Annotated in this window: 51 protein-coding genes and 8 tRNA genes (1 of these 59 only partly in view); 35 read left to right on the top strand and 24 right to left on the bottom strand. The window is 73.3% G+C overall.

Annotated features, from left to right (window positions below; all coding sequences use genetic code 11):
• Positions 1 to 105, top strand: the 3' end of a protein-coding gene (locus tag ACIPRD_RS25265) for a zf-HC2 domain-containing protein (protein ID WP_401566146.1). The gene continues 666 nt to the left of window position 1, outside the view; only the last 105 of its 771 coding nucleotides appear in the window; the start codon falls outside the window, past its left edge; the stop codon is at positions 103 to 105.
• A gap of 75 nt (positions 106 to 180) precedes the next feature.
• Here ACIPRD_RS25265 and ACIPRD_RS25260 read toward each other — a convergent pair whose 3' ends face one another.
• The 7 genes from ACIPRD_RS25260 to ACIPRD_RS25230 all read right to left on the bottom strand — a co-directional run bounded on the left by ACIPRD_RS25260 (position 181) and on the right by ACIPRD_RS25230 (position 7,470).
• Entirely contained in the window at positions 181 to 2,073 is a 1,893-nt protein-coding gene (locus ACIPRD_RS25260) for an ABC transporter ATP-binding protein (protein WP_401566143.1), read from the bottom strand.
• A gap of 85 nt (positions 2,074 to 2,158) precedes the next feature.
• Positions 2,159 to 2,335, bottom strand: coding sequence for a hypothetical protein (locus ACIPRD_RS25255; RefSeq protein WP_401566140.1), 177 nt, complete (start codon positions 2,333 to 2,335; stop codon positions 2,159 to 2,161).
• Positions 2,336 to 2,446: 111 nt separating this feature from the next.
• A complete protein-coding gene (locus tag ACIPRD_RS25250; protein ID WP_401566137.1) occupies positions 2,447 to 3,247 on the bottom strand; it encodes an FAD:protein FMN transferase in 801 nt (266 codons plus the stop codon).
• The gene (locus tag ACIPRD_RS25245) at positions 3,240 to 4,103 is read right to left on the bottom strand and encodes an FMN-binding protein (protein ID WP_401566134.1); all 864 of its coding nucleotides are present in this window, start codon (positions 4,101 to 4,103) and stop codon (positions 3,240 to 3,242) included. Before ACIPRD_RS25245 ends, ACIPRD_RS25250 begins: the two co-directional genes overlap by 8 nt.
• Positions 4,104 to 4,145: 42 nt before the next feature.
• The gene (locus ACIPRD_RS25240; RefSeq protein WP_356400260.1) at positions 4,146 to 5,528 is read right to left on the bottom strand and encodes a ferredoxin reductase family protein; all 1,383 of its coding nucleotides are present in this window, start codon (positions 5,526 to 5,528) and stop codon (positions 4,146 to 4,148) included.
• Between the two features lie 59 nt (positions 5,529 to 5,587).
• Positions 5,588 to 6,049, bottom strand: a complete 462-nt coding sequence (locus ACIPRD_RS25235; RefSeq protein WP_401566132.1) for an FMN-binding protein — start codon at positions 6,047 to 6,049, stop codon at positions 5,588 to 5,590.
• A gap of 71 nt (positions 6,050 to 6,120) precedes the next feature.
• Entirely contained in the window at positions 6,121 to 7,470 is a 1,350-nt protein-coding gene (locus ACIPRD_RS25230; protein WP_401566129.1) for a ferric reductase-like transmembrane domain-containing protein, read from the bottom strand.
• Positions 7,471 to 7,707: 237 nt separating this feature from the next.
• Between ACIPRD_RS25230 and ACIPRD_RS25225 the strand changes: the two genes are divergently transcribed.
• Together ACIPRD_RS25225 and ACIPRD_RS25220 are read left to right on the top strand one after the other, a co-directional pair.
• Positions 7,708 to 8,451, top strand: coding sequence for a response regulator transcription factor (locus tag ACIPRD_RS25225; RefSeq protein WP_356400265.1), 744 nt, complete (start codon positions 7,708 to 7,710; stop codon positions 8,449 to 8,451).
• The gene (locus tag ACIPRD_RS25220; RefSeq protein WP_401566125.1) at positions 8,448 to 9,992 is read left to right on the top strand and encodes a sensor histidine kinase; all 1,545 of its coding nucleotides are present in this window, start codon (positions 8,448 to 8,450) and stop codon (positions 9,990 to 9,992) included. Before ACIPRD_RS25225 ends, ACIPRD_RS25220 begins: the two co-directional genes overlap by 4 nt.
• Positions 9,993 to 10,094: 102 nt before the next feature.
• Here ACIPRD_RS25220 and ACIPRD_RS25215 read toward each other — a convergent pair whose 3' ends face one another.
• On the bottom strand, positions 10,095 to 10,961 hold the full coding sequence (locus ACIPRD_RS25215; RefSeq protein ID WP_356400269.1) for a L,D-transpeptidase family protein: 867 nt from the start codon (positions 10,959 to 10,961) through the stop codon (positions 10,095 to 10,097).
• Positions 10,962 to 10,964: 3 nt separating this feature from the next.
• Positions 10,965 to 11,552, bottom strand: a complete 588-nt coding sequence (locus tag ACIPRD_RS25210) for a pyridoxamine 5'-phosphate oxidase family protein (RefSeq protein ID WP_356400271.1) — start codon at positions 11,550 to 11,552, stop codon at positions 10,965 to 10,967.
• A gap of 177 nt (positions 11,553 to 11,729) precedes the next feature.
• Between ACIPRD_RS25210 and ACIPRD_RS25205 the strand changes: the two genes are divergently transcribed.
• The 5 genes from ACIPRD_RS25205 to ACIPRD_RS25185 all read left to right on the top strand — a co-directional run bounded on the left by ACIPRD_RS25205 (position 11,730) and on the right by ACIPRD_RS25185 (position 18,074).
• Positions 11,730 to 12,923, top strand: coding sequence for an argininosuccinate synthase (locus ACIPRD_RS25205; RefSeq protein ID WP_356400273.1), 1,194 nt, complete (start codon positions 11,730 to 11,732; stop codon positions 12,921 to 12,923).
• A 130-nt stretch (positions 12,924 to 13,053) separates the two neighbouring features.
• Complete coding sequence (gene argH / locus ACIPRD_RS25200; RefSeq protein WP_356400275.1) at positions 13,054 to 14,487, top strand: argininosuccinate lyase; 1,434 nt, start codon at positions 13,054 to 13,056, stop codon at positions 14,485 to 14,487.
• 312 nt (positions 14,488 to 14,799) lie between these two features.
• On the top strand, positions 14,800 to 15,771 hold the full coding sequence (locus ACIPRD_RS25195; RefSeq protein ID WP_401566121.1) for an aldo/keto reductase: 972 nt from the start codon (positions 14,800 to 14,802) through the stop codon (positions 15,769 to 15,771).
• Between the two features lie 147 nt (positions 15,772 to 15,918).
• Complete coding sequence (locus ACIPRD_RS25190; protein ID WP_401566118.1) at positions 15,919 to 16,473, top strand: TetR/AcrR family transcriptional regulator; 555 nt, start codon at positions 15,919 to 15,921, stop codon at positions 16,471 to 16,473.
• On the top strand, positions 16,470 to 18,074 hold the full coding sequence (locus ACIPRD_RS25185) for an MFS transporter (protein ID WP_401566115.1): 1,605 nt from the start codon (positions 16,470 to 16,472) through the stop codon (positions 18,072 to 18,074). Before ACIPRD_RS25190 ends, ACIPRD_RS25185 begins: the two co-directional genes overlap by 4 nt.
• Before the next feature lie 95 nt (positions 18,075 to 18,169).
• Here ACIPRD_RS25185 and ACIPRD_RS25180 read toward each other — a convergent pair whose 3' ends face one another.
• On the bottom strand, positions 18,170 to 18,790 hold the full coding sequence (locus tag ACIPRD_RS25180; RefSeq protein WP_356400283.1) for a lysophospholipid acyltransferase family protein: 621 nt from the start codon (positions 18,788 to 18,790) through the stop codon (positions 18,170 to 18,172).
• 424 nt (positions 18,791 to 19,214) lie between these two features.
• Here ACIPRD_RS25180 and ACIPRD_RS25175 point away from each other — a divergent pair, with 424 nt between their 5' ends.
• The 3 genes from ACIPRD_RS25175 to ACIPRD_RS25165 all read left to right on the top strand — a co-directional run bounded on the left by ACIPRD_RS25175 (position 19,215) and on the right by ACIPRD_RS25165 (position 21,607).
• Positions 19,215 to 20,387: a glycerophosphodiester phosphodiesterase gene (locus ACIPRD_RS25175; protein ID WP_401566113.1), complete on the top strand. Its 1,173-nt coding sequence runs from the start codon at positions 19,215 to 19,217 to the stop codon at positions 20,385 to 20,387.
• Positions 20,388 to 20,557: 170 nt separating this feature from the next.
• Positions 20,558 to 21,064, top strand: coding sequence for a sigma-70 family RNA polymerase sigma factor (locus tag ACIPRD_RS25170; protein WP_356400287.1), 507 nt, complete (start codon positions 20,558 to 20,560; stop codon positions 21,062 to 21,064).
• 45 nt (positions 21,065 to 21,109) lie between these two features.
• Positions 21,110 to 21,607 carry a GNAT family N-acetyltransferase gene (locus tag ACIPRD_RS25165; RefSeq protein WP_356400289.1) on the top strand — a complete coding sequence of 166 codons (498 nt, stop codon included), beginning with the start codon at positions 21,110 to 21,112 and terminating at the stop codon, positions 21,605 to 21,607.
• A 147-nt stretch (positions 21,608 to 21,754) separates the two neighbouring features.
• On the opposite strand, the gene ACIPRD_RS25160 is transcribed toward ACIPRD_RS25165, so the two are convergent.
• On the bottom strand, positions 21,755 to 22,177 hold the full coding sequence (locus ACIPRD_RS25160) for a hypothetical protein (RefSeq protein ID WP_356400291.1): 423 nt from the start codon (positions 22,175 to 22,177) through the stop codon (positions 21,755 to 21,757).
• Between the two features lies 1 nt (position 22,178).
• Positions 22,179 to 22,538, bottom strand: a complete 360-nt coding sequence (locus tag ACIPRD_RS25155; protein ID WP_356400293.1) for a hypothetical protein — start codon at positions 22,536 to 22,538, stop codon at positions 22,179 to 22,181.
• Between the two features lie 755 nt (positions 22,539 to 23,293).
• Here ACIPRD_RS25155 and ACIPRD_RS25150 point away from each other — a divergent pair.
• The 9 genes from ACIPRD_RS25150 (at position 23,294) to ACIPRD_RS25110 (ending at position 36,174) form a co-directional block, all read left to right on the top strand.
• Positions 23,294 to 24,337: an ATP-binding cassette domain-containing protein gene (locus ACIPRD_RS25150; RefSeq protein ID WP_356400295.1), complete on the top strand. Its 1,044-nt coding sequence runs from the start codon at positions 23,294 to 23,296 to the stop codon at positions 24,335 to 24,337.
• Positions 24,334 to 25,071: a methionine ABC transporter permease gene (locus tag ACIPRD_RS25145; protein WP_356400297.1), complete on the top strand. Its 738-nt coding sequence runs from the start codon at positions 24,334 to 24,336 to the stop codon at positions 25,069 to 25,071. Before ACIPRD_RS25150 ends, ACIPRD_RS25145 begins: the two co-directional genes overlap by 4 nt.
• A gap of 95 nt (positions 25,072 to 25,166) precedes the next feature.
• Entirely contained in the window at positions 25,167 to 25,997 is an 831-nt protein-coding gene (locus ACIPRD_RS25140) for a MetQ/NlpA family ABC transporter substrate-binding protein (protein WP_356400299.1), read from the top strand.
• Between the two features lie 37 nt (positions 25,998 to 26,034).
• On the top strand, positions 26,035 to 26,874 hold the full coding sequence (locus ACIPRD_RS25135; protein WP_356400301.1) for a MetQ/NlpA family ABC transporter substrate-binding protein: 840 nt from the start codon (positions 26,035 to 26,037) through the stop codon (positions 26,872 to 26,874).
• A 157-nt stretch (positions 26,875 to 27,031) separates the two neighbouring features.
• Positions 27,032 to 27,670 (top strand): GNAT family N-acetyltransferase, encoded by a 639-nt coding sequence (locus ACIPRD_RS25130; RefSeq protein ID WP_356400303.1) that lies wholly within the window; start codon positions 27,032 to 27,034, stop codon positions 27,668 to 27,670.
• A gap of 142 nt (positions 27,671 to 27,812) precedes the next feature.
• Positions 27,813 to 29,030 carry a precorrin-6y C5,15-methyltransferase (decarboxylating) subunit CbiE gene (gene cbiE, locus ACIPRD_RS25125; protein ID WP_401566107.1) on the top strand — a complete coding sequence of 406 codons (1,218 nt, stop codon included), beginning with the start codon at positions 27,813 to 27,815 and terminating at the stop codon, positions 29,028 to 29,030.
• Between the two features lie 345 nt (positions 29,031 to 29,375).
• Positions 29,376 to 33,890: a nicotinate-nucleotide--dimethylbenzimidazole phosphoribosyltransferase gene (gene cobT / locus ACIPRD_RS25120; protein ID WP_401566104.1), complete on the top strand. Its 4,515-nt coding sequence runs from the start codon at positions 29,376 to 29,378 to the stop codon at positions 33,888 to 33,890.
• A 150-nt stretch (positions 33,891 to 34,040) separates the two neighbouring features.
• Positions 34,041 to 35,273, top strand: coding sequence for a uroporphyrinogen-III C-methyltransferase (gene cobA / locus ACIPRD_RS25115; RefSeq protein ID WP_401566101.1), 1,233 nt, complete (start codon positions 34,041 to 34,043; stop codon positions 35,271 to 35,273).
• Positions 35,274 to 35,355: 82 nt separating this feature from the next.
• Entirely contained in the window at positions 35,356 to 36,174 is an 819-nt protein-coding gene (locus tag ACIPRD_RS25110) for an RNA methyltransferase (RefSeq protein ID WP_356400311.1), read from the top strand.
• A gap of 13 nt (positions 36,175 to 36,187) precedes the next feature.
• On the opposite strand, the gene ACIPRD_RS25105 is transcribed toward ACIPRD_RS25110, so the two are convergent.
• Positions 36,188 to 37,702, bottom strand: coding sequence for a protein kinase (locus ACIPRD_RS25105; protein WP_401566098.1), 1,515 nt, complete (start codon positions 37,700 to 37,702; stop codon positions 36,188 to 36,190).
• A gap of 598 nt (positions 37,703 to 38,300) precedes the next feature.
• Between ACIPRD_RS25105 and ACIPRD_RS25100 the strand changes: the two genes are divergently transcribed.
• From ACIPRD_RS25100 to ACIPRD_RS25090, 3 genes are all read left to right on the top strand, one after another.
• The gene (locus ACIPRD_RS25100) at positions 38,301 to 38,477 is read left to right on the top strand and encodes a hypothetical protein (RefSeq protein ID WP_356400315.1); all 177 of its coding nucleotides are present in this window, start codon (positions 38,301 to 38,303) and stop codon (positions 38,475 to 38,477) included.
• A 228-nt stretch (positions 38,478 to 38,705) separates the two neighbouring features.
• The gene (locus ACIPRD_RS25095; RefSeq protein ID WP_401566462.1) at positions 38,706 to 39,644 is read left to right on the top strand and encodes a phosphotransferase; all 939 of its coding nucleotides are present in this window, start codon (positions 38,706 to 38,708) and stop codon (positions 39,642 to 39,644) included.
• An 81-nt stretch (positions 39,645 to 39,725) separates the two neighbouring features.
• On the top strand, positions 39,726 to 40,022 hold the full coding sequence (locus ACIPRD_RS25090) for a zf-TFIIB domain-containing protein (RefSeq protein WP_356400317.1): 297 nt from the start codon (positions 39,726 to 39,728) through the stop codon (positions 40,020 to 40,022).
• 119 nt (positions 40,023 to 40,141) lie between these two features.
• Here ACIPRD_RS25090 and ACIPRD_RS25085 read toward each other — a convergent pair.
• The 6 genes from ACIPRD_RS25085 to ACIPRD_RS25060 form a co-directional block, all read right to left on the bottom strand.
• Positions 40,142 to 40,213, bottom strand: a tRNA-Val gene (locus ACIPRD_RS25085).
• Between the two features lie 43 nt (positions 40,214 to 40,256).
• Positions 40,257 to 40,328, bottom strand: a tRNA-Val gene (locus tag ACIPRD_RS25080).
• A gap of 38 nt (positions 40,329 to 40,366) precedes the next feature.
• A tRNA-Val gene (locus ACIPRD_RS25075) sits at positions 40,367 to 40,438 on the bottom strand.
• Between the two features lie 17 nt (positions 40,439 to 40,455).
• Positions 40,456 to 40,527: transfer RNA gene (locus ACIPRD_RS25070), tRNA-Val, on the bottom strand.
• Position 40,528: 1 nt separating this feature from the next.
• Positions 40,529 to 40,602, bottom strand: a tRNA-Cys gene (locus ACIPRD_RS25065).
• A gap of 38 nt (positions 40,603 to 40,640) precedes the next feature.
• A tRNA-Gly gene (locus tag ACIPRD_RS25060) sits at positions 40,641 to 40,713 on the bottom strand.
• Between the two features lie 180 nt (positions 40,714 to 40,893).
• Between ACIPRD_RS25060 and ACIPRD_RS25055 the strand changes: the two genes are divergently transcribed.
• The 3 genes from ACIPRD_RS25055 (at position 40,894) to ACIPRD_RS25045 (ending at position 43,675) form a co-directional block, all read left to right on the top strand.
• On the top strand, positions 40,894 to 41,958 hold the full coding sequence (locus tag ACIPRD_RS25055) for a chorismate-binding protein (protein ID WP_356400319.1): 1,065 nt from the start codon (positions 40,894 to 40,896) through the stop codon (positions 41,956 to 41,958).
• Positions 41,955 to 42,776: an aminotransferase class IV gene (locus ACIPRD_RS25050; protein WP_401566094.1), complete on the top strand. Its 822-nt coding sequence runs from the start codon at positions 41,955 to 41,957 to the stop codon at positions 42,774 to 42,776. Before ACIPRD_RS25055 ends, ACIPRD_RS25050 begins: the two co-directional genes overlap by 4 nt.
• Positions 42,777 to 42,850: 74 nt before the next feature.
• Positions 42,851 to 43,675, top strand: a complete 825-nt coding sequence (locus tag ACIPRD_RS25045) for a GNAT family N-acetyltransferase (protein WP_356400323.1) — start codon at positions 42,851 to 42,853, stop codon at positions 43,673 to 43,675.
• Positions 43,676 to 43,766: 91 nt separating this feature from the next.
• Here ACIPRD_RS25045 and ACIPRD_RS25040 read toward each other — a convergent pair whose 3' ends face one another.
• A complete protein-coding gene (locus ACIPRD_RS25040; RefSeq protein WP_401566091.1) occupies positions 43,767 to 44,288 on the bottom strand; it encodes a DsbA family protein in 522 nt (173 codons plus the stop codon).
• Between the two features lie 241 nt (positions 44,289 to 44,529).
• On the opposite strand from ACIPRD_RS25040, the gene ACIPRD_RS25035 reads away from it, so the two are divergent.
• Both ACIPRD_RS25035 and ACIPRD_RS25030 read left to right on the top strand, forming a co-directional pair.
• Complete coding sequence (locus ACIPRD_RS25035) at positions 44,530 to 45,018, top strand: hypothetical protein (RefSeq protein ID WP_401566088.1); 489 nt, start codon at positions 44,530 to 44,532, stop codon at positions 45,016 to 45,018.
• Between the two features lie 164 nt (positions 45,019 to 45,182).
• The gene (locus ACIPRD_RS25030) at positions 45,183 to 45,335 is read left to right on the top strand and encodes a hypothetical protein (protein WP_164932512.1); all 153 of its coding nucleotides are present in this window, start codon (positions 45,183 to 45,185) and stop codon (positions 45,333 to 45,335) included.
• Between the two features lie 139 nt (positions 45,336 to 45,474).
• Here ACIPRD_RS25030 and ACIPRD_RS25025 read toward each other — a convergent pair whose 3' ends face one another.
• Both ACIPRD_RS25025 and ACIPRD_RS25020 read right to left on the bottom strand, forming a co-directional pair.
• Positions 45,475 to 46,035, bottom strand: coding sequence for a CGNR zinc finger domain-containing protein (locus tag ACIPRD_RS25025; protein ID WP_356400329.1), 561 nt, complete (start codon positions 46,033 to 46,035; stop codon positions 45,475 to 45,477).
• A gap of 460 nt (positions 46,036 to 46,495) precedes the next feature.
• A complete protein-coding gene (locus ACIPRD_RS25020) occupies positions 46,496 to 46,909 on the bottom strand; it encodes an SsgA family sporulation/cell division regulator (RefSeq protein ID WP_004002642.1) in 414 nt (137 codons plus the stop codon).
• A 191-nt stretch (positions 46,910 to 47,100) separates the two neighbouring features.
• Between ACIPRD_RS25020 and ACIPRD_RS25015 the strand changes: the two genes are divergently transcribed.
• From ACIPRD_RS25015 to ACIPRD_RS25005, 3 genes are all read left to right on the top strand, one after another.
• Positions 47,101 to 47,589 (top strand): TIGR02611 family protein, encoded by a 489-nt coding sequence (locus tag ACIPRD_RS25015; protein WP_401566084.1) that lies wholly within the window; start codon positions 47,101 to 47,103, stop codon positions 47,587 to 47,589.
• A 112-nt stretch (positions 47,590 to 47,701) separates the two neighbouring features.
• Positions 47,702 to 47,773: transfer RNA gene (locus tag ACIPRD_RS25010), tRNA-Val, on the top strand.
• A 654-nt stretch (positions 47,774 to 48,427) separates the two neighbouring features.
• Positions 48,428 to 48,499: transfer RNA gene (locus ACIPRD_RS25005), tRNA-Val, on the top strand.
• A gap of 231 nt (positions 48,500 to 48,730) precedes the next feature.
• Here ACIPRD_RS25005 and ACIPRD_RS25000 read toward each other — a convergent pair.
• Positions 48,731 to 49,456, bottom strand: a complete 726-nt coding sequence (locus tag ACIPRD_RS25000) for a 3'-5' exonuclease (protein ID WP_356400334.1) — start codon at positions 49,454 to 49,456, stop codon at positions 48,731 to 48,733.
• A 168-nt stretch (positions 49,457 to 49,624) separates the two neighbouring features.
• Here ACIPRD_RS25000 and ACIPRD_RS24995 point away from each other — a divergent pair, with 168 nt between their 5' ends.
• The 3 genes from ACIPRD_RS24995 (at position 49,625) to thrS (ending at position 53,506) form a co-directional block, all read left to right on the top strand.
• On the top strand, positions 49,625 to 50,191 hold the full coding sequence (locus tag ACIPRD_RS24995; RefSeq protein ID WP_401566081.1) for a DUF4365 domain-containing protein: 567 nt from the start codon (positions 49,625 to 49,627) through the stop codon (positions 50,189 to 50,191).
• Positions 50,188 to 51,432 (top strand): hypothetical protein, encoded by a 1,245-nt coding sequence (locus ACIPRD_RS24990; RefSeq protein WP_401566078.1) that lies wholly within the window; start codon positions 50,188 to 50,190, stop codon positions 51,430 to 51,432. The genes ACIPRD_RS24995 and ACIPRD_RS24990 overlap by 4 nt, the downstream gene beginning before the upstream one ends.
• Positions 51,433 to 51,529: 97 nt before the next feature.
• Positions 51,530 to 53,506 carry a threonine--tRNA ligase gene (gene thrS, locus ACIPRD_RS24985; RefSeq protein ID WP_356400340.1) on the top strand — a complete coding sequence of 659 codons (1,977 nt, stop codon included), beginning with the start codon at positions 51,530 to 51,532 and terminating at the stop codon, positions 53,504 to 53,506.
• 28 nt (positions 53,507 to 53,534) lie between these two features.
• Here the strand turns inward: thrS and ACIPRD_RS24980 are convergent, their stop codons facing one another.
• Positions 53,535 to 54,257 (bottom strand): potassium channel family protein, encoded by a 723-nt coding sequence (locus ACIPRD_RS24980; RefSeq protein ID WP_401566074.1) that lies wholly within the window; start codon positions 54,255 to 54,257, stop codon positions 53,535 to 53,537.
• 67 nt (positions 54,258 to 54,324) lie between these two features.
• Between ACIPRD_RS24980 and ACIPRD_RS24975 the strand changes: the two genes are divergently transcribed.
• On the top strand, positions 54,325 to 54,885 hold the full coding sequence (locus ACIPRD_RS24975; RefSeq protein WP_356400344.1) for an HIT domain-containing protein: 561 nt from the start codon (positions 54,325 to 54,327) through the stop codon (positions 54,883 to 54,885).
• Positions 54,886 to 55,118: the final 233 nt, after the last annotated feature.

Raw genomic sequence — 55,118 nt, 5'->3', positions numbered from 1 at the left:
GTCGCGCCGTCGTCGGTCACCGGAGTCCGCCTCACGTCCTTCGACGGAACCGTCCTCGCCACGGCCGGACTGCAGGTGGGGCAGGTGCAGACCCGGGAGGCATGAGCCTTGGTGCTGGTGCTGGTGCTGGTGCTGGTGCGCCCGGGCCCGTGCGGGGAGGGCTCCGCATCGCGGCGGCGCTCACGGCCGGACGCGGCCCGGAACCCCGGGGACCCGTGCGCCGTCCGCGCGGAGCAGCCGGGCGTACGTCCCCTCGCGCGCGAGCAGCTCCTCATGGGTGCCGTCCTCGACGACCCGGCCCCGGTCGAGGACCACGATCCGGGACGCCTCCCGCACGGTCAGCAGATTGTGCGAGATCACGACGGTCGTCCGCCCGGCCATGAGCCGGCGCAGCGGCTCTATGATCCGCCGGTTCGACCCGGCGTCGAGCCCCGCGGCCGGCTCGTCGAGCAGCAGCACGGGCGCGTCGCGGACCATCGCCCGGGCGATCGCGAGCCGCCGGCACTGTCCGCCCGAGAGCGTACGGCCGCGCTGGCCGACCAGGGTGTCGTAGCCGTCCGGGAGCCGCTCGACGAAGCCGTGCGCGTCCGCCGCGCGCGCCGCCGCGACGATCTCCGCCTGGGTCGCCTCCGGGCGCCCGTACGCGATGTTCTCCCGCACGGTGCCGTGGAAGACCAGCGTCTCCTGGAGCACCACCGCGACGTTGTCCCGCACGTCCGCCAGGCACAGGTCGCGCAGATCGGTCCCGTCGAGGAGGATCACCCCCCGGTCGGGATCGTAGAAGCGCAGCTGGAGCTTGGCGACCGTCGACTTCCCGGCCCCGCTGGCCCCCACCAGCGCCAGCGTCTCCCCGGGAGCCACGTGGAACGACACGTCCGACAGCGCCCAGGACGCCTCCGGCGCACCCCGGTCCGCCCCGCCGTCCCGCGCACGCGCACGCGCACCGGGACCGTCGCCGGGATAGCGGAACCAGACGCCCTCGAACCGCAGGTCGCCGCGTGCCCGTCCGGTCCGCAGGGCGCGGGGGGCCTCGGCCACCGCCGGGCGCTGGTCCAGCAGCTCGATGATGCGCTCCGCCGAGGCGGAGGCCGCGTAGAACGTGGTGCCGAGGTGGGACAGGTCGCGGACGGGGCCGTAGAGGTTGCCGATCAGCGCGAGGAACACCAGCATGCCGCCGAGCGTGAGCTGTCCCTGGGTCAGTTTCCAGGTGCCCAGCCCCATCACCGCGAGCACGCCGGCCACCTCGATGAACTCGACCACCGGCGCGTACAGGGCGCCGATCCGCGCCGAGGCCATCGCCGCCCGGAACCTGCCGGTGTTCTCCTCGTCGAACCGGTGCTGCTCCCACCCCTGCCGGTTGTACGCCTGCACCAGGGCGACGTTGCCCAGCGACTCCTCGGCGATCGCGCTGACCGAACCGCTGCGCCGCCTGCGTTCCCGCGAGGCCTCCTTGATCAGTCCCGAGAAGTACCGCGCGGCGCACCAGAACAGCGGCACGACGACGAGCGTGAGCAGGGTCAGGTCCCAGCTCAGGTAGCACAGCAGGCCGAGGAAGACGCCCAGCCGGATCACGTAGGAGAGGGCGTCGGCCACCCCGGAGAGCAGGAACGTCTCGACCGCGTCCACGTCCCCGGTGACCCGGGACAGCACGTCCCCGAGCCTGCGGCGCTCGAAGAACCCGAGGGACAGGCCCTGGACGTGCCGGAAGACGTCGGAGCGCAGGGAGAGCAGGAAGCGTTCGCCGACCCAGGTGCCGGTCACGTCGTCGGCGAACCCGATCACCCCGGAGCAGAGGAAGAGTCCCAGGTAGGCCGGGGCGATCCAGAGGAACGGCCGCAGGTCCCGGGGGACCAGCACATCGTCCACGACGAGCTTGAACAGCCAGATCTCCGCGCCGTCCACGACGGGCCCCGCCATGCTGAACACGACGACGGGCACGAGCCAGCGGCGCCCGCCGCGGGTGTAGGGCCAGAAGCGCCGGAACACCTCGCGGGGGGACACCGCCGGCGCGGCCGCCACCACGGCGTCGGATGCCCCGCGCACCGAGAAAAGACGCCGCAGTGCCTGCACCATGGCCCGGATCCCTCGCGCAGCGACGGCCGGGCGGACCTGGTTCTCCGGAACCGGGTCCGCTCAGCCTGACTGGGGTGATCGGTGGTCAGTAACCGCCGTGGCCGCCGTGACCGTGTCCGTGGCCGCCGTGGCCATGACCGTGCCCGTGTCCGTGGTGCCCGTCGTGGTCGTGGCCGTCGTGGCCGTGGCCGTGACGGTCGCCGTCACGCGAGAAGTCCTCGCAGTCACGACGGTTCAGGGGGAAGAGTCTGCTGAAGATCATGGCGTTCCTCCCGGAATTCGCTGTATCTGGGATACGTCCCAGGGGCGGACTCGGATGGCGTTCCGGGGAAAAAGCCCTCTCTTCCGCGCGGACCGGCCCCCGTGTCCGCGGTCAGCCCAGACGGGCGGCGAGCCCCCCGGTGCACCGCACCTCGTCCCCGGCCGTGATCAGCAGCGCCTCCACGCCCGGCAGCGACTCCAGCCAGGCCAGCCCGGTCCTCGATCCCATCGCGAACGCGGCCGTCGCCCAGCAGTCCGCCCAGGTCAGCTCCGGGCCGACCACCGTCACGGCCACCAGGTCGGTCACCGCGGACCTGCCCGTGCGCGGATCGGCGATGTGGTTGCCGCGCTCCGCCGTCCCGGAGGTGGCCACGGACAGCCCGTCGACACCCGCCGCCGAGATGACCGCCGCGAGTCCGCCCGGACGCAGCGGGTCCGCCACCCCCACCCGCCAGGCCCGTCCCGGCTCCGGTACCCCCAGCAACTGGACGTCGCCACCACCGTTCACGCTGACCCCGCACACGCCCTCGACCCCGGCCAGCGCCCGCGCGGCCCGCTCGGCGGACCAGCCCTTGACGATCCCGGTCGGGTCCAGCGGGCCCTGGTAGCGCGGGCTGAACCACCCCTCGCTCACCCGCTCGGCCTCCGCGGCCAGCGCGAGCACCTCGGACACCTCGGGGGCGCACCGGTCCGGCGTCAGCTCGCCCCGGGCCAGCCGGGACACCTCGCTGTCCTCGCGGTAGGTGCTGAACAGGGCGTCCACGCGGTGCAGTCCGGCGACCGCGTCCTCCAGGGCCCGGCGCACCGCCCGGGTCTCCCCGCCGCGGATGTCGAAGGAGAAGACCGTTCCCATGACCTCCTCCGCGTGGCGGACCGAGGCGGGAGCCGCTGCCGGTGCCATCAGATCAGCCATCGGCCTGGTCCAGCGCGGACTGGAGCGACTGCTTGTAGCCCGTGCTGGTGTAGGTCGCCCCGGACACCGTGTCGATGTGCGCGCTCCCGGCCGCCACGGCCTCCTGGTTGAGCCTGGGCACCGCGAGGGCGGTCTTCTGGTCGCTGGTCCCGCCCTGCGGAGCCTGTACGGCCGCCGCCTGGACGATCTTCCCGCTCCTGACCGTGATCCGGACCTGGACCGTGCCGTACTGCGTCTGCACGGCCTTCCCGGTGACGATCCGCTCCCCGCCCGCGCCCTTGACGGAACCGGACGACGCGCCCGAAGCGGCCCCGGCCCCCGACTCGGACCCGGATCCGGACTTCGCCCCGGCACCCGGCGAAGCACCGGAACCGGCCGCGGCACCGGAACCCGAACCGGCGGAACCGGCCTTCATCCTGTCCAGCGCCGACTGCAGCGACTTCTTGTACCCGTCGCTCGTGTACGTCGCCCCGGACACCGCGTCGATGTCCGCGCTCCCGGCCGCCACGGCCTCCTTGTTGAGCTTCGGCACGGCCATGGCGGTCTTCTGGTCGCTCAGACCGCCCTTGGGCGCCTGTACCGCCTCCGCCCTGGTGATCTTCCCGCCGCTCACCGTCAGCCGTACCTGCACGGCCCCGTACTGCGTCTGCGTCACGTCACCGGTCACCGTGCCGGCCTGCGCGCCGCCCTGCCGGCCGCCCTGCGGCGCCTCCTGCGCGGCCGCCGGCGGCTGGGGTGCCGCGCCCGCCGCCGACGCCGGATCCGACGCCGGCTTCAGGGACAGCATCAGCACGACACCGGACACGGTGGCCGCCGTGGCCAGCACGATGCGCCGTATGGGGTGGCTCTTCGTCATCTCTCCATCTCTCCGTAAGCCCGCATCACTTCGCGGTCGTGCTCACATCTCGAACGACTCGTGATGGATACGGCGCGCGGGGACACCCGCGTCGCGCAGCGCCTCGAACACCGACTGCGCGAACCCGGGCGGCCCGCACATGAAGACGTCGTGCCGGTCGATGTCGGGGATCTTCGCCTGGAGGTTCTCGGCGGAGATGTCGGGACGCTCGCCCTCCGGGCTGTTGACCGCGTACATGAGCCGGGCGCCCCGCGCCTCGGCGATCGCGGACAGCTCGTCCCACAGGGCCAGGTCCTGGGTGGTGTTGGCCCGGTAGAGCAGCGTGATGTCACCGGACGCGCCGGGCAGCGTCTCGAACAGCGCCCGCATCGGCGTGATGCCCACACCACCCGCGACCAGCAGCACCTTGCCGCGGCTGCGCCGCTGCGCGGTGAGGGCGCCGTAGGGGCCCTCGGCCCACACCCGGGTGCCGGGGCTCAGTTCGCGCAGCCGGGCACTGTGGTCGCCGATCGCCTTCACCGTGATCCGCAGCATCCCGGGACGGGGAGCGGCCGACAGCGAGTACGGGTGCGAACTGAACCGCATCCCGGGGGCGAGGAACCGCCAGCGGAAGAACTGGCCCGCCTCCGCGCCCATCCGGTGCAGCTTCTCCCCGCCGATCAGCACCGACACGATGCCCGGCGCCTCCTCGATCACCGCCTCGACCCGCATCCGGTGCCGCAGGTTCAGCCGCAGCGGGGTGAGGATCCGGTACCAGAGCACCAGCGCGGTGACCGAGCCGTACAGCACGTACCAGAACGTGCCGGCGGTCGGTTCCACCGCGAAGTCGTTGCCGGTGGTGATCTGGTGCCAGAAGGTCAGGAACACCGCCGCGTACGTCAGCAGGTGCACGTGGTACCAGCTGTCGTAGGGCAGCCGGCGGCGGATCACGCCGACCGAGGTCAGGCCGATGAGCACGAACAGGCCGGTGCCGATCGCCGCCTTGCCCATGTCCGGGAGCTGGTTCACGGAGTCGACGGTCTGCTGGACGATGTCGCCCAGGGACCGGCCCGCCTGCCGCGCGTACCCCCACATGGTGAGGAAGACGTGCGCGAAGACCAGGCTGAGCGTGTAGCGGCCGCTCATCGCGTGCCAGCGGGCCACCCGGTCGGAGCCGACCCGCCGCTCCAGGGCGGGTACGCGCGCCATCTGGAGCACGACCAGCGCCATCAGGTAGCCGGCCAGCAGACCGGTGATCCGGCCCGCGTTCAGGATCCGGCCGGTGTCGTCCGCGATGGCCGGGGTGTCGTGCCACCACAGCCACAGCACCGCCGCCGCGCCCGCCCAGACGGCCAGCAGCAGCGGTACGGCGGGGGAGCGGCGCGGACGGATGCGGCGCATCGTCTGGCGGCGGGCGGCACGTCCGCCTGCGAGCGTGGTGGGCACGGTTCCTCCGTCGGGACTTGACCCTTGGCCCATGGATACGCGCCGGACGTCGTGAGTGTTCAGCGCTGCGCCGAGTCGAGCGCGGACTGCAGCGAGGCCCGGTAACCGGCGCTGGTGTACGAGGCTCCCGACACGGCGTCGATCGAGGCGCTCTGCGCGGCCAGCGCTTCCCGCCGCAGCTGGGGAAGGGCGTAACGGCTGATCGCACGGTCCCGCGGGTTCTCCTGCGGGGAGTCGACCGCGGTCACGTCGGTGAGCCTGCCGCCGGCCAGGGTGACCCGGACCCGGACGGGGCCCCAGCGGGTGTCGACCCGGTCGCCGGTGACGGTCCTGGTGCCCGCGGCCGCAGGCGCTCCACCGGAGGCACCCGTACCGGCGGAGGACGTGGACGAGGGCGCGCCCAGTGCCGCCGCCGGGGTGCCGTGCGGCTTCAGCGCCAGCAGCAGCACCGCCCCGGAGACGGTGGCGACCGTGGTCAGCACGACGCGGCGCAGGGGGCGGTTCTTGTTCAGTGCGTGCACGGCGGCCTCACAGTTCTCGGGGCTCTCAAGGAGTGCGGAGCCCGCGGGGGACGCGGAGCTCACGGTGGGGGTCAGAGTGCGAACGACTCGTGGTGGATACGGCGGTCCGGCACCCCGGCCGAGCGCAGCGCCGCGTACAGCTCCTGGGCGAAGCCGTGCGGTCCGCACAGGTACACGTCGTACCCGGCGATCCCGGGGAAGGCGGCGCGAAGCCAGGCGGGGTCGATGCGCGGACGCTCCCCGCGCGGCCCGTTGAGCGCGTACAGCACCTGGCTCCCGCGCCGGCCCGCTATCTCCTCCAGCTCCGCGCTCAGGGCCAGGTCCTGTGCCGTGCGGGCACGGTAGATCAGGGAGACGTCCCCGGGCAGCGTCTCGAACAGGGCGCGCAGCGGGGTGATGCCGACACCGGCCGCGATCAGCAGGGACCGGTGCGCGGTGGCCCGGTCGGCGGTGAGGGAGCCGTACGGGCCCTCCGCCCACACCCGGGTGCCCGGCCGCAGCCCCGCCACGGCCGCGCTGTGGTCGCCGAGCGCCTTGACCGTGACGCGCAGCAGGTCCGGGCGCGGCGGCGCGGAGAGCGAGTACGGGTTCGACGTCCAGCTCATGCCGGGCCGCAGGAACCGCCAGCGGAAGAACTGGCCGGAGCGCGCCCCCAGTTCGTCCAGCCGACGCCCGCGCACGAGGACCGAGTACACGTCCGGCGCCTCCTGGCGCACCGACTCCACGCGCATCCGGTGGCGCAGGTTGAGCCGGACCGGGGTGAGGATCCGGAACCACAGCACCAGGGCCGCGACGCCCAGGTACAGGGCGTACCAGAGCCGGGTGGCGACAGGACTGCCGGTGAACTCCTCACCGAGCCCGATCTGGTGGCCGAAGGCGAGGAAGACCGCGGCGTAGGTGAGGAGGTGCACGTAGTACCAGAACTCGTGGGTGACCCGGCGGCGCACGGCCCGCGCCGAGAGGAACCCCACCGCCAGCAGGACCGCCGTGCCGGCCAGGGCCTTGAGCATGTCGGGCAGGTGCACGACCGCCAGGGCCTCGCCGACGAGGGGAGTGCCGTCCTCGGCGGAGTACCCGGCCAGGATCAGTACGACGTGTGCCACCAGCAGGGACACCGTGTACCGGCCGGCCATGGCGTGCCAGCGGGCCACCCGGTCCGAACCGATCCGCACCTCCAGCAGCGGGACCCGCGCCATCAGTCCCACGAGGACCGCGCAGGAGTACCCGCACAGCAGCCCGGCGATGCGCCCCGCGCCGGTCAGCCAGCCCGCGGCGCCGGTCACGGACCCCGCGCCCGTCCACCACAGGGCCAGCACGGCCGCCGCGCCCGCCCACAACAAGGCCAGCACCGGAGCCGCCGGGGAACGGCGGCTCCGGGCGGGCCGGGGCGGGGCGGCGCGTCCCGCTTCCACGGTGGTCATCGGTGGTCCCTTCGTTCGTCGGCCTGCCCGGTGCGGGCCGCGGCCGGGGTCCAGGGGGTGTCTCCCCGGTCGTCGCGGGCCCACGAAGAAGGGGGAGACGCTCCCTGGCGGGGCCGACTCTGCCGGGCGAAGCTCTGAGGAACCTCTGAGCGGCCGTCCCCCGGAGCCGACTCAGAGGAAACTCACAGCTCCGCGGGCCGCGTACCGGCTTCGGCACGAGCGATGCTGGATGACGCGATGAACACGACCCGCTCCGGCCGCCCCGCCCTCACCCGCCCCGACGGCACACTGCTGCGCGTCCTCGTCGTCGACGACGACCCCGATCTCGCCGAAGTGCTGACGGGCGCCCTGCGGTACGAGGGCTGGGAGGTGCGCGCGGCGGGCGACGGCGCCTCGGCGGTCGCCGCGGCGCGGGATTTCCTGCCCGACGCCGTCGTGCTCGACGTGATGCTTCCCGACACCGACGGCTTCGCCGTGCTGCCCCGTCTGCACGAGGTGAAGCCCGACGTCTGTGTGCTCTTCCTCACCGCCCGCGACGCGGTCGAGGACCGGATAGCCGGCATCACCGCCGGCGGCGACGACTACGTGACCAAGCCGTTCAGCCTGGAGGAGGTCGTCGCCCGGCTGCGCGGGCTGCTGCGCCGCGCCGGCATGGCACGCATGCCGGAGGAGGGACCGCGCCTGGCGGTCGGCGACCTGGTCATGGACGAGGACGCCCGCGAGGTGACCCGGGGCGGCGAGCTGATCGAGCTCTCGCCGACCGAGTTCGAACTGCTCCGCTTCCTCATGCGCAACCCCCGCCGGGTGCTCAGCAAGGCGCAGATCCTGGACCGCGTGTGGTCCTACGACTTCGGCGGCCGGGCCCACGTGGTCGAGCTGTACATCTCCTACCTGCGCAAGAAGGTGGACGCGGGCCGCGAACCCATGATCCACACCGTGCGGGGAGCGGGCTATGTGCTGAAGCCGGTGACGCCGCGATGAGGCGCCCGTCGTGGCGGAGACGCCCCGCACGGCGCCCGGGGCGTCCGTTCCGGCCCCGGACGCTGCGTGCCCGGCTCACCTTCGGACTGGTGCTGCTGCTCGCGGTGAGCTGCGCGGCCGTCGGGGTCGCGGCGGTCGTCGAACTGAACGGCTTCCTCACCCGGCGCGTCGACGAACAGCTCGCCCAGGTCGGCGACCGGTTCCCGGAGAGCCTGGAGCACCACGGCCTGCTGCCCGACGACCACGACGGCGACGAGTACGGCGACACCCGCCGCCAGGCCCCCGGCACGTTCGGCGCCCGCCTGCTGCACGGCACGGTCACCAACACGGGCCTGATCCGCTCCGGGGACCCCGCCGCGGACCTGGACGTCGACCTGACGGCCACGGACCGGCGGCGGCTGGCGCGGGTGCCGGCCGACAGCAGCCCGCACACCGTCGGATTCTCCGCCCTCGGCGGCTACCGGGTCGTCGCGTCCCCGGGACGGGACGGGGACGTCCTGGTCGTCGGACTGCCCCTGGAACCGGTGCGGGCCGCCGTGCACCGGCTGGAACTGGTCGCCGCGGGCGTGTTCGGCCTGGCCCTCGTCGTCGCCGGGGTCACCGGCGCGCTCTGGGTCCGCTGGTCGCTGCGCCCGCTGGGCCGGGTGACGGCCACCGCCACCCGGGTCAGCGAACTTCCCCTGGCCAGCGGCGAGGTCGCCCTGCCGGCCCGTGTGCCCGAGGCGGACCCGCACAGCGAGGTCGGCCGGGTGGCCGGAGCCTTCGACCGCATGCTGGGCCACGTCGAGGACGCCCTGACCGAGCGCCACGCCGTCGAGGAACGGCTGCGCCGCTTCGCCGCCGACGCCAGCCACGAGCTGCGCACCCCCGTCGCCTCGGTCCGCGGCCACGCCGAACTGGCCCTGCTGCACCCCGGGCCCGTGCCCCCGGAGGTGACCCGCGCCCTGGAGCGCATCGCCGCCGAGTCCTCGCGCATGGGCGGGATGGTCGACGACCTGCTGCTCCTCGCCCGCCTCGACGCGGGCCGCCCGCTGGAGCGCCGCCCGGTCGACCTCACCCGCCTGGTGCTGGACGCCGTAGCCGACGCGCGCGCCGCGGGCCCCGGTCACCACTGGGCGCTGGACCTGCCCGAGGACCCGGTGACCGTGACGGGCGACTCCCACCGCCTGCACCAGGTACTGGCCAACCTGCTGGCCAACGCCCGTCTCCACACGCCGGGCGGCACGACGGTGACGGTGACCCTGGACCCCGGGGAGGTTCCGGCACGGCCCGGGGACTGCCCGGACCGTCCCGCGGTCCGCCTGTCGGTCCACGACGACGGCCCCGGCGTTCCGCCCGAGGTCCGGCCGCACGTCTTCGAACGCTTCACCCGCGCGGAACACCGCCGGAAGTCCGGCGCCCCGGGCGGCGGCGCCGGACTCGGCCTGTCGATCGTGGCGGCGGTGGTGGAGGCGCACGCCGGGAGCGTCGCGCTGGAGAGCGGTCCGGGATCGACGTCGTTCACGGTCCTGCTGCCCGCGCGGGGTGCCGGTACCGGGTGATCGCCTGTGCTGTCCGCGCGGGGCGTCGGAAGCGGGTGATCGCCTGTGCTGTCCGCGCGGGGCGTCAGTAGCAGGTGATCGCCTGTGCTGCCGCGTGGGGTGTCAGTAGCGGGTGATCGCCGTCGTCCCGTCCGTCGTCCCGATCGCCATGTGCGGCCCGGCGGCCGGGTCCGCCCACGCCAGGATCCGGAGCATCGCGTCCTCCGGCACCGACACGCACCCCGCCGTCGCCGCCTTCCCGTTGACGTGCAGGAAGATGCCGGCGCCGCGCCCGTGCACCGGCTTGTCGTAGTTGAAGCCGACGACGAGGCCGTACGCGTACTGGCCCGTGTAGGTGATCAGGTGCTCGGACTCCGCGGCCCGGCAGTCGGCCGGAAGGGGGTCCACCCAGCGGTTGTACGACGTGGAGGAGTTGTCCTCGCACCACCAGGAGTTCTCGCCCACCGGGCGGTACGGGACGCGGGTGCCGGCCGGCTGCGGCGCGATGCCGAAGGCGAAGGGGAGGTCGTACAGCCCGGTCGGTGTCGTGCTCGTGCCCTGGGTCCTGGTCGTTCCCTCGACCAGGCCGTTCGACCCGAAGCGGGCCGGCGCCGTCCCGGCCGCCGTCCACGTGCCGTCGCGCAGGTCCCACCAGGTGACCGTCCCGGACGTGGAGCCGGTGGTGGGGGCCTCGGCGGTGATCAGCTGAGTGCCCCCGCCGGTGTCCGCCATCCGCGCGGGCAGCGGCGCCGCCCCGGGATCGGGCGCGAGACCCAGGGGGTGTCTCCCCGATTTTCGTGGGTCCGCGACGCCCGGCACGGCACCTCGGCGCACGGCCGGATCACCCGCGTACGCCCAGTACGAGGGCGATCCGGCCGCACGCCGAGGCGCCGCACCGGACGCCGCGGCCTGATCCACGAAGATCGAAGAGACACCCCCTGGGGCACAGAGCGAGGCGGACAGGAGGGCGACGACGACACCGGTGCGCATGGCTCAGACGGTAGAGGGCGGCAGCGGCAACGGCAGCCCGGGTAGGCCGTCCAGGCTGTTCGCGACGTGCTCCTTCTTCTCGAAGTAGGCGTTCAGGGAGGCGTCGTCCTCGCGCGCGAAGCGCCTGCCGTGCAGGTCACGGTCCTCCTCGTAGGCCATGTGGGGGACGGCGTACCCGCAGGTGTCACGGATCAGCAGGGCGTGCACGACGACGACGGCGCGCAGCCCGTGCCGACCCGGGTCGATGCCGGGGAAACGGGCGAGCAGCTCCTTGAAGCGCGGGTCGTCGCGGAAGACCGGCTCGCCCCGCCCGTGCACCCGCACGATGTTCGGCGGGCCCTGGAAGGCGCACCACATCAGGGTGATCCGTCCGTTCTCCCGCAGATGGGCGATCGTCTCCGCGTTGGAGCCCGCGAAGTCCAGGTAGGCGACGGTGAGTTCGTCGAGCACGGCGAACGAGCCGCGCAGACCCTTGGGGGAGAGGTTGACCGTGCCGTCGCCGGCGAGGGGGGCGGTGGCCGTGAAGAAGACGGGCTGCTCCTCGATGAACGCCCGGAGCCTGCCGTCGATGCGTTCGTAGGTCTTTCCCATGCCCGCAGATTCTCGGCCCCCGCCGCCCGCCTGTCCATGACCGCGATCCGGCCGGAGCCGTGGGCCGAGGGGGCCGGAAGTGGCTGCCCCGGCGTGTCGCGACCTGCATGGATTGACGAATCATGCGTTGCTCTGCATACTCATGCATATCAGCGAATGCACGTGAGGAGAAAAACCGTGACCGAGCGCGTCGTACTCGCCTATTCAGGCGGTCTGGACACCTCCGTCGCCATCGGCTGGATCGCCGAGGAGACGGGCGCCGAGGTCATCGCCGTTGCGGTCGACGTCGGCCAGGGCGGCGAGGACCTGGACGTCATCCGCAAGCGCGCCCTCGCGTGCGGTGCGGTCGAGGCCGAGGTCGCCGATGCCAAGGACGAGTTCGCCGACGAGTACTGCCTCCCGGCGATCAAGGCGAACGCCCTGTACATGGACCGCTACCCGCTGGTCTCCGCCCTCTCCCGGCCGACGATCGTCAAGCACCTCGTCGCCGCCGCCGAGAAGCACGGCGCCACCACCGTCGCCCACGGCTGCACCGGCAAGGGCAACGACCAGGTCCGCTTCGAGGCCGGCATCGTCGCCCTCGCCCCCGACCTGAAGTGCATCGCCCCGGTCCGCGACTACGCGATGACCCGGGACAAGGCGATCGCCTTCTGCGAGGCGAAGAACCTGCCGATCGCGACCACCAAGAAGTCCCCCTACTCCATCGACCAGAACGTCTTCGGGCGCGCGGTCGAGACGGGCTTCCTGGAGGACATCTGGAACGCCCCGATCGAGGACATCTACGAGTACACCGCGAACCCCGCGCTCCCGCGCGAGGCCGACGAGGTGGTCATCACCTTCAAGCACGGTGTCCCGGTCGCCATCGACGGCAAGGCCGTCAGCGTCCTGCAGGCGATCCAGCAGCTCAACGAGCGCGCCGGCGCCCAGGGCATCGGCCGGATCGACATGGTCGAGGACCGCCTCGTCGGCATCAAGTCCCGTGAGGTGTACGAGGCTCCGGGCGCGATCGCCCTGATCACCGCCCACCAGGAGCTGGAGAACGTCACCGTCGAGCGCGAACTGGCCCGCTACAAGCGGCAGGTCGAGCAGCGCTGGGGCGAACTGGTCTACGACGGCCAGTGGTTCTCCCCGCTCAAGCGCGCCCTGGACGGCTTCATCGAGGAGGCCAACCAGCACGTCAACGGCGACGTCCGGATGACCCTGCACGGCGGCCGCGCCGTCGTCACCGGCCGGCGCTCCGAGACCTCCCTGTACGACTTCAACCTCGCCACCTACGACACCGGCGACAGCTTCGACCAGGCCGCGGCCAAGGGCTTCATCGACATCTACAGCCTGTCGTCGAAGATCGCCGCCAAGCGGGACCTGGCCTGATCCGCGCCGGGTACCCCGCCCGGGTCATCCCCCCGGCGACAGCCTGACAGCCGCCTCCCCGCCTGCAAGGGTGGGGAGGCGGCCGCACACGGCCATGAGTGCCCACAGCCATCTTCCGAGGAGCAACGCAGTGAGCAGCAACAGCGGTGACGTACGGCTCTGGGGCGGCCGTTTCGCCGACGGTCCCGCCGAGGCCCTGGCGAAGCTGTCCGCGTCCGTCCACTTCGACTGGCGGCTCGCCCCCTACGACATCGCCGGCTCCCGCGCCCACGCGCGCGTGCTGCACACGGCGGGCCTGCTCACCGAGGACGAGCTGACCCGCATGCTGGCCGGGCTCGACCGGCTCGAAGCCGACGTGGCGGACGGCTCCTTCACCGGCACCATCGCCGACGAGGACGTGCACACCGCGCTGGAGCGCGGCCTGCTGGAGCGCCTCGGCCCCGACCTCGGCGGCAAGCTCCGCGCCGGCCGCTCGCGCAACGACCAGGTGGCCACCCTCTTCCGGATGTACCTGCGGGACCACGCCCGGATCATCGGTGGCCTGATCGCCGGACTCCAGGACGCGTTCGTCGGCCTCGCCGAGGCCCACCCGGACGTGGCCATGCCCGGCCGCACCCACCTCCAGCACGCTCAGCCGGTGCTCTTCGCCCACCATGTGCTGGCCCATGTGCAGTCCCTGTCCCGGGACGCCGAGCGGCTGCGCCAGTGGGACGAGCGGACGGCCGTGTCGCCGTACGGCTCCGGCGCCCTGGCCGGCTCCTCCCTCGGGCTGGACCCGGAGGCGGTCGCCCGCGACCTCGGCTTCGAGCGGGGCAGCGTCGGCAACTCCATCGACGGCACGGCCTCCCGGGACTTCGTCGCCGAGTTCGCGTTCATCACCGCGATGATCGGCGTGAACCTCTCCCGGATCGCCGAGGAGATCATCATCTGGAACACGAAGGAGTTCTCCTTCGTGACCCTGCACGACGCGTTCTCCACCGGCTCCTCGATCATGCCGCAGAAGAAGAACCCCGACATCGCGGAGCTGGCGCGCGGCAAGTCGGGCCGCCTGATCGGCAACCTCACCGGCCTGCTCGCCACGCTCAAGGCGCTGCCCCTCGCCTACAACCGCGACCTCCAGGAGGACAAGGAGCCGGTCTTCGACTCCTGCGACCAGCTGGAGGTGCTGCTCCCGGCCTTCACCGGCATGATCGCCACGCTCACCGTCAACCGCGAGCGCATGGAGGAGCTGGCCCCGGCCGGGTTCTCGCTCGCCACCGACATCGCCGAGTGGCTGGTCCGGCAGGGCGTGCCGTTCCGGGTGGCGCACGAGGTCGCGGGGGAGTGCGTGAAGGCCGCCGAGGCCGAGGGCAAGGAGCTGGACGGCCTCACGGACGAGCAGTTCGCGAAGATCTCCGTCCACCTCACCCCCGAGGTGCGCTCCGTGCTCGACGTCCCCGGCGCGCTCGCCTCCCGCGACGGCCGCGGGGGCACGGCGCCCAGCGCGGTCGCCGTACAGCTCGCCGAGGTCAAGGCGGACCTGGAGGTCCAGCACGCCTGGGCCGACGCGAGCCGGAAGATCTAGCCGCCGCGACGGCCCAGGCCTGGGCCACGGTCGAGGTCACGGTCACGGCCTGGGCCGGGGACACGGCCACGGTCACGGCCTGAGACACGGCCACGGCCACGGTCACGGCCTGAGACACGGTCACCGCCACCGATGACGAGAGGTGCCGCCCGCACGCGTGCGGACGGCACCTCTCGCGCGTCCCGCCGCGCCGGCCCCCTCCGCAGGCCGGGTGGCAACGGCCGTTCACGAAAACCCCGCGGGCCGACCGGACTGCTCCGCGCCGAACGGGTTAGGTTGAGCCGGGAGTCAGCCGACCGAACGGAGTCCGCGATGTCCTTCGCTCGCCTCGCCAGCGCCACCACACCGACCTGCCATCTCGGTCTGGGTCTCGCCGCCGTGGGCCGACCCGGCTACATCAACCTCGGCCGCGAGCGCGACCTCCCGCCGGACCGCAGCGCCGAGGCGATGCGGGAACGCACCCACGAACTCCTGGACGCCGCCTACGCCCAGGGCGTGCGCTACTTCGACGCCGCCCGCTCCTACGGCCGCTCCGAGGAGTTCCTCGCGGACTGGCTGAACGCCCGCCCCGGCATCGAGGACGCGGTCGTCGGCAGCAAGTGGGGCTACACCTACACCGCCGGCTGGACCACGGACGCCGAGCGGCACGAGGTCAAGGACCACGGCCTCGCCACCTACGAGCGGCAGCGCGCCGAGACCGACGCCCTCCTCGGCGACCGGCTCGACCTCTACCAGATCCACTCGGTGACCCCGGACAGCCCCGCCCTCACCGACAAGGAACTGCACGCCAGGCTCGCCGAGGCCGCCGCCGGCGGGCTGACCGTCGGCTTCTCCACCAGCGGCCCCGCCCAGGCGGACGCGATCCGCGCCGCGCTGGAGGTCACCGTCGACGGCGAGCCCCTCTTCCGTACGGTCCAGTCGACCTACAACGCGCTGGAGACCTCGGCCGGCCCGGCCCTCGCCGAGGCCCACGACGCCGGGCTGACCGTCATCGTCAAGGAGAGCATGGCCAACGGCCGGCTCGCCGCCGGGCACGCCCCCGAGGCCCTGCGCGCCGTGGCGGAGGAGACCTCCCTCGGCTGCGACGCGGTCGCCCTCGCCCTGATCCTGCGCCGGCCGTGGGCCGGGGTCGTCCTCTCGGGCGCGGCCACCGTCGGCCAGCTCGGCTCCAATCTGCACGCGGCCGCCGTGGACCTGGACGACGACCAGCTGGCCCGCCTCGACGCCCTGGCGGAGGACCCGCGCGCGTACTGGGAGCACCGCGGACAGCTCCCCTGGCACTGAGAGGCTCCGGGAGCCGCTCTCCGGACCGGCGGGGTCGCGCCGGGCGCCGCGCCGGCAGGGCGCTCCCACGGCCTCGCCATGCCCCGATCGTGAGGCACGCATGCCCACAATGAGACAACAGTGTCTCACTTGGGTTACCCTTGTCTCATGGCCCTGGACCGTGAACACGTGCTGCGCAGCGCCGCCGCCCTGCTGACCCGCAAGTCCACCGCGACCATGGACGAGGTCGCCAGAGCCGCCGGGATCAGCCGTGCCACGCTGCACCGCCACTTCGCCGGCCGCGACGCGCTGGTCCGGGCGCTGGAGGCGCTGGGCATCGCCGAGTGCGAGGCCGCGCTGGACCGCGCCCGGCTGGACGAGGGGCTCGCGAGCGAGGCGGTGCGCAGACTGGTGCGCGAGATCCAGCCCGCGGCCGGACTGCTCGCCTTCCTGTACGGCGAGAACCAGCTGTGGGAGGGCGACCGGCAGAACGCGGGCTGGCCGGCCCTGGACACCCGGATCGGCGCGGTGTTCCAGCGCGGGCAGCGTGACGGCGAACTGCGCATCGACCTCACCCCCGCCTGGCTCACCGAGGCGCTGTACGGGCTGATCGCGTCCTGCGCCTGGGCCACCCTGGACGGCCGCGTGGCCTCCCGGGACTTTCCCACGATGGTCGCCGAGCTGCTGCTCGGCGGCGCCCTGCGGCAAAGAGAGGAATCATGACCAGCACCGTGCGGCATGAGGGTGCCGCATGCCGGGGCGCGACCGGACGCCCGGCGGACCACCTCACCCGGACGCGGGAGCGCCCGGCGGACGGGACGCACCGGACGGACGGGACGCAGGGCCGCCCGGGCCGCTGGCTCGCGCTCGGCGTCCTGGTCCTGGCCGTGCTGCTGGTGGCGGTCGACGCCACCGTGCTCGGGCTGGCTACCCCGTACATCAGCGAAGACCTCCACCCCTCCGGCACCCAGCTGCTGTGGATCGGCGACGTCTACTCCTTCGTCATCGCGGGCCTGCTCGTCTCCATGGGCAGCCTCGGCGACCGGGTGGGACGCAAGCGGATCCTGCTCTGCGGAGCCACGGCGTTCGGCGCGATATCCGTCCTGAACGCCTACGCCGGCTCACCCGCGCTGATGATCCTGGCGCGGGCGCTGCTCGGTGTCGCGGGCGCGACCCTGATGCCCGCCACGCTGGCCCTGATCCGCAACCTCTTCCCCGACGCGCGCGAGCGCAGCCTCGCCGTCGGCATCTGGGGCGCGGCCGCCTCCGCGGGCACCGCCGCGGGCCCCATCACGGGCGGTCTCCTGCTGGAGCACTTCTGGTGGGGGTCGGTCTTCCTGATCAACGTGCCGGTGATGGTGGTCCTCGTCGCCGTCGGCATCCGCACCCTGCCCGAGTCCCGCGACCCCAGCCCCGGCCCCTGGGACCTGGCCAGCGTCGTCCTCTCGCTCGTCGGCACGATCGCTCTGGTCTACGCGGTCAAGGAGGCGGCCACCCACGGTCCCCTCCTGCCCGCGCTCGCCGCCGGCCTGCTCGGCGCCGGGGCCCTGTACGGCTTCGTCCGCCGCCAGCTCACCCTGCCGACCCCGCTGCTGGACATGCGGCTGTTCCGGCGCCGCGGGTTCGGCGGAGCGGTCCTCGCCGACCTGCTGACCGTGCTCGGGATGTCGGGCCTGGTGTTCTTCCTGTCCCAGTACCTGCAACTCGTGCAGGGGCGTCGCCCGTTCGAGGCGGGACTGGCCGAGCTGCCCGCCGCCGTCGGCGCGGTGGTGGCCGGTCTGGCCGCGGGGCGCGCGGCCCGCCGCTACTCGGTGCGCGCGGTGGTCTCGGGCGGTCTCGCCCTGATCGCGGTCGCCCTGGCCGCGCTCACGACGCTGAGCCGGTCGACCGGCTACCCGTTCCTCGGCGCGGCCCTGCTGCTGGTCGGCGTCGGCGCGGGGTTCTCCTTCACGGTCACCGCCGACGTGATCCTCTCCAGCGTCCCCCGGGACCAGGCGGGCGCGGCCTCGGCGGTCTCCGAGACCGCCTACGAACTCGGCGCCGCCCTCGGCATCGCCCTGCTCGGCTCGATCGTCACCGGTGTCTACCGGGGCTTCACCGGACCGGCCGGCACCCCGGAAGCGGCGCACGGGTCACTGGGCGCGGCGGTGGAGGCGTCGCGGCACATGCCCCCGCACGCGGCGGAGGACCTGCTGGACGTGGCCCGGGACTCCTTCGTGCACGGCCTCCACCTGGCCTCGGGGGCCGGAGCGATCGTCCTCCTCGCGACCTCGGTGGCCGCCTGGTTCCTGCTGAGGGGCCACCGGCCCGGCACCACGGGCTGACGTGAACCGCGCGGCAGGAGACGGCCGTACGAAAAAGTGCGGGCGCGCCGTGGGGAGACCACGGCGCACCCGCACCCGCGAGCAGGCGGCGACGCTCAGGCGGCCTTCGCCTTGGTCGCGTACATGTCCACGTACTCCTGGCCCGACAGCCGCATGACCTCGGTCATCACGGAGTCGGTCACGGCGCGCAGCACGTACCGGTCCCGGTCCATGCCGTCGTAGCGGGAGAACTCCATCGGCTCACCGAAGCGCACGGTGACCTTGCCGGGGCGCGGGATGCCCGCGCCGCCCGGCTGCAGCTTGTCCGTGCCGATCATCGCGAACGGCACCACCGGCGCCCCGGTCATCAGCGTCAGCCGCGCGATGCCGGTACGGCCCCGGTACAGCCGGCCGTCGGGGGAGCGGGTGCCCTCGGGGTAGATCCCGAAGATCCGCCCCTCCTCCAGGATCCGGCGCCCGGTCATCAGCGCGGCGACACCGCCGTTCGCCCCGTCCCGGTCCACCGGGATCATGCCGACGCCGGTGAAGAACCACGCCATCATCCGGCCCTTGATGCCCTTGCCGGTGACGTACTCGTCCTTGCCGATGAAGCACACCTGCCGCCGGGTCACCACGGGCAGCACGATCGAGTCGATGAACGTGAGGTGGTTTCCGGCCAGGATGACCGGTCCGTCACCCGGGATGTTCTCCGCGCCCTCCACCTGTGGGCGGAACATCAGACGCATGATCGGTCCGAGCACTGCCTTGATGAGCACGAAGCGGGACAACGGGTCCTCCGGTGTCGAGGCGAGCGATATGAGTCTGTGCAGGTGAGGACATTACTCGCGGCTACGGGGGAAAAGCACATCGAGTACGGCCGGTTCACGGAGGTCTTACTCATTGTTGACGCGGGTTTACCTGCGGTGCCGCTCCGGGGCGGATGATTCACCCGACGGCCGCAATGTGACGGATGTCGCCCGCGGGCCGTGCCGCAGGGCACTCCCCGAGGCCGCCTTCCATGACGACGGACCGTCACCTCCGTCCGTCCCATCGCTCATACGGCGTCACCCGGGTGTTCGCGCCGAGGTCTTCTGCCGGTCATGTCCACGCCCCTACGATCGGCCCGCATCGAAGGCAAGATCCGACGGCAGGAGGGTGCTGATGGACAGCGACCAGGCGGACAGGCAGAACCGGGGCACCGGACGGCGGGCGCTCCTCGGCGCCGCGGTGCTCGGCGCGGGCGGTGCCGTCCTCGGACTGCCGGCCGCCGCCCGGGCGGACGGCCGTACCGCCGCCGCGGGCGCGCGGGGGCTGAGGGGACTGCCGGTGCCGGCCGTCATCGGCCACCGGGGCGCCAGCGGCTACCGCCCCGAGCACACCTTCGGCTCGTACGAACTGGCCCTCGACCTCGGCGCCGACATCGTCGAGGCCGGCGACCTGGTGCCCACCCGGGACGGGCACCTCGTGTGCCGGCACGAGCCGGAGATCGGCGGCACCACGGACGTCGCCTCCCACCCCGAGTTCGCCGCCCGCAGGACCACCAAGACCATCGACGGGGTCCCGACCACCGGCTGGTTCACCGAGGACTTCACGCTGGCCGAGCTGAAGACGCTCCGTGCCGTCGAGCGCATCCCGGCCAACCGCCCGCACAACACCCTCTACAACGGCCGCTGGGAGATCCCCACCTTCGAAGAGGTCCTGAAGTGGCAGGACGAGGAGACCCGCAGGCGCGGCCGGCAGGTCTGGATCTACCCGGAGACCAAACACCCCACCTACTTCCGGGGGCTGGGCCTCGGCCTGGAGGAGCGGGTGGCGAAGCTGCTGCACAAGCACGGCAAGGACGGCCGCAGGTCGCCGGTCATCCTCCAGTCCTTCGAGCCGACCAGCATCCAGCGGCTGAACCGGCTCGTCGACAACCCGCTGGTCGTCCTGCTGTCCACCGCCGACAGCCGCCCCTACGACTTCACCGAGGCCGGCGACCCGCGCACGGTCGCCGACCTGATCACCCCCAAGGGGCTCAGGGAGATCGCCGGCTACGCCCAGGGCATCGGCCCCACCCTGGACCTGGTCATCCCGAAGAACGCCGACGGCACCCTGGGCCGGCCGACCACACTGGTCGCCGACGCGCACAAGGTCGGCCTGATCCTGCACCCCTACACCATGCGCAACGAGAACCCCTTCCTTCCCGCCGAGTACCGCAAGGGCAGCGCGCCCGACGCCTACGGCGACGTCTTCGCCGCCTTCCGGACGTACTTCGCGACCGGCATCGACGGCGTCTTCACCGACAACGCCGACACGGCCCTGCTCGCCCGCGCCGACTTCCTGGCCGGCTGACGGCGGCGGCGCGCTCACCGTCCCCGGCGGTGGCGGCCGCACCCACCGCACCGCCCCGGCGGATCCCCCGCGCGTGCCGCGCCGTCAACAGCGGCGCCGCGGGACCCCCGGTCCGGGTGACGGGACGCCGTCCCGGAAACCCCCCGCCGGGGCCGCGCGTCGTTCCGCACATGACACCCGATCTGGTTGCCGCCCTGCGGCCCCTGCTCACCGCCGAGGCCCTGGCCGAGGCCCACGCCTGCGGGGGTGATCCGGGCGACCTGGAACAGGCGGTCTGGCTCCGTCTGCTGGAGCGGATCCGGTCCGCCGGACCGCCCGAGGACCCGGAGGGCTGGCTGCGCGCGGCCGTGCGCGCCGAGGCCCGCCGCAGCCGCCGTACGCGGGAGAACGAGCGGCCGTACGCGTCCGAGCCGGCCGACGAGACGGGACCCGGACCCGAACAGCTCGCCCTGGCCGCGGCCCGGCACCGCGTCCTGCGCGCCGCGGTACGCCGGCTGCCCGGCCGCTGCCCCCGCCTGCTGGAGGCACTGCTCTCCCCACGGGACCTCACCTACCGCGAGATCGCCGGGGAGTTGGGGATGTCACAGGGCAGTCTCGGTCCGGAACGTTCCCGATGTCTCGGATGTCTGCGGCGTTTGCTCACTCCGGAGGTTGCGGTCCTCGAACTGCGGGGATAGGAGTGTGGGACGACAGATGATCAGGTGAGCGGGAGGCGTGCGCACATGGGCATGAGTGTGACCATCTCGGCGGCGACCGGGCAGGACGCGGAGCAGATCTTCAAGCTCCAGTACCTGTGCTTCCAGAGCGAGGCGGCGCTGTACGGCAACTACCGCATCGACCCGCTGGTCCAGAGCCTGGAGTCGGTCCGCGCGGAAGTCGCCGCCGACTGCGTCTACGTGGCGCGGCTCGGCGACGAGGTGGTCGGCTCGGTGCGCGGCACCGCGACCGAGGACGGCGCGGCGGCGATCGGCAGGCTCTGCGTGCACCCCCGCCTCCAGGGGCACGGCATCGGCGCCCGGCTGCTCCGCGCGGCCGAGGCGGCCCTCGCCGAGCAGCGCGGCGCCACCCTCTTCCGCCTGCACACCGGTCATCGCAGCGAGACCAACCTCCGCCTCTACCGCAAGGCCGGCTACGAGGCGGTCGGCAGGTCCAAGGGGGCGGACGGCGTGGAGATGATCGTCCTGGAGAAGAAGGCCGGGACGTACGTCGCCACGGCCTGACCTCGGGCCTGACCTCGGCGCGGCCCGACCCCGGCGCGCCCGAACCCGGAGCCGCGCGGAGCACGGCCCGGCACGGAGAGCGGCGGCGCGGTGCGGCACCCGGCCGCGCCAGCCCGCCCTCCGCCCGTCGTCCTCGCGGGGAGCCGCTCAGGCGCCCTGCGGGCGGTTCTCCGCCTTGCGCAGCCAGTACAGCGCGGAGAGCGGCAGCAGCACGGGGATGAAGACGTATCCCGCGCCGTAGTACGACCAGACGGTCGCGTCGGGGAACGCCGAGCGGTCCACCAGGGTCCAGGTGCCGACGATCAGCACCCCCGCCAGCTCGGCGGCGCAGCACAGCGTCGCCGCCCGGCGGGCCCTCTCGCCGCCGCGGACCAGGCTGTAGGTGATGAACGCGTAGACCACGCCCGCCACCGCCGACAGCGTGTAGGCGAGCGGCGCCCGGCCGAAGTCCGTCGCGATCTGGTAGGCCGAGCGCGACACCGCGCCGACCACCATCACGCCGTAGAACCAGACCAGCAGCATGCCCGGTCCGCTGATCAGGCGGGCCGGCTTCTCCTCGACCGCGGTCATCTCATCCTCCCCAGATGTCGAAGAGCCGTACCTCGAGCACGGCGAGCACCACGCCGCCCGCGGCCACCGTCACCGAGCCCCAGCGCGTCCGCTCGGCCAGGGACATGAAGCCCGCCGTCGGCACGCACGCGAACGCGCCCAGCAGATACGCCACGAAGATGACCGTGCCCTGGTCCGGCTTGTCGCCCTGCGCCAGCCGCACGAAGCCGACGATCAGCTGGATCACGGCCAGCAGCGACACCACGGCCATGCCGATGAAGTGCCAGTCCTTGGTCGGCTGGTGCCGGTAGGCGGCCCAGCCGCACCACGCGGCGAGCAGCAGCGCGGTGATCGCGGTCACCAGCGTCAGGGCATTGAGCATGCGGTGACCTTATTACGGCCGAAATGGACCACCGTCGGCGCCCCCGCCCTGGACCTCGGCGCCCCCGCCCTGGGCCGCGGCGGCCTCCGCCCCGGGCCGCGGCGCCCCCCCGTCCTGGGCCTCGGCGGCCGGCCCGGGCGTCCCGCGCGCTCTTTCCCCCCGGCTTTCCGCCCCGGTTCCCGACCGGCTTCCCGTGCGGCGGAGGCCCGTGGCGTCGGCCGTGACGCCGGCCGCGGTGTCGGCCGTGGTGTTGGCCACAGGCCGCCGTCCGAGGTGTCCGCGCACGGACCCCGGCGGGGGCCCTCTCGCCCTTGTCCCCACTGCGTACGGGCGCCGGTGAGGAGATCGCCGCAGGTCCGCGGCCCTGTCCGCGTCCGTCCAGCATATGGACAGCATCCTTCGGCCGGGACAGTCCTTCTGCTTTACTGGCTCGCATGACCACGACGAGCAGCCGCACCCTTGCGACCGAGGCGACCATGACGCCCGGTGCTCGTTGTATGTGTCGAATGTGCGCCTTCTAGAGGGCCCCCGCACCGCCTGAGCCTCGCGCCCCGAAGCGAGAGCCGCGGCGTCCCACGCCGGCAGCGTCGCCGTACGGGACTCACACGCCGCCCCGCGCACACGACGTTCTCCCTGGTGTTCTCGACCTTCGCACCGCCCCGCGAGAGCCGTGCCGCGTCCCCGAACGACTGCGATCCATGCATCCGTGCCCGGGCACACCCATACCCCGCGCACTCGACAGTGACGGAAATCCTGTGATCACCACCTCGGGCCTGACCAAGGTCTACCGCTCAAGCGGCCGTGAGGTCACCGCCCTCGACGGCGTCGATCTGCACGTCCGCGAAGGAGAGGTCTACGGCGTCATCGGCCAGTCCGGTGCCGGCAAGTCCTCCCTCATCCGCTGCGTCAACCTCCTGGAGCGCCCCACCTCCGGAACGGTGACCGTCGACGGCCAGGACCTCACGGCCCTCGCCGGCCGCGGCCCCCGCGCGGGCCGTGACCTGCGCCGGGCGCGCAACCGGATCGGCATGGTCTTCCAGCACTTCAACCTGCTGTCCTCGCGGACCGTGCAGGAGAACGTCGAGCTGCCGCTGGAGATCCTCGGCAGCGCGGGCAGGGAGCGTTCCCGCAAGGCGCTGGAGCTGCTCGACCTCGTCGGCCTCGCCGACAAGGCCAAGGCCTACCCGGCCCAGCTCTCCGGCGGACAGAAGCAGCGCGTCGGCATCGCCCGCGCACTGGCCGGCGACCCCAAGGTCCTGCTCTCCGACGAGGCCACCAGCGCCCTCGACCCCGAGACCACCCGCTCGATCCTGCAGCTGCTGCGCGACCTGAACCAGCAGCTCGGCCTCACCGTCCTGCTCATCACCCACGAGATGGACGTCGTGAAGTCGGTCTGCGACTCGGCCGCCCTGATGGAGAAGGGCCGGATCGTGGAGTCCGGCACGGTCAGCGAGCTGCTGGCCACGCCGGGCTCGCAACTGGCCGCCGCGCTGTTCCCGGTGGGCGGCGAGGCCTCCGGCGCCGACCGGACCGTCCTGGACGTCACCTTCCACGGCGAGGCCGCGACCCAGCCGGTGATCTCCCAGCTGTCGCGCACCTACAACATCGACATCTCGATCCTCGGCGCCGCCATCGACACCGTCGGCGGCCTCCAGATCGGCCGCATGCGCCTGGAGCTGCCCGGCCGCTACGAGGACAACGTGGTGCCCGTCGGGTTCCTGCGCGAACAGGGCCTGCAGATCGATGTCGTCGGCCACGAGGGCCAGGAGACCCAGCTGGTGAAGGAAGGTGCGAAGTGACCTGGTCGGAGATGCAGCCCCTGCTGTCGCAGGCGTCCTGGGACACCCTCTACATGGTGGGCTGGTCCACGCTGATAGCCATCGCCGGCGGACTTCCGCTCGGCATCCTCCTGGTCCTCACGGACAAGGGCGGCCTGCTGCAGAACGTCGTCGTCAACAAGGTCGCCGGCCAGGTGGTGAACGTCGCCCGCTCGATGCCGTTCATCATCCTGATGGTCGCCCTCATGACCTTCACCCGCTCGATCACCGGGACGACGATCGGCCGCGAGGCCGCGATCGTGCCGCTCGCCATCGGGGCCATCCCGTTCTTCGCGCGGCTGGTCGAGACGGCCGTCCGTGAGGTGGACGGCGGACTCGTCGAGGCCGTGCAGTCCATGGGCGGCAACACCTGGACCATCGTGCGCAAGGTGCTCGTGCCCGAGTCCCTCCCGTCGCTGATCTCGTCGACCACCACCACGATCGTCGCGCTCATCGGCTACTCGGCCATGGCCGGCACGGTCGGCGCCGGCGGCCTCGGCGACATCGCCATCCGCTACGGCTACCAGCGCTTCGAGACCCAGCTCATGTGGATCACCGTGGCGATCCTCGCCGTCGTCATCTCGGTCATCCAGTTCGCCGGCGACTACGCCGCCCGCTCCCTGCACCGGCGTGGCGGCCGCTCCGGACCCGCGCCGAAGCTCAGGCTGCTCAAGGCCAAGGAGCCCGCGGCCGCCGAGGTCGGCAAGGTCGCCTGAGGGCCTCCTTCCCGCCGCCCCCCGCTTCCGCTCCCCGCAAGCTCCCCGTCCACCCATGACGGGGCCGCACCACCTCTTCAGGAAAGGCACTTTTCGTGCGTAACACCGCCAAGTTCACCGCCGCCGCCGTCGCCGTCGGAGCCCTCGCCCTCGGGCTGACCGCCTGCGGCTCCGGCAAGGACTCCGCCTCCTCCGACTACAGCGGCCCGCTCGTCGTCGCCGCCAGCCCGACCCCGCACGCCGAGATCCTCGACTTCGTCAAGGACCACCTGGCCAAGAAGGCGGGACTCGACCTGGAGGTCAAGGAGTTCCAGGACTACATCGTCCCGAACACGGCGACCGAGGACGGCTCCGTGGGAGCCAACTACTTCCAGAACCAGCCGTACCTGGACGACTTCAACAAGAAGCGCGGCACCCACATCGTGCCTGTCGTCACGGTCCACCTGGAGCCCCTCGGCCTGTACTCCCACAAGGTCAAGAAGGCCGACGCCCTGAAGAGCGGTGCGACCGTCGCCGTCCCCAACGACGCCGTCAACGAGGCGCGCGCCCTCAAGCTCCTCGCCGCCGACAAGCTCATCACCCTCAAGAGCGGCGTGGGCAACGAGGCGACCCCGCAGGACATCGTCAAGAACCCCAGGCACCTGCAGTTCAAGGAGGTCGAGGCGGCCCAGACCGCGCGCTCCCTGGACGACGTGGACGCGGCCGTCGTCAACGGCAACTACGCCATCTCCGCCGGCCTCAAGCCCGCCAAGGACGCCCTCGTCCTGGAGTCCCCGAAGAACAACCCCTACGGCAACTTCCTCGCCGTGAAGAAGGGCAACGAGAACGACCCGCGCGTGAAGAAGCTCGCCAAGCTCCTCACCTCGCCCGAGGTCAAGAAGTTCATCGAGGACAAGTACCAGGGCTCCGTCATCCCGTCGTTCTGACGCGGCCGGCACACCTGAACGAGGAGGGGGACCGCTCATGCGCAAGACCGTCGTACTCGCGGCGACCACGGCACTGACCGCGGCGCTCACCGCGGGCCTCACCGCCTGCGGCGCGGGCCAGGACTCCGGCGGGGGAGGCGGCAAGGACGGCGCCCTCGTCGTCGGCGCCACCCCCGTCCCGGCCGGCGAGGTGCTCACCTACGTCAAGGAGCACCTCGCGGCCAAGGCCGGGCTGAAGCTGGAGGTCAAGGAGTTCACGGACTACGTCCTGCCGAACACCGCGCTCCAGGAGGGCTCGCTCGACGCGAACCTCTACCAGAACCAGCCCTACCTGGACGAGTTCAACAAGTCCAAGGGCACCGACCTGGTCCCGGTGGTCAAGGCCTACCTGCCGCCCATGGGCGTCTACTCGCACAAGGTCGAGGACGTCACGAAGCTCGCCGGCGGAGCCACCGTCGCCGTGCCCAACGACACCACCAACGAGGGCCGCGCCCTCAAGCTCCTGGCCTCCGCCGGCGTCATCCGGCTGAGGTCCGGCGCCGGCGCGGACGCCTCACCGGCCGACATCGCCGCCAACCCCCGGCACCTGGTGTTCAAGGAGCTGGAGGCGGCGCAGCTGCCGCGCTCGCTCGACGACGTGGACGCGGCCGTCATCAACAACAACTACGCCCAGGACGCGGGCCTGAAGCCCACCAAGGACGCCGTCCTGCTGGAGTCGGCGAAGGACAACCCCTACGCCAACCTCCTGGCCGTCAAGCGCGGCCACGAGGACGACCCCCGGGTGCGCACGCTCGCGAAGCTGCTCACCTCGCCCGAGGTACGGAAGTTCATCCAGGACAAGTACCAGGGGTCCGTCCTGCCGGTGAGCGGCGCCTGACCCCGCCTCCCCGGCACGGTCCCGCCGACGGGCCCCGTTCTCCCCTGTCCGGAGAGGGGCCCGTCGTGCGGTTCGGTGGTTCCATGCTGCATGCTGGGCATTTCAGCAGGGCCCTGACGGTCCCTCACAGAAGTTCCCGAAGGTTACGGAGCGGCGCATGACGAGCACCTTCCCCACCATCTCCATCAGCACGGAGCGGTTGGGCCTGCGTCCGCTCGACGAGGACGACGTGCCCGCCCTGGCCGAGATGATGAACGACGAGCAGGTCGGCGCCTGGACCGACGTGCCCCAGCCGTTCACCGAGGACGCCGCCCGGCGCTGGATCGGCGCGTACGCGCCCGCCCAACGCGCCGCCGGCCGCGGCCTGCACCTCGCCGTCACCGAGTTCCTCACCCAGCGCCTCGTCGGCGTCGTCCAGCTGGGCAGGACCGACTGGACCATCCGCTCCACCGAACTGTCCTACATCGTCGCCCCCTGGGCGCGCGGCGAGGGCTACGCCTCCGAGGCCGCGCTCGCCACCGCCCACTGGCTCTTCCGCGACCAGAAGTTCGAGCGGATCGAGCTGCGCACCGCCGCCGACAACACCGCCTCCCAGCAGGTCGCCCAGAAGATCGGCTGCATCAGCGAGGGCGTCCTGCGCAACGCCTGCATAGTGCACGTCCGCAGGGAGGACGGCACCTGGGCCGACCTGCGCACCGACTTCATCGTGTGGAGCCTGCTGCCCGAGGACCTGGAGGGCATCGAGGGGCCGATGGCCGACACCGGCGGCTTCACCACCTACGCCGACTGGAACTGACCCCGGCGGGAGCGCCCCGCCCGGCCGGTCCGGCACGGCCCGGCCCCGTCGCGCCCGCGGCGGCCCCACCGGGTACTCTCACGGAGCCCGCCCATGGGCACCGCGCCTCTGACGACCTGCGAAGACCTGGAGACTGACGACGATGGCCGACCGGGTCACGGTGATCGGCTGGGACGGCTCGCCGCTGACCGCCGCGGCACGCGGCGCGCTCGGCGCCGCCACGCTCGTGGCCGGCGCGGCCCACCATCTGGCGCTGCCCGAGATCCCGGCCGCCGCCGAGCGGGTCCGCCTCGGCAGCCTGGGCCTCGCCGCCCGCCGGATCGCCGGCCACCGCGGCACCGCCGTCGTGCTCGCCGACGGCGACCCCGGGTTCTTCGGCGTCGTACGCACCCTGCGCGCACCCGAGTTCGGCCTGGAGGTCGAGGTCGTCCCGGCCGTCTCCTCCGTGGCCGCCGCCTTCGCCCGTTCCGGCATGCCCTGGGACGACGCCCAGGTGGTCGTCGCCCACCCCCGCACCCTGCGCCGGGCCGTCAACGTGTGCCGCGCCCACCCCAAGGTCGCCGTCCTCACCTCGCCCGGCGCCGGCCCGGCCGAACTCGGCCTGCTCCTCGGCGAGGTCCACCGTACCTTCGTCATCTGCGAGGAACTGGGCACCGAGCGCGAACGGGTCACGGTCGTCACCTCCGACCGGGCCGCCGACCACGCCTGGCGCGACCCCAATGTCGTCATCGTCATCGGCGGCCCCGCAGGGCCGGCGGCCGGCGGCGAGGGCGGCTGGATCGCCGGCCGCGACCCGGCCGCCGGCCCGCGCGGCTGGGTCCAGCCCGACGAGGCGTACCGCGGCCCGCTCGGCGAAGGGGAGAGCGAACTGCTCCGTGCCGCCCAACTGGCCCGGCTCGGCCCCCGCGTCGGCGACCTCGTCTGGGACATCGGCTGCGGCTCGGGCGCCTTCGCCACCGAGGCCGCGCGCGCCGGTGCCGCCGTCATCGCCGTCGACCGCGACCCCGCCGCCTGCGCCCGCACCGACGCCGCCTCGCGCGAGTACGGCGTCCAGCCGCAGATCGTCCACGGCACCGCCCCGCACGTCCTGGAGAACCTGCCCGAACCGGACGTCGTCCGGATCGGCGGCGGGGGAGCCTCCGTGGTCTCCGCGGTGGCCGACCGCCGCCCGCGGCGGATCGTGGCGCACGCCGCGACCCGCGACGCGGCCGAACTCGTCGGGCGGGACCTGACGGAGCACGGCTACCTCGTCCAGTGCGCCCTGCTCCAGTCCGTCGAACTCGACACGCGGGCCTGGACGGAGACCGAGCGCAGCGTCGTCTTCCTGCTCAGCGGCGTCCTGCCCGAGCGCGCCCCGTGATCCGGTTGTCGTACCGCGCGCGGTAGGCTGGCCGATCGTTGTACCGCACCGGCGGTCCGGAAGTTCGTTCGTCAATGTCCGGAAAGCGTGCCCGTTTTGGGGTGGGAGCGGTACGGCGGAGCCGGCGGACGCGCAAAGTGGCGCAGTCCACAGCGGGCTGTCGCGGATCACGCTGTCGCGACGGCGGATCGACCGGGACAATGCCACTGAATGGCTTTGTCGCCTTTTCTGGGGGGTCGTTCGTGCCGCTGGGCGCGGACGCTCGTTCTTCAGTACAGGGGCGGTCGGTGCGCCGTTCCGCGTGAGCTGGTCGTAGGAGCACTAACCGATGGGCGAGGGGTACGCATGACGGACACCGGCCAGGTCCCGGGCGAGGGACAGCCGGAGAGCGCAGGCATGGTGGAGCAGCCGGGCGCCTCCGCGCACGGCGCGTACACCTACCTCGCCGAGGCGCCCGCCGAGGACGAAGACCTGCTGCTGCCGGGCGCTCAGGGCGCGTGGGGCAACGAAGTGCCGCCGCCCGCCCCGGAACCGGTGGTCGAGACCGTCCACCAGCCCGGCGCGCACGAGGCGTCCGGCCGGGACACCGGCTCCGTCGACCTGGGCGGCGTACGGCTGCCCGAGGCGGGACCCGTCTCCGTCACGCCGTCGCCGATCCTCTCCGTCCCGCACGACCCGATGGCCGCGTCGCAGCCGCCGCGCCGGCCGCTGCACCTCGGCCCGCCGATCCCCGACGCCTCCGCCAGCCCGGTCCGCTCCCTCGCCGACCGCGGCCCCGCGGGAGCGCCGGTACGGCAGCCGGGACCGCTCTCCGCCTGGGGCCCGCAGGCCGTTCCCGCCGAGGCGGGCGCGGGGGCGCACGCTGCGGAAACGGTTGGCCCGGACGCCGGGGCGCCGGCCGCCGTGCCCGGTGCGGCCCAGGGCGCCGTGAACCCCCTCGCCCCGCAGGTTCCGGGAGCGCAGGTTCCCGGGGACGTCACCGCGGCCGCTCCGGCCCAGGACGGCCTCCTGTACGGCCACGACGGCGTGCTGCCGGCCGACGGGCAGGACGGGGCGTACGCCGCCGCGGCCGCCTTCCCGGCTCAGGGTGTCGCACAGGAGCCCCTGCCGATCTCCCCGCAGGACGCGGCCCAGATGGCTCCGCACGAGCTGGCTCAGGCTCTGGCCCAGTACTCGGCTCAGGCCGTCCCGGCGCAGGTCGCGGTGCAGGACCCGGCGCAGACTGCCGCTCAGGGCCCGGGTGAGGTCGCTGCCGAGGACCCGGCTCAGGTTGCCGTCGAGACCCCGGCTCAGGATCTCGCCCATGACCCGGCTCAGGCCGGGATCCAGGTGCCGGCTCAGGCCGACGTACAGGCACCGGCTCAGGCAGGTGCCGAGGAGTCGGCTCAGGCCGAGGTCCACGACCCGGCTCAGGGTCTTGCGCAGGAACCGGCTCAGGCAGTGGCCATGGACCCGGCTCTGGAAGCCGTCGAGGCCGCGCCGCTCGCTGCCGAGGCCGCCGCGATGGCCGGATCGGTGGAAGCCGGACCGGCCGTCCACGCCGAGGTCGCCGGGGCCGCTGAGGTCTCAGAGGGCGCCGTGATCGCCGAGGCCGAGCCCGCCGGCGGGACGGTGCCGGCCGCCGGAGACGCGACCGGTGCCGACACCGCCGAACCGGTGGCTCCCGTGGAGGCCGTTCAGGCCGTGGAGGCTCCGGCCGCCGAGGCGCAGGAGGCGCTCGTGGCGGGCGCTCCGGCTCAGGGCGCCCTGGTCCAGGAGCCGCAGGCCGACGCCGTACCGGCCCAGGAGCCCGAGGCCGGCGAGGCCGGTCAGGCTCCCGAAGGCGCTGAGCACGTCGCCGTCGTCGAGCAGGCCGAGGCCCTCCAGGCCGTCGAGCCGGCCGCCGTTCCCGAGGCCGCCGCGCAGTCCGACGAGATCACGCTTCCCGGTGAGCCCGCCCAGGCCGCGGACGCCGTCCAGGCCGCCGACGCGGCGCAGCCGCAGGCCGTGGCCGCGCACGCCGTTCCGGCCGAGGAGCCCGCCGTCGCGGGCGAGGCCGTCGTGCCCGGGGACGCCCCCGAGGCCGTACCCGCCGCCCTCGCGCACCCCGCTCCGGAGGCGGCACCGGCCGCCCCCGAGCACCCGGAGCCCTTGACCGCCGAAGCGGCTGCCGCCCAGGTCGCGCCCGAGGCCGCCGACCCGGTGTCCCCCGAGGCGCCCGAGACACCCGAGGCACCCGAGGCCGTCGGAGCCGTCGACCTCGCCGCCGCGCAGGCGGACCCGCAGGCCGACCCGCACCCCATCGCCACCGAAGCGGCCCACGCCGTCCAGGCCACCGCCGCCGAGCCCGTCGTCGACGCGGAGTTGGTCGGCGCTGCGCCGGCCGTCGCGCCCCTCACGGGCGAGCCGGAAGCCGAAGCGTTCGCCGTCCCGGCGCAGGAAGCCGTCGCTGACCCGTCCGCCGGTGACCCGTCCGCCGGTGACGCCGTCGCCGGTGAAGCCGCTTCCGCCCCGGCCGAGGCCCCCGCGGTCCCCGGTCCCGCATTCCTCCAGGAGCAGGCACTCCAGCACGTCGCGGACGCTCAGCACGTAGCGGACCTTCCGCACGCCGCCGGGGCGCCGCACGACGTCCTTCCGGCATCCGAGCCGCAGCCGGCACCGGCGCAGGACCCCGCCGCCCCGGACCTCGTGGCCACCCCGGCCCCCGGCCTCGCGCTCCCGGCCGACGGCACCCTCGGCGGGCTTCCGCTCCAGCAGGCCGCGGCCACGCCCGCGCCGCCCGCGGGCGAGGCCGTGACCGGGACCGGTACCGTCGCGGCCGTCCCGGCCGGTGTCCCCGACCCGCTGCCCTCGCACGTCCCGGCGGCACCGCACCCGGAGCAGCCGCTCGGGCAGTTCGTGGCCGTCGACGGCCAGGTGCCGACCGCCCCGCACCTCGCGCCGACCCCGCCGTACCCGCTCACCCTGCCCGTCCAGGAGCAGGAGGGAGCGCCGCAGGAGCCCGTCGCCGCGGTGCCCGCTCCCCGCGAGGCCGAGCCGGTGCCGGACGCCGGGCACGACCACGGTCCTGATGTCGTCCAGCACGCGGAGGACCTGGAGACCCGGGTCGCCGAGCAGGAAGAGAGCACGGACGCCATGGAAGAGGCCGGACCGGCCGCGCCCGCCTACACGGAGGCCGAGCGCCAGGCCGTCCTGAAGGTGATCCGCGAGCGCCGCGACATCCGCAACGGCTTCCGCTCCGACCCCATCCCGCACGACGTGCTGCTGAGAGTCCTGGAGGCGGCCCACACGGCTCCCTCCGTCGGCCACTCCCAGCCCTGGGACTTCGTCGTCATCCGGTCCGCCGACACCCGTCAGGCCATGCACGAACTGGCCATGCGCCAGCGCGAGGCCTACGCCAAGTCGCTGCCCAAGGGCCGGGCGAAGCAGTTCAAGGAACTGAAGATCGAGGCCATCCTCGACACCCCGGTCAACATCGTCGTCACCGCCGACCCCACCCGCGGCGGCCGCCACACCCTCGGCCGGCACACCCAGCCGCAGATGGCGCCGTACTCCGCCGCGCTCGCGGTCGAGAACCTCTGGCTCGCCGCCCGCGCCGAAGGCCTCGGTGTCGGCTGGGTCAGCTTCTTCGACGAGCGCGAGATGGTGCGGGCCCTCGGCCTGCCCGAGCACATGGAGGTCATCGCCTACCTGTGCGTCGGCTACGTCGACGAGTTCCCGGACGAGCCCGAGCTGATGCAGGCCGGCTGGTCCAAGCGACGTCCCCTGTCATGGGTCGTGCACGAAGAGACCTACGGGCGCCGCGCCCTTCCCGGAGAGGAACCCCACGACCTGCTTGCCGAGACCGTCGCACAGATCCGCCCGCTCGACGCCAAGGCCCTCGGCGAGGCCTGGGAACGCCAGAAGCGCATGACCAAGCCGGCCGGCGCGCTCGGCATGCTGGAGATCATCTCCGCGCAGCTGTCCGGGCTGTCCCGGCAGTGCCCGCCGCCGATCCCGGAGCCCGCGGCCGTCGCGATCTTCGCGGGCGACCACGGTGTGCACGCCCAGGGCGTCACCCCGTGGCCGCAGGAGGTCACCGCCCAGATGGTGGCCAACTTCCTCGGCGGGGGCGCCGTCTGCAACGCCTTCGCCGCCCAGGTCGGCGCGGAGGTGTGCGTCGTCGACGTCGGCGTCGCCGCCGACCTCCCGGCCACGCCCGGCCTGCTGCCCCGCAAGATCCGCGGCGGCACCTCCGACATGACCACCGGCCCCGCGATGACCCGCGAGGAGGCCAAGGCGGCCATCGAGGTCGGCATCGAGACCGCCCGCGACCTGGTCGCGGCCGGCAACAAGGCGCTGCTCACCGGCGAGATGGGTATCGCCAACACGACCGCCTCCGCCGCGCTGATCTCCGTCTTCACCGGGGCCGACCCGGCCGAGGTGACCGGCCGCGGCACGGGCATCAACGACGAGACCCTCGCCCGCAAGACCGAGGTCGTGCGCCGCGCGATCGACTTCCACCAGCCGGACCCGGCCGACCCCGTCGGCGTCCTCGCGGCCCTCGGCGGTTTCGAGCACGCGGCCATGGTCGGCCTGCTCCTCGGCGGCGCCTCCCTGCGCACGCCGGTGATCCTGGACGGCGTCAGCGCCGGCGCCGCGGCCCTGGTCGCGCGGGCCATCGCCCCCGAGGTCCTCGCGGCCTGCGTGGCCGGCCACCGCAGTGCCGAGCCCGGTCACGTCGCGGCCCTCAACAAGCTGGGCCTGCGCCCGCTCGTCGACCTGGACCTGCGCCTCGGCGAGGGCACCGGCGCGCTGCTCGCGCTGCCCCTCGTGCAGAGCGCGGCCCGTGCGATGCACGAGGTGGCCACGTTCGACTCGGCGGGCGTCACCGAGAAGTAGCGGCAGCAGGCGTCACGGCAGGGGTGGTCCGGTGTTCAGCAGCCGGACCACCCCTGCCGTTCATGCCGCCCACCGCCTAAGATCCGCACGTCAGGGCCGCTCCGGAGCCGCAGCGCGCCCACCGCAGAGCTGTACGAGGAGCCGCACCTCATGGCCGAACACCCCGCCTACCCCGTAGGCCTCCGCCTCGCCGGCCGCCGCGTCACCGTCCTCGGCGGCGGCCAGGTCGCCCAGCGGCGTCTGCCCGCCCTGATCGCGGCCGGTGCGGACGTCCTCCTCGTCTCCCCGGAGGCCACCCCCTCCGTCGAGGCCATGGCCGACGCGGGCGAGATCCGCTGGGAGCGGCGCCCCTACGCCGAGGGCGACCTCGACGGCGCCTGGTACGCGCTGATCGCCACCAGTGACCCGGACGCCAACGCCGCCGCCTCCGCCGAGGCCGAGCGCGGCCGCGTCTGGTGCGTGCGCTCCGACGACGCCGACCTGGCCACGGCCTGGACCCCGGCCACCGGGACCAGCGAGGGGGTGACCGTCGCCGTCCTCACCACGGACGCGCGCGACCGCGACCCCCGCCGCACCGCCGCGATCCGCGACGCGGTCGTGGAGGGCCTGCGCGACGGCACCCTGGTCGCCCCGCACCACCGCACCCGCATCCCCGGGGTCGCCCTGGTCGGCGGCGGACCGGGCGATCCCGACCTCATCACCGTGCGCGGCCGCCGGCTGCTCGCCGAGGCCGACGTCGTCATCGCCGACCGGCTCGGCCCGCGCGACCTGCTCGCCGAACTGCCCCCGCACGTCGAGGTCATCGACGCGGCGAAGATCCCGTACGGCCGGTACATGGCGCAGGAGGCCATCAACAACGCGCTGATCGAGCACGCCAAGCAGGGCAGGTCCGTCGTCCGCCTCAAGGGCGGCGACCCCTACGTCTTCGGCCGGGGCATGGAGGAGCTCCAGGCGCTCGCCGAGGCCGGGATCCCGTGCACGGTCGTCCCCGGCATCTCCAGCTCCGTCTCGGTGCCCGGCGCGGCCGGAATCCCGGTCACCCACCGGGGCGTCGCCCACGAGTTCACCGTCGTCAGCGGCCATGTCGCCCCCGACGACGAGCGCTCCCTGGTCGACTGGCCGTCGCTCGCGAAGCTCACCGGTACGCTGGTGATCCTGATGGGTGTCGACAAGATAGGGAAGATCGCCGAGACACTCGTCGCGCACGGGAAGTCGCCCGAGACACCCGTCGCGCTGGTCCAGGAGGGGACGACCGCCGCGCAGCGCCGCGTGGACGCGACCCTCGCCACGGTCGCCGAGACCGTGCGGACCGAGGAGGTCAGGCCGCCGGCGGTCATCGTCGTCGGTGACGTCGTGGGCGTGGGCCCGCGGCACCTGGACTGACCCGCACACCACCGGCGCGGCCGCGACCGGCCGTGCCGCTTCCCGCCTCAGCACCGCGACCAGGACAAGGCAGCATCGACCCGTGGCCGAACTCATCACCATCGAGGACCCCGAGGACCCCCGCCTCGGCGACTACACGGACCTCACCGACGTCGAGCTGCGCCGCAGGCGCGAGCCCGCGGAGGGCCTGTTCATCGCCGAGGGCGAGAAGGTCATCCGGCGGGCCGCGGACGCCGGCTACGCGATGCGGTCCATGCTGCTCACCGCCAAGTGGGCCGACGTCATGCGCGACGTCATCGCCGGGCTGTCCGTGCCTGTCTACGTCGTGAGTCCGGAGCTCGCCGAACGGGTCACCGGCTACCACGTGCACCGCGGCGCCCTCGCCTCCATGGCCCGCAAGCCGCTGCCCACCACCTCCGAGGTGCTGCGCTCCGCCCGCCGGGTGGCGGTCATGGAAGCGGTCAACGACCACACCAACATCGGCGCGATCTTCCGCTCCGCGGCCGCCCTCGGCATGGACGCGGTGCTGCTGTCGCCCGACTGCGCGGACCCGCTCTACCGCCGCAGCGTCAAGGTCTCCATGGGAGCGGTCTTCTCGGTGCCCTACGCCCGCCTGGAGACCTGGCCGCACGGCCTGTCCGAGGTGCGCGAGGCGGGCTTCACGCTGCTCGCGCTCACCCCCGCCGACCAGGCACGCGCCCTGGACGAGGTGGCTCCGCAGAAGCTGGACCGGGTCGCCCTGATGCTCGGCGCGGAGGGCGACGGCCTGTCCGCGAAGGCCCTGGCCGCCGCCGACACCTGGGTGCGCATCCCGATGTCCCACGGCGTCGACTCCCTGAACGTGGGAGCGGCGGCCGCCGTCGCGTTCTACGCGGTGGCCACGGGACGTCCCGAAGCCTGACCCGGTCCCGGCGTCACCCGTTGCCGGGGCCCGCCCCGGCCGGGATCCCGGCGCCGTACCGCTGGGCCGTGTCCTCCGTGCCCTCCGCACCGCCCGGCCGCCCGTCGGCCGCCTCGCGCGTCGCGCCGGCCGTCCGCGCCTGGACCCGGGCCCGCGCCGGGTCCGCCGCCGACGGGCGGTCCGGCACCGAGCCGGCCGGCCGCTCCCGTACCTGACCGTGCGTCTGCCGCCGTACGACGTCGGTGCCGTCGCCGTCGCCGCCGAGTCCGCGCGCCGGGCCCTGGCAGCCCTGGGCCAGCGCGATGCCGAGCGCCACCAGCAGCGTCACCACGACGAACACGAAGAGCCGCTGCCGCAGCAGCCGCGGGTTGGCCGGCCGCAGACCGGTACCCGTCGTACGCGGTGCCGGGCGCCCCGCACCACTGCGCGGAGCGGGACGGCTGCCGCTGCCGGAGCGCGGACCGCCCTGGCGCGGTGCCGGGGTGGGGCGGGCGGTCCCCGGCCGTGAGGCCACGCCGCCGCGCGGACCGCCGCCCCGCGAGGGCACCTGCCCCCGCGCCGGTCCGCCGCGCGGCACCGGGGTGGCCGGGGAGGCCCGCCGCTGGGTGCGCTGCTGCTCCGGGTAGCTGTCGGTGAGCCGCCCGGTGGGCCGGTCCGCCTCGTCCGAGCGCGGGGACGGCGGCCGTACGTCGCCCATGCCCTGCGCCTCGCGGGCGGCGATCTCCTTGAGCCGCAGCGAGAGCTGCAGCGTGCTCGGCCGGTCGTCGGGGTCCTTGGCCAGGCAGGCCCGCACGAGCGGGGCGAGCGCGTCCGGCACGCCGTGCAGCTGCGGCTCCTCGTGCACCACCCGGTACAGCATCACCTCGGAACTGCCGTGCCCGAAGGGCGAGTCCCCGGTCGAGGCGTACGCGAGCGTGGCGCCCAGCGAGAAGACGTCCGTCGCCGGGGTGACGGCCGCGCCGCGCACCTGCTCGGGGGCGAGGAAGCCGGGCGAGCCGACGGCGGTGCCGACATGGGTGAGCGTCGAGGCGCCGGTGGCCCAGGCGATGCCGAAGTCGATGATCCTGGGTCCCTTGGGGGACAGCAGGATGTTGGACGGCTTCAGGTCCCGGTGCACGACCCCCGCCTCGTGCACGGCGACGAGCCCCTCGGAGAGAGCCGCGCCGATCGACGCCGCGTCGGCCGCGCCCAGCGGGCCCTCGTCGGCGACCTTGTCGTGGAGCGAGGGACCGGGCACGTACTGCGTCGCGAACCAGGGCCGTTCCGCCTCCAGGTCCGCCGCGACCAGCCGGGCCGTGCAGCCGCCCCTGATCCGGCGGGCCGCCGAGACCTCGCGGGCGAACCGCGACCGGAACTCCTGGTCCTCGGCGAGATCGGGCCGGATGACCTTCAGGGCGACCCGCTGGCCCTTCTTGTCCGAGCCGAGATAGACCACTCCCATCCCGCCCGCGCCCAGCCGCCGGTGCAGCCTGAATGAGCCGACGACGCGCGGGTCCTCGCGCCTCAGGCGCATCATCGCCATGTTCATCCCCGCTGCCCGGCCTCTGTGACGTGGCACAGCTTACGATTCCGCGGCCGTCGGCGCGCAGAGGCCGCGCCCTCTCGGGCGAACGGATTGTGCGTGCGGTATGCACGAGGTGAGGCACGGTCAGGAGGCCTTTTCCTGCGGCAGGTTTGAGCTTCCCGTGACCTCAACCCGGGTGCGGGGCACGGAGGTTGGACCGAGTGGCGATGACCAGGGGAGAGGGGTGCCGGCGGCGGGGGAGCGGGGCCGCCCCGCGGGGCCGGGCCGGGGCGGTCCGGCCCGGCCCCGCGGCAGGCATCCGCAAGGCGGCCTAAGTGATCGAAGTCACTCGAATACGGTCATCGGAGTGTTCGGGCATTGTGGGGCACTCCGGGCAACCCCTCCGGGAAGACCCCGAGACCCGGGGGCTCGTCTCCACCCAGGGGAGTACACGGCGGAGGGAGGCTCATCCTCCGGGAGGCCCGGGATGCGATACGAGGGCATGACGTGCGCGGAGGGCCGCACGCCTAGATTTGAAGTCGAGCGGCGGGTGCAGCTCTCGTCCCCCGAGGCCGGACACCCGCCGCCGCAGAAGACAACCGAATCGGTCAGGAGAGGGACCATGGCCCGAACGGCACCGCGGCGCGAGGCGCTCGCCCCCCGCCGAACGGCCCGCCGCCACCCCTTGGTGGCGACGCTCATGGCCCTTCCCCTGGCGGCCCTGATCCTGCTCGTCTTCGACGGCTGGGAGACGGTGGCCACACAGGCGTCGTCCGTGGGTGCGATGCTGGGGCGCTGAGCGGCGACCCCAGGCCCGGAAGAGCGGTCCGGGCGGGGACATCGATCCATGAAACCCCGTGGGGACGGGGGTGCGGCGGACGGCACGGATGCCGGCGCGGCTGGAGAGCCGCGCCGGCATCGGCCGTTTTCCCCCAGCCCACCCGTGCGAGGACCCGTGACCACCGACACCCCCCTCCTTCCCGACGCGCTGGCCGTGACGGCCGCCGACGCGGCGCACTCCGCAGGCGTGGCTCACCCCGCCGGCGCGGCTCACCCTTGCGGCGCCGAAACCCCTTGCGGCTGCCCGCGAGCGGTTCTCGCCGACCGCCCCGACGCCACCGTCGTCCGGCACGGCGGCACCGTCGCCAAGGCCCACGCGGCGGACACCGACCCCGCCGCACTGGCCCCGCGCCTCGCGGCCGCCCTCCGGTTCCCCGGCGTCCTGCTCGCCCCGCTCACGGACGCGGCGGTCCCGCTGCACGGCCGGCTCGTGACCCTCTGGCCCTACGGCGCGCCCGTCGACCGGGACGACCCGGACGCCGCGCCCTGGGAGGCCGCCGCCGGCCTGCTCGCCCGGCTCCACCGGACCGCCCCCTCGGCGTCGCTGCCCCCGATGCGCGGCCCGCTCAAGGCCGCCCTCGCCGTCGCCCGCCTGGAAGCCGCCCTCGCGGCCGCGCCCCGCGACACCCACGGCGACGCCGCCGCGGCCCCGTCGGTCCTGCGGGCCTGGGCCGCCCTGCCCGCCTGGACCCGCGGCGAGGCACCCATGCCCGGCCCGTCCGTCCTCTGCCACGGCGACCTGCATCTCGGCCAGCTGGTCCGGCACCCAGCGCCGGACGGCCCGTGGCGGCTGATCGACGTGGACGATCTCGGTACCGGCGTACCGGCCTGGGACCTCGCCCGCCCCGCCGCCTGGTTCGCCTGCGGCCTGCTCCCGCCCGACGAGTGGGCCCGCTTCCTGAACGCCTACCGCGGCGCCGGGGGCCCGGCCGTCCCGTCGTACGGGGACCCCTGGCCGGCGCTGGACGTACCGGCCCGCGCGCTGACCGTGCAGACCGCCGCCCTGGCCCTCGCGAAGGCCCTCGCGGCGGACCGGCCGCTGGACGAGGTGGAGCGGTCCGTCGTGGACGCGTGCTCCCGAATGACCTCGGTACCGGCCCGGTTGGCGGACCGGTTCCCGAAGTAGGCTGCAACCGAACCGGGTCCGGCGGGAGTCTGTCCTGGGGAAACACCAAGCACGACCGACCGGCGAGGAGTTGAGCCGAGCATGCAGTGTCCGAAATGCCACGCGCCGATGCACACCTACAACCGCAACGGCGTCCAGATCGAGCAGTGCAGCGGCTGCCGCGGCATCTTCCTCGACTACGGAGAGCTGGAGGCGCTGACCCAGCTGGAGTCCCAGTGGACCAAGCCGGCGCCGCCGCCGCCCGCCCCGCAGGCGTACCCGGCCCCGCCCGCCCCGGCCTGGGGCGCCCCGCACGGCGGCCACCACGGAGGGGGCCACGGCGGACACTACGGCCACCACCGGCACAAGAGCTTCGGCCACATGCTGTTCTCCAGCTGAGCCGGGCGGTGCGAGCCGCGCCTGCCGTGCCGTCCTGACCGGGCGGCGCGGGCCGCACTGCGCCGCGCGCACGAAGAAGCCCCCGGCCGTACGCGACGGCCGGGGGCTTCTTCGGTGTGTGGACGATACTGGGATTGAACCAGTGACCTCTTCCGTGTCAGGGAAGCGCTCTCCCGCTGAGCTAATCGTCCTCGGGACCACGATCGCTCCGAGGAGCCGGTCGTGAACACTGCGTGCGCGATACTGGGATTGAACCAGTGACCTCTTCCGTGTCAGGGAAGCGCTCTCCCGCTGAGCTAATCGCGCGGGGGTGATCCTTGCCGATCAAGGTCCTTGCGGACCGGTGGACGATACTGGGATTGAACCAGTGACCTCTTCCGTGTCAGGGAAGCGCTCTCCCGCTGAGCTAATCGTCCTGGGAGGCAGGATCAAGTGGACGATACTGGGATTGAACCAGTGACCTCTTCCGTGTCAGGGAAGCGCTCTCCCGCTGAGCTAATCGTCCTTGGAGGTGGAGACGGGATTTGAACCCGTGTAGACGGCTTTGCAGGCCGTTGCCTCGCCTCTCGGCCACTCCACCAGGAGTGTGGGGGATCGGGATGACCCCTACTTCCTTCGAGCGGACGACGAGGCTCGAACTCGCGACCTCAACCTTGGCAAGGTTGCGCTCTACCAACTGAGCTACGTCCGCTTGTCGTTTCCGTTTCGCTTCCGCGTCCCGGCGACGTGTTGAACTCTAGCGGATTCCTGGGCCAGTACAAAAACGCGTTTGCGCAGCGTGCTGAGGTGCGCCCGGCGGACGTCGTGGTCAGGGCCCCCTCGGGGACATCACGCAGCCGCCTCCCGGACCCCCCGACCTAGACTCGGTCACGTGCTCCCCCTCCCGTCCGCGCCCCCCTTCCCGGCTCCTCTGGCCCGCTTCGGCGACCGCCTGGCCACGGGCCTTCTCGACGTCACCAGCGATCCGGCCGCTCTGGACTCCCACGGCTTCTGGGCCGTCGCCGCCGACTTCGAGGGCGGACTGACCTGCGCCCGTTTCTCGCACGTACGCGAGGCGCCCGTGCCCGCCCCCGTCCCGGGCGCCTGGCACGGTCCGGCGGTGGGGGACTGGACGTCCTCCCTGGACCGCGCCGCCTACACGGCCGCCGTCCGCCGGATCCGCGAGCACATCGCGGCCGGCGAGGTCTACCAGGCCAACCTCTGCCGGGTGCTGTCCGCACCGCTCCCGCCCGACGCGGACATGGACGCCCTGACCGCCCTGCTGGCCCGCGGCAACCCGGCCCCGTACGCGGGCACGGTCCGGCTGCCGGACCACGGGGTGGAGATAGCCACCGCTTCGCCCGAACTGTTCCTGCGCAGGGACGGGCGGAGCGTCGAGTCGGGTCCCATCAAGGGCACCGGCCGCACCGAGGCGGACCTCCTGGAGAAGGACTACGCCGAGAACGTGATGATCGTGGACCTGGTCCGCAACGACCTCGGGCGTGTCTGCGCCACCGGCACCGTCACCGTCCCCGACCTGTGCGCCGTGGAGAAGCACCCCGGCCTGGTCCACCTGGTCTCCAGCGTCCGCGGCGAGCTGCGCGACGGCGCCGGATGGCCCGAGCTGCTCGACGCCGCCTTCCCGCCCGGCTCGGTGACCGGCGCGCCGAAGCGGAGCGCCCTGACGATCATCGACGCGCTGGAGACCGCGCCGCGCGGCCCCTACTGCGGCGGCATCGGCTGGGTCGACGCCGACCGCGGCACCGGCGAGCTGGCCGTGGGCATCCGCACCTTCTGGGCCGACCGCGCCGCCGGGACGCTGCGCTTCGGCACCGGGGCCGGCATCACCTGGGGATCCGACCCCGAGGGGGAGTGGCGGGAGACGGAGCTGAAGGCGTCCCGGCTGCTCGCGGTAGCGTCGGGCGCGTACGAGGCGAGTGGAGAGGCAATCGCATGAGGATCTGGCTGGACGGCGGACTGCGGGACCTGGAGTCCGCCCGTGTCTCCGTCTTCGACCACGGGCTGACGGTCGGCGACGGCATCTTCGAGACCGTGAAGGCGGTCGACGGGCGGACGTTCGCGCTCACCCGCCATCTCGACCGGCTGACCCGCTCGGCCCGGGGACTCGGCCTGCCCGACCCCGACCACGACGAGGTGCGCGAGGCCTGCGCCGCGGTCCTGAAGGCCAATCCGATGCCGCTGGGCCGGCTGCGCATCACCTACACCGGCGGCCACGGCCCGCTCGGCTCCGACCGCGGCGAGCACGGCCCGACCCTGGTGGTCGCCCTCGGCGAGACCGCCCGCCGCCCCGACACCACGGCCGTGATCACCGTCCCGTGGACCCGCAACGAGCGCGGCGCGCTCACCGGCCTCAAGACCACCTCGTACGCCGAGAACGTCGTCGCCCTCGCCCGCGCCCACCAACACGGCGCGTCCGAGGCCCTGTTCGCCAACACCGTCGGACAGCTCTGCGAGGGGACCGGCTCGAACGTCTTCGTCGTCCTGGACGGCGAGATCCACACCCCGCCGGTCGCCTCCGGCTGTCTGCCCGGCATCACCCGCGCCCTGACGGTGGAGTGGACCGGCGCCCGGGAGACCGACCTGCCGCTGGACGTCCTGGACCGGGCCGACGAGGTCTTCCTGACCTCCACCCTGCGCGACGTGCAGGCCGTGCACCGGATCGACGGCCAGGAACTGGCCGGCGCCCCCGGCCCCGTGACCGCCAAGGCGATGCGCATCTTCGCCGAGCGTTCGGCCGGGGACCTGGATCCCTGACAGGGAGGCCCGGATCCCCGGCCGGGACGGTAAAGGAGCTGACCGCAGGGCGTAGGGCGGGTAGAACATCCGTGATGACGACGACCCTGCGGCCGGCCGAGCCGCTCCAGCAGCACCCCGACGGAAGCCGATCCCGCCGCTACAAGGTGTGCGTGAACAGCCGTTTCGTGGGAGACGTCCGCCTCGGCACCTCGCCGTCCCTGGGCGACTCCGTGGCCTGCATCACCGAACTGCGCGTCGACGAGCCCGACCGGCGGCGCGGCCGGGCGACGGTGGCGGCGCTCGCGGCGGAGGAGGTGGCGCGGGGCTGGGGCTGCACCCGGATCGAGGTCCAGGTCCCCGCCGGATCGGAGGCCGCGCTGCGGCTCGCCGGCGTCCTCGGCTACACGCTGTTCAACCGGGGCATGGAGAAACGGCTGGAGCAGTCGCCGCCGGCCCTGCCCGCGGGCAGCCACGGGCGGCCGATGACTCCGGCCGAGTTCGCCGCGTGGCAGACGCACGAGGTCGAGCGCTACGTACGGACCTGGACCGACCGCGGCGTCCCCGAGGCCGTGGCCCGCGCCAAGACCCGCCGCGACCACGCGTCGCTGCTCCCGGACGGCCTCGGCACCGCGGGAGTGGTGTTCAGCGTCCTCGAGCACGAGGGGACACCGGTGGGAACCCTGTGGCTGGCCCTGCGGGACACCATGGCGTTCGTCTACGGGGTCGAGGCCGGCGCGGCGCACCGGGGACGGGGACACGGCCGCACGCTCATGCTGCTGGCGGAGCGCCAGGCGGCCGCCGCCGGGCTGGGCGTCGTCGGGCTCAACGTGTTCGCCGGCAACACGCCGGCCGAGCGGCTGTACGACACGCTCGGGTACGAGACGGTGAGCCGCACCCTGAGCAAGCCCCTGCTGTAGAGGCCGCGAGGAGCAGAGGCCGCGAGGAGCAGAGGCCGCGGAGATCCGGGTCACCCGGCGGGGAGCAGCGGGTCCGCCGGGGGACCGGAGGTCACGCCCGGCCGGACAGCAGCCGGTCGGCGATCTCCTGGACGCGCTCGCGCAGTCCCTCCTGGCTCTTGCCGCCGTCCAGACGCTCACCGCCGATGACGTACGTCGGGGTGCCCGTCACCCCGATCGCCTTGCCCTCGGCCTGGTCCGCGTCCACGATCAGGATGTGCCGGCCGTCGATGAGGGCGGTGTCGAACTCCTCGGCTTCCAGGCCGAGTTCCCGGGCCACCTCGATCAGGAAGGGCTCACCGCGCCGGTCCAGCTCCTCGACCCGCTGCAGCACGGCCTCGACGTACGGCCAGCCCTTGCCCTGCTCCACCGCCTCCTCGGCGGCCTGGGCGGCGGCGAAGGCGTGCTTGTGCTTCTCCAGCGGGAAGTGCCGCAGCCGCACCTCCAGCCGGTCGCCGTAGTGGGCGCGCAGGGCACGGACGTCGTCCAGGGCGCCACGGCAGTCGGGGCACTGGAGTTCGCACCAGACGTCGAGGACGAGGGGTTCGGTGGGCAGAGGGGTGGAGTCGCTCATGCGGCCCAGTCTCCCAGGCCGGAGGCGGGCCGCCCGACCGGCACCCCAGGAGGGGACGACCCGGAGATGTCCCTGATGTTCGGGTACGGCGGGGCCGGACCATGGCACGGCGGGCACCGGCCGGTGCAGGATGGAGAGGACACGAAGGAGCGGCGGCGGGAAGAAGGAAGAAGAAGGGACTGGCCGCATCCCGCGCGGTCCCCGCGTCCCGTCGCCCGACCGAGCCCGCCAGGAGGACCGGATGATTGCCGAGACCGTCTGCTCCGCCGTGTCCGCGGCGGGCCTGGGTATCGCGGTGGTCACCGCCTACCGCAAGCGTTTCCTGGCGGCCGCCCGCATCGCGGCGTACGCGCTGGTGCCCGTCGGGCTGGTGATGACGGGAGTGGTCGGATGGCTCTCCGGCACCGCGTTCAGCCCCGTCGCCTGGGCCGGATTCGGTGTCCTCGGCGCGGCCTGGCTGCTGTTCGCCACCACGCGTGCCGTCGAGCGCCGGCGCGCCGGGCGCACGGCCGCGGCCGCCGGGCAGGCTCCCGCGGTGGCCCCGCCGCCCCCGCCGCCGCCCCTCGCCCTCGGCCGGCGCGACCGTTCCGCGACCGCGCCCCGCACCTCCGGGGCCGCGGGCGGCCCCGCGGCCGCGCAGAGCTCCGGTGCCTCCGGCACCTCAGCCTCCGGCGGCTCCGGGGACGACTTCCGCGACATCGAGGCCATCCTCAAGAAGCACGGCATATGAACCCCCCGTGACGGGGCGGAACGACACAGAACGTCCAGCAGTGCCCGGAACCGTTCACGTTGCGGAGCAAGTCGAGCGGGACGGGACGAATTCGGCGAACTACCGCACTTTACGAGAGTGTTGATCGCGTACAGGTGCCGCCGTAGGTCATCATCGGCCGCGAGATGCTGGATACGACACAGAGCGAGGCCGCGCCGCCGAAGGACGAGCCGCGCGGGTGCCTCTTCGCCCTTTCCCAGCCACCGCTGATGATCTTCCTGGCGGTGATCGGGTGTCTCATCCTCATGGCTGCGCTGCACGACCTGCTGCTGCTGTGAGCCGTACACGTCCGTCCCGGCGTCACCCGCCGGGACTGGCGTCGCCCGCCGAAGCCGCTGCCCGCCCCCGGTCCCGGTCCGCGTGCCCCGGTACGGTCCCGGCCCCCGGTGCGGTCCCGGTACGGTCCGCGGTCCCGCGTCAGCGCGCCGCTTCTTTGCGCCTGGCCCGGTAGGCGGCCACATGCAGCCGGTTCCCGCAGGTGCGGCTGTCGCAGTAGCGGCGTGAGCGGTTGCGCGAGAGGTCCACGAAGGCCCGCCGGCAGTCCGGGGCCTCGCAGCGCCGCAGCCGCTCCTGCTCCCCTGCCACGACGAAGAAGGCGAGGGCCATCCCGCAGTCGGCGGCGAGGTGGTCGGCGACCGAGGCGCCCGGCGCGAAGTAGTGGACATGCCAGTCGTAGCCGTCGTGGTCCGTCAGGCGCGGAGTGGTCCCCGCGGCGGCGACCAGCTCGTTGATCATCCCGGCGGCGGCCCGGGCGTCCGGAGCCGCGAAGATCCCGGCGAACCGCCCGCGGATCCCGTGCACCGCCGAGAGGTCGGCCTCGGACAGCACCCCGACATCGCTGATGTCATGGCCGCGTACGAACTCGGCGAGCGTGACGACATCGGGCAGTCCGTCCGCCGCCGTGGCGTCCTCCGGTGCGGTGTTCACCAGATCCACCACCGTGTCGAGCGCACACCGGGTGTCGTGGGTGATCAGCACGTTTCGCTCCCTGGCCTGGAGGGCGGGCGCGGGCGCCCGCCGATGCTGGCCGATGGTAGCGACATCCCGGCCCCGCGTAGCCGCCCTCACCCCGCCGAGACCGCAACGAGACCACGGACGGGTCCACCGGGCCGGGCGAGGCCGCGCCCCGGCCGCCGGCCCGGCCCGGGGAGGCCGGGGAAGGCCCTGGGGCCTCGTGCGGCACGGGCAGGGCAGGGGAGCCGGCCGACGGGGCCTCGGCGCGCCCTGTGCGGGCCCTCAGAAGCCCGCGCGGGCCCCTGGTGCCGCAAAACCCATCGGCGCCGTACGGGCCCCGGTGAGGGGCGCCTGGAACGCATACAGGCCGGCACCGTCCCGCTCGTGCGGGCGGTGACGGCGCCGGCCTGTGCCGTATGCGGTTGTCTTGGCCCGAGCCGTCTCCCCGAGTGGACGGCGCCGGGCGGCCTGAAGGAGGCGCGGGCTAGCTTTCCGCCAGGATGTGCGAGAGCTCCTGATCCAGATCGAAGTGGCGGTGCTCCGTGCCGGGCGGCACGGCGGCGTCGGTTCGCTTGAGGAAGGACTCGAGGGCCCGCGCCGGGGCCTCGAGCAGGGCCTCACCCTCCGGTGAACTGAGGGCGATGCATACGACGCCCTGACCATGGCTGCGCGATGGCCAGACACGGACGTCGCCGGTGCCCGTGGGCCGGTGCAGCCCCTCGGCGAGGAGGTCGCGGGCGAACACCCACTCGACGGTCTCCTCGGCTCCGGTGTGGAAGGTGGCGTGCACGGCGTAGGGGTCGGCCGTGTCGTACCGCAGGCCTGCGGGGACAGGCAGGGAGGACTCGCTCGACACAACGAGGCGCAGGTGCAGCTCGCAGCTGACCGTGGTGTTCATAAGCGCCAGGGCCTTTCGCTCAGTGTGCGCTCGGGGATTCGCACGTCGGCGAAATCGACATGCCACCTACGGTGCCGTTGTAAACCCCTCTGAGTGTTTTGCGTGCCTTTACGTAACCCTTCCGGCCGAGAACTCGGGCGAGGTCTACGACCATTCCAGTGACCTGATTCACTCCGGTAGGGTTTGTCTGTATGAATACGGGGAGTGACGAGTCGGGTGAGGTTGTCGTGGTGACCGGCCGGGCGGACCGGACGGGTGCGGCGGACGAGGCGGGTGCGGTGGAGGCTGGTGATCGGCGGTCCGGGCCGGGGCTCGGCTCCCGTGCGCCGGAATTCGTGAAGGCCCGCCGGGCCCTGCACCTGAGCTGGCAGGTCGGCGTCTTTGTGGTCGGCCTGGCGGTCGTGGCGGCCGGCGTCGCCATGCTGCCGCTGCCCGGACCGGGCTGGGTGGTGATCTTCGCCGGCATGGCGATCTGGGCGACCGAGTTCGTCTGGGCCCAGCTCGTGCTGCGCTGGACGAAGCGCAAGGTGACCGAGGCGGCCCAGCGGGCCCTGGACCCCAGCGTGCGCCGCCGCAACATCACCCTCACGGTGATCGGTCTGGTGATCGTGGGCGTCCTGGTCGGGATCTACGTGTCGAAGTTCGGCGTCGTGATGCCCTGGAAGATCCAGGGGCGGTGAGCCGGCGCGGCCGCGGGGGCCGCCCGCGGCCCCGGCCGCCGGGGCGCCCCTGGTCGGAGGCACCCCTGGTCGGAGGCACCCCCTGACATGGGGTAATGTTCTTCCTGTGCCCGGGCGATTAGCTCAGTGGGAGAGCGCTTCGTTCACACCGAAGAGGTCACTGGTTCGAACCCAGTATCGCCCACCCGGACCGACGGCCCATCTGCGGACAGCAGATGGGCCGTCGTCGTGTGCGCGTACGCCGACCCGATCCGCGCGGGGACGGTGACGATCCGTCACGCACGGGCGTACTTCCCTCCGGCGGCGAGTTCCGGATGCGGTAGCCCGCGGAAAATTCCCCGGGCCTATTTCGGAATGCCCCCGGATTTCCCCGGAAGCGCGACATGAGGGAAATTCTCGACGCCCCCAAGTGCCCTGTGTCCGAGGGCGAACTGAGGCCCGGTCACATCGGCGTGAAGCGGACGCCGTCGCGCGGGCGGCGCCACCCCTTCCCGGCACGGCCCGCGTCACACCGGAACGCACGGGTGCCGCGAGCCTCCGCCGCCGGACGGGCCCCGTGCCGTGAGCGCCTGCCGCCGGACGGCCCCGTGCCGTGAGCCCCTGCCGTCGCACGGCGCCCCGCGCCGAGCGGCCTCGCCCGGCGGGCGCCTCGCGCGTGGCGTGAAGCGGCCGGGGTCCGCGGACCCCCTGCTCCCGTGGCCGGCCGCACCGGCGTGCCGCGCCCTCCGTGGGCGCCCGCCGGTGCCTCGCGGCGCGGGCCGGCGGGGGTGAACCGGAGCGTCGTCCGGAGGCGGTTTGAACGAACCCCGCCGGGACCTGTATTGTTCAGTGCGTTCCCGGGCGATTAGCTCAGTGGGAGAGCGCTTCGTTCACACCGAAGAGGTCACTGGTTCGAACCCAGTATCGCCCACCGGGAAAGAGCCGGTCCGTCACAGCGGACCGGCTCTTTGCTTTGTCCGGCGGCGGCACGCCTCAGGGCGGCAGGCCCCCACGCGGCCATGCCCGTCACGCCCGGCCCGGCCCACGATGCCCGGCGCGGCCCACCACGCCCGGCCCGCCACACCCGGCCCGGCCCGCCGTGCCCGCGCCGCTTCCGCTCAGGCCTCCGCACCTGCGCAAATGCCCGCGCCCGCGCTCACGCCTACGCCGCCGCCGACAGCTCCGGCCGCAGCGGCCAGTCCGTGCTGACCGTCTCCTCCGAACCGCTGCGCGCGAACCACGCCTGGAGCCCCCGCGCCTGCGCCGCGTGCCAGGTGGCCTGCAGCGCGTGCAGCTCGGAGGGGGACAGCCGGTCCAGCCGGGTCGCGAACCTGCGGCCCAGGGCCCGTACGACGTCGAGTGCGGCCAGCGCGTCCGCCGCCGCGTCGTGCGCGCCCTCCAGCGTCACGCCGTAGTGCTCGCACAGGTCGGTCAGGGTGCGCCGGCCCTTGCGATAGCGGTCCAGATGCTTGTCCAGGACGCGCGGGTCCAGGACCCGCAGCGGCGTCGACTCGAACCAGCGCTCCAGCGAGGACGCGCGGTGCCGGCGCAACTCGCGGTCCAGGAGCGTCAGATCGAACGGCGCGTTCATCACCACCAGCGGACGGCCCATCGCCGCGTGCTCCGTCAGCTGCTCGGCTATCTCGTACATCACCGGTGCCGGCCAGCGGCCGTTGTGCTGAAGGTGCTCCTCCGTCAGTCCGTGCACCGCCGTCGCCGCCTCGGGCACCGGCACCCCCGGATTCACCAGCCAGCGGACCATCCGCGGCCGCGTGCCCGGGGCGTCCTGGACGACGACGGCGGCCGACACGATCCGGTCGGTCTCGACGTCGACGCCCGTCGTCTCCGTGTCGAAGGCCGCGAGCGGCCCCTCGTACCAGCTCGTCATCCCAACCCAACTCCTCGTTCACCCAAGGCAGATGGCATACCGTCTTCTGCCCGTTTGGTGATACCCGGGCCGTTTGCGCCGTACGCCGGGCGGAGACAACAGGAGTACGGGTCTTTGCAGTTCAGCGGCCCGCACCGGGGAGTTTCTTGGTTTGGAAGGCTGTTGGTCATGGCCATAGCGCAGCCCGAGCGGGGCGGGCTGCTGCCCGACCGTCCGGGCGCCCTCCGCGGCAACCTCGCCACCACCGCCTGCATGGAGACCCTTCAGGTCGGCTATCTGCACGCGGTCGCGGCGGCGGCGGGCTGCTCGCTGTCCCAGCCCTTCCCGGACAACGGCATCGACTGGCACGTCAGCCACGGCTCGCCCGGCCACACCGTCGACGACGAGGTCACCATCAAGGTGCAGCTCAAGTGCACCTACCAGATCGCGCCCAACCCCCCGGGCCGCACCTTCTCCTTCACCCTCGACAACGACCACCTGCGCAAGCTCGCCCGCACACCCGTCTCGGTGCACAAGATCCTGGTCGTCATGCTCGTCCCGCGCTCCCAGGACGACTGGCTCCGGGCCGGCCATGACCGGCTCGACCTCAGACACTGCTGCTACTGGGTCGACCTGGCCGGCCACCCCGTCACCGGACGGCACCGGACCACCGTGCGGATACCGACCTCGCGCATCTTCGACGACCGGGCGTTGTGCGAGATCATGACGCGGGTCGGGACGGGAGGCAGACCATGAGGAGCCGCCCCTACGACGAGCCGCTCCGGCAGGTGCGGCCGCACCCCGACCCCTCCGCCGGGGCCGGCCCCTGGAACCGGCCCCCCGACCCCGCCCGGGTCGACCCCGCCGTCCTCGGCGCACTGCTGCGCCGGCACGGCTGGCAGCGGCGCGGCGGCGCCCCCGGACGCTACGGCCGCTGGACCCCGCCGGGCCCCGAGGCCGCCGGGACCAGTCTGCTGATCCCCGAGAGCCGTGCCTTCCCCGACAGCGAGGACCTGCTCGGCGACGCCCTCGCCGCCCTCGGCCGCAGCGGCACCCCCTCCGCGCGGGAGGTGCTGATCGCCCTCGCCGTGCCCAGCGACGAGATCCGCTGGACGCGCGACACCCCTCGCGGGCCGGCCGGAGCCGCGCCCTGGACCGTGGACGAGGAACTGCGCGCCGCCGCCCGGCGGACACTGCTCGCGGCCGCGCTCGCCACCCGCGCACGCTCCGGCTACTACGGCGCCCGGCACCGCAGGTCCGCCGCGGCCCTGCTGGAGAACGTCCTGGTCGGACCCGCCGCCGGGGACGCCGGGCTGACCGCCTTCGTGCCCGCGCCCGCCGGCCGCCCCCTCACCGTCCGCCTGCACCAGGCGCTGTACGCCGCCCGCGAGGCCATCGACTACCAGCGGGCCACCGGCGGCATGGACGCCTTCGACGGCGCGGTCGAGGCCGGCGTCAGCCGCGAACTGACCGAGGCGCTGAGCACGCTCGTCCGGGGCACCGAGAGCGCGCGCGTGGCCATCGCCTGGGCCCCCGGAGCAGGCGTCCCCGAGGACTGCGCCGCCGCGGCCGAGCCGGTCGAGTTCTCACCCGGCGATCTGCCCGTGCTGCGCGCCGCCGGGCTGCGCTACCTCCGCAAGGAACCCTCCGTGCCGGTCCGCGTCACCGGCGTCGTGGTCCGCCTGCGCCGCTCCGGACCCCGCGGCGAGGGCACGGTACGGCTGCGCGTGCTCGCGGGCGCCGAGGTGCCGCACGTCCGCGTCACCCTGGGCGAGGAGGACTACCGCATCGCCGGTCACGCCCACCTCGTCGGCCTCCCGGTGCGGGTGCACGGCCGGCTGGAGCGCCGGGGCGGCTTCCGCAGGCTCACCGGCGCCTCCGGAGTCGTACCCGTGCAGGTCGACGAGGCGGAGCGGGACCGGCTGATGAAGTCCCTCCAGGAGAACCTCGACTTCTTCGAGGAGGCCTGCGGAGAGGCCTGCGGGAGCGAGGACTGAAAACAACCGTTTCGCGGTCGGAGGTGTCGGGTCGGTACGATCCTTCTGCGCGCGCTCCTGGTATGGCGCCGCTTCCACCTTCAGTCAGGAGAGACCGGTGTCAGACGTCCGTGTGATCATCCAACGCGATTCCGAGCGGGAAGAACGCGTGGTGACGACGGGGACTACGGCCGCCGACCTCTTCGCGGGCGAGCGTTCGATCGTCGCCGCGCGTGTGGGCGGCGAGCTGCGGGACCTCACGCACGAGCTGTCCGACGGTGACGAGGTCGAGGGGGTCGAGATCTCCTCCGAGGACGGTCTGAACATCCTCCGCCACTCCACCGCGCACGTCATGGCGCAGGCCGTGCAGGAGCTGTTCCCCGAGGCCAAGCTCGGCATCGGCCCGCCCGTCAAGGACGGCTTCTACTACGACTTCGACGTCGAGAAGCCCTTCCACCCCGATGACCTCAAGGCCATCGAGAAGAAGATGCAGGAGATCCAGAAGCGCGGCCAGAAGTTCGCGCGCCGGGTCGTCACGGACGAGGAGGCCCGCACCGAGCTGGCCGACGAGCCGTACAAGCTGGAGCTGATCGGCCTCAAGGGCTCGGCCTCCACCGACGACGGCGCGGATGTCGAGGTCGGCGGCGGCGAGCTGACGATCTACGACAACCTGGACGCCAAGACCGGCGAGCTGTGCTGGAAGGACCTCTGCCGCGGTCCCCACCTGCCCTCCACCCGCCTCATCCCGGCGTTCAAGCTGATGCGCAACGCGGCCGCCTACTGGCGCGGCAGCGAGAAGAACCCGATGCTCCAGCGCATCTACGGCACCGCCTGGCCGTCGAAGGACGAGCTGAAGGCGCACCTGGAGTTCCTCGCCGAGGCCGAGAAGCGCGACCACCGCAAGCTCGGCTCCGAGCTGGACCTCTTCTCGATCCCCGAGCAGATCGGCTCCGGCCTCGCCGTCTTCCACCCCAAGGGCGGCATCATCCGCCGGGTCATGGAGGACTACTCGCGCCGCCGGCACGAGGAGGAGGGCTACGAGTTCGTCTACACCCCGCACGCGACGAAGGGGAAGCTCTTCGAGACCTCGGGCCACCTGGACTGGTACGCCGACGGCATGTACCCGCCCATGCAGCTCGACGAGGGCGTGGACTACTACCTCAAGCCCATGAACTGCCCGATGCACAACCTGATCTTCGACGCGCGCGGCCGCTCGTACCGTGAACTGCCGCTGCGCCTGTTCGAGTTCGGGACCGTGTACCGGTACGAGAAGTCGGGCGTCGTGCACGGCCTGACCCGTGCCCGCGGCTTCACCCAGGACGACGCGCACATCTACTGCACCCGCGAGCAGATGGCGGAGGAGCTCGACCAGACGCTCACCTTCGTCCTCGGCCTGCTGCGCGACTACGGCCTGACCGACTTCTACCTGGAGCTGTCCACCAAGGACCCGGAGAAGTTCGTCGGCTCGGACGACGCCTGGGAAGAGGCCACCGAGACGCTGCGCCAGGTCGCCGAGAAGCAGGGCCTGCCCCTCGTGCCCGACCCGGGCGGCGCCGCCTTCTACGGCCCGAAGATCTCCGTGCAGGCGAAGGACGCCATCGGCCGCACCTGGCAGATGTCGACCATCCAGCTCGACTTCAACCTGCCCGAGCGCTTCAACCTGGAGTACACGGGCCCCGACGGCTCCAAGCAGCGCCCGGTCATGATCCACCGTGCGCTGTTCGGCTCCATCGAGCGGTTCTTCGCGGTGCTCCTGGAGCACTACGCGGGCGCCTTCCCGGCCTGGCTCGCCCCGGTCCAGGCGATCGGCATCCCGATCGGCGACGGCCACGTCGAGTACCTGCAGGAGTTCGCGGCCCAGGCGAAGAAGAAGGGCCTGCGGGTCGAGGTGGACTCCTCCTCGGACCGCATGCAGAAGAAGATCCGCACCGCGCAGAAGCAGAAGATCCCGTTCATGATCATCGTCGGTGACGAGGACATGAACGCGGGCACGGTGTCCTTCCGCTACCGCGACGGTTCCCAGGAGAACGGCATCCCGCGCGACGAGGCCATCGCCAAGCTCGTCGACGTGGTGGAGCGACGCGTCCAGGTGTGACGCCGCCCCCGCGCGACGCGGGGCGTGATCAGGCCCCCGGGGTGCTCCCCGGGGGCCTTCGCCCGTCCTGCGGCGTCCGGTCCTCCGGCGCCCGGTCCGCGTCCGGCCTGCTCGCGTCGCCTCCGGCGAACCGCTGCATGAGCCACGACGAGAACGAACCGGTGACCGCGCCCAGCAGCGCCAGCCCGCAGATCATCATCACCACCGCGACGATCCGCCCCTTCGGTGTCACCGGGACCACGTCCCCGTACCCGACGGTCGACAGGGTCGAGCAGACCCACCACACCGAGTCGCCGAAGGTGCGGATCGTGGCGTCCGGGGCGTCGTGCTCGAACTCGTACACCAGCAGCGCGCCGGCGAAGCCCAGCAGTGCCGCGGACATCCCGGCGTACAGCATCACGCGGGCCTGGATCGGCAGCTGGGTGTGCCCGTGGCGCCGCTCCACCGCCTCGTACGTCCGCAGGATCCGCACCGGCCGCAGCAGGGGCAGCACCACGACCACCGCGTCCAGCCGGTGCCGCCAGACGTACCGGGGCAGCCCGCCGCCGGTGAGCCGCCAGCACACCAGGAAATCCACGATGAAGAAGGCCCAGGCGGCACCCGACAGGGTGAGCAGCGTCAGGTGCACGGCCCGGGGGAGTCCGGGCGCGAGGACGTGCACCGCGTACGCGCCGAGGTAGACCAGCGACGCGGCGGCGAGCGGCAGGTCCGTCCTTCGTCTCCAGCGCCGCGTGCGGCTGTCGTCGTCCACCGGCCCAGCTTGGCCGGTGCCGACGTCGCCGGAGCCCCGCCGACACGCCGCGAACGGGGGAAGCCATATGCTGCCTTGCATGACGAGTGAGCCGGAGCAGCAGATCGGAGTGGGGACGCAGGACGCGTTCCAGCGCCTGTGGACGCCCCACCGGATGGCCTACATCCAGGGCGAGAACAAGCCGACCGGCCCGGGGGCCGACGACGGCTGTCCGTTCTGCTCGATCCCGGCCAAGTCCGACGAGGACGGCCTGATCGTCCGCCGGGGCGAGCACGTGTACGCGGTGCTGAACCTCTACCCGTACAACGGCGGCCACCTGATGACCGTGCCCTACCGGCACGTGGCCGACTACACCGATCTGACCGGCCCGGAGACCGCCGAGCTCGCCGAGCTGACCAAGCAGGCCATGACCGCCCTGCGCACCGCCTCCGGCGCCCACGGCTTCAACATCGGCATGAACCAGGGCACGGTGGCCGGCGCCGGCATCGCGGCCCACCTCCACCAGCACATCGTCCCCCGCTGGGGCGGCGACACGAACTTCATGCCGGTCGTCGGCCACACCAAGGTCCTCCCCCAGCTCCTGGCCGACACCCGCAAGATGCTGGCAGAAGCCTGGCCCACACCCTGACCCCTCCCGGCCCGGCCCGAATCAGCCCGTCCGGCACCTTTGAGCACCGCCCGGCACGAATCAGCCCGTCCGGCGTTTGAGGACGAGGCCCCTCAAGGGCCGAAAGCGGGGGCGGGGGGGGGGGCGCCCCCCCCCCCCCCCCCCCCCCCCCCCCCCCCCCCCCCCCCCCCCCACCCCCCCCGGGGGACCCCGCGGGGGACGGCGCCCGGCCCGGCCCCCGGGGCGGCCACCCC

The organism is Streptomyces sp. NPDC090108 (assembly GCF_044747185.1).
GTDB lineage: Bacteria > Actinomycetota > Actinomycetes > Streptomycetales > Streptomycetaceae > Streptomyces.
This window is presented reverse-complemented; position numbering and strand designations above follow the sequence as displayed.

Excerpts from the sequence above, each read along its gene's own strand:
- ACIPRD_RS25260 (WP_401566143.1), bottom strand. The coding sequence starts at position 2,073 with ATGGTGCAGGCACTGCGGCGTCTTTTCTCGGTGCGCGGGGCATCCGAC.
- ACIPRD_RS25255 (WP_401566140.1), bottom strand. The coding sequence starts at position 2,335 with ATGATCTTCAGCAGACTCTTCCCCCTGAACCGTCGTGACTGCGAGGAC.
- ACIPRD_RS25250 (WP_401566137.1), bottom strand. The coding sequence starts at position 3,247 with ATGGCTGATCTGATGGCACCGGCAGCGGCTCCCGCCTCGGTCCGCCAC.
- ACIPRD_RS25245 (WP_401566134.1), bottom strand. The coding sequence starts at position 4,103 with ATGACGAAGAGCCACCCCATACGGCGCATCGTGCTGGCCACGGCGGCC.
- ACIPRD_RS25230 (WP_401566129.1), bottom strand. The coding sequence starts at position 7,470 with ATGACCACCGTGGAAGCGGGACGCGCCGCCCCGCCCCGGCCCGCCCGG.
- ACIPRD_RS25225 (WP_356400265.1), top strand. The coding sequence starts at position 7,708 with ATGAACACGACCCGCTCCGGCCGCCCCGCCCTCACCCGCCCCGACGGC.
- ACIPRD_RS25220 (WP_401566125.1), top strand. The coding sequence starts at position 8,448 with ATGAGGCGCCCGTCGTGGCGGAGACGCCCCGCACGGCGCCCGGGGCGT.
- ACIPRD_RS25215 (WP_356400269.1), bottom strand. The coding sequence starts at position 10,961 with ATGCGCACCGGTGTCGTCGTCGCCCTCCTGTCCGCCTCGCTCTGTGCC.
- ACIPRD_RS25210 (WP_356400271.1), bottom strand. The coding sequence starts at position 11,552 with ATGGGAAAGACCTACGAACGCATCGACGGCAGGCTCCGGGCGTTCATC.
- ACIPRD_RS25195 (WP_401566121.1), top strand. The coding sequence starts at position 14,800 with ATGTCCTTCGCTCGCCTCGCCAGCGCCACCACACCGACCTGCCATCTC.
- ACIPRD_RS25190 (WP_401566118.1), top strand. The coding sequence starts at position 15,919 with ATGGCCCTGGACCGTGAACACGTGCTGCGCAGCGCCGCCGCCCTGCTG.
- ACIPRD_RS25185 (WP_401566115.1), top strand. The coding sequence starts at position 16,470 with ATGACCAGCACCGTGCGGCATGAGGGTGCCGCATGCCGGGGCGCGACC.
- ACIPRD_RS25180 (WP_356400283.1), bottom strand. The coding sequence starts at position 18,790 with ATGTTCCGCCCACAGGTGGAGGGCGCGGAGAACATCCCGGGTGACGGA.
- ACIPRD_RS25175 (WP_401566113.1), top strand. The coding sequence starts at position 19,215 with ATGGACAGCGACCAGGCGGACAGGCAGAACCGGGGCACCGGACGGCGG.
- ACIPRD_RS25170 (WP_356400287.1), top strand. The coding sequence starts at position 20,558 with ATGACACCCGATCTGGTTGCCGCCCTGCGGCCCCTGCTCACCGCCGAG.
- ACIPRD_RS25165 (WP_356400289.1), top strand. The coding sequence starts at position 21,110 with ATGGGCATGAGTGTGACCATCTCGGCGGCGACCGGGCAGGACGCGGAG.
- ACIPRD_RS25160 (WP_356400291.1), bottom strand. The coding sequence starts at position 22,177 with ATGACCGCGGTCGAGGAGAAGCCGGCCCGCCTGATCAGCGGACCGGGC.
- ACIPRD_RS25155 (WP_356400293.1), bottom strand. The coding sequence starts at position 22,538 with ATGCTCAATGCCCTGACGCTGGTGACCGCGATCACCGCGCTGCTGCTC.
- ACIPRD_RS25135 (WP_356400301.1), top strand. The coding sequence starts at position 26,035 with ATGCGCAAGACCGTCGTACTCGCGGCGACCACGGCACTGACCGCGGCG.
- ACIPRD_RS25130 (WP_356400303.1), top strand. The coding sequence starts at position 27,032 with ATGACGAGCACCTTCCCCACCATCTCCATCAGCACGGAGCGGTTGGGC.
- cbiE (WP_401566107.1), top strand. The coding sequence starts at position 27,813 with ATGGCCGACCGGGTCACGGTGATCGGCTGGGACGGCTCGCCGCTGACC.
- cobT (WP_401566104.1), top strand. The coding sequence starts at position 29,376 with ATGACGGACACCGGCCAGGTCCCGGGCGAGGGACAGCCGGAGAGCGCA.
- cobA (WP_401566101.1), top strand. The coding sequence starts at position 34,041 with ATGGCCGAACACCCCGCCTACCCCGTAGGCCTCCGCCTCGCCGGCCGC.
- ACIPRD_RS25105 (WP_401566098.1), bottom strand. The coding sequence starts at position 37,702 with ATGAACATGGCGATGATGCGCCTGAGGCGCGAGGACCCGCGCGTCGTC.
- ACIPRD_RS25100 (WP_356400315.1), top strand. The coding sequence starts at position 38,301 with ATGGCCCGAACGGCACCGCGGCGCGAGGCGCTCGCCCCCCGCCGAACG.
- ACIPRD_RS25090 (WP_356400317.1), top strand. The coding sequence starts at position 39,726 with ATGCAGTGTCCGAAATGCCACGCGCCGATGCACACCTACAACCGCAAC.
- ACIPRD_RS25050 (WP_401566094.1), top strand. The coding sequence starts at position 41,955 with ATGAGGATCTGGCTGGACGGCGGACTGCGGGACCTGGAGTCCGCCCGT.
- ACIPRD_RS25045 (WP_356400323.1), top strand. The coding sequence starts at position 42,851 with ATGACGACGACCCTGCGGCCGGCCGAGCCGCTCCAGCAGCACCCCGAC.
- ACIPRD_RS25040 (WP_401566091.1), bottom strand. The coding sequence starts at position 44,288 with ATGAGCGACTCCACCCCTCTGCCCACCGAACCCCTCGTCCTCGACGTC.
- ACIPRD_RS25035 (WP_401566088.1), top strand. The coding sequence starts at position 44,530 with ATGATTGCCGAGACCGTCTGCTCCGCCGTGTCCGCGGCGGGCCTGGGT.
- ACIPRD_RS25030 (WP_164932512.1), top strand. The coding sequence starts at position 45,183 with ATGCTGGATACGACACAGAGCGAGGCCGCGCCGCCGAAGGACGAGCCG.
- ACIPRD_RS25020 (WP_004002642.1), bottom strand. The coding sequence starts at position 46,909 with ATGAACACCACGGTCAGCTGCGAGCTGCACCTGCGCCTCGTTGTGTCG.
- ACIPRD_RS25015 (WP_401566084.1), top strand. The coding sequence starts at position 47,101 with ATGAATACGGGGAGTGACGAGTCGGGTGAGGTTGTCGTGGTGACCGGC.
- ACIPRD_RS25000 (WP_356400334.1), bottom strand. The coding sequence starts at position 49,456 with ATGACGAGCTGGTACGAGGGGCCGCTCGCGGCCTTCGACACGGAGACG.
- ACIPRD_RS24995 (WP_401566081.1), top strand. The coding sequence starts at position 49,625 with ATGGCCATAGCGCAGCCCGAGCGGGGCGGGCTGCTGCCCGACCGTCCG.
- ACIPRD_RS24990 (WP_401566078.1), top strand. The coding sequence starts at position 50,188 with ATGAGGAGCCGCCCCTACGACGAGCCGCTCCGGCAGGTGCGGCCGCAC.
- ACIPRD_RS24975 (WP_356400344.1), top strand. The coding sequence starts at position 54,325 with ATGCTGCCTTGCATGACGAGTGAGCCGGAGCAGCAGATCGGAGTGGGG.